Source organism: Nonomuraea turkmeniaca (genome assembly GCF_005889735.1).
GTDB lineage: Bacteria > Actinomycetota > Actinomycetes > Streptosporangiales > Streptosporangiaceae > Nonomuraea > Nonomuraea turkmeniaca.
Map to the genome: position 1 here is coordinate 1 of NZ_VCKY01000041.1, position 55,151 is coordinate 55,151.

Annotated in this window: 55 protein-coding genes and 3 tRNA genes (1 of these 58 running past the window's edge); 38 read left to right on the plus strand and 20 right to left on the minus strand. The window is 69.4% G+C overall.

Annotated features, from left to right (window positions below):
* Positions 1-78: 78 nt before the first annotated feature.
* Entirely contained in the window at positions 79-1,140 is a 1,062-nt protein-coding gene (locus ETD86_RS14615; protein WP_138666695.1) for a PQQ-dependent sugar dehydrogenase, read from the minus strand.
* Positions 1,141-1,178: 38 nt separating this feature from the next.
* On the opposite strand from ETD86_RS14615, the gene ETD86_RS14620 reads away from it, so the two are divergent.
* From ETD86_RS14620 to ilvC, 5 genes are all read left to right on the plus strand, one after another.
* Complete coding sequence (locus ETD86_RS14620) at positions 1,179-2,087, plus strand: 2-hydroxyacid dehydrogenase (RefSeq protein WP_138666696.1); 909 nt, start codon at positions 1,179-1,181, stop codon at positions 2,085-2,087.
* A gap of 236 nt (positions 2,088-2,323) precedes the next feature.
* Positions 2,324-4,936, plus strand: coding sequence for a putative bifunctional diguanylate cyclase/phosphodiesterase (locus ETD86_RS59095; protein WP_281286908.1), 2,613 nt, complete (start codon positions 2,324-2,326; stop codon positions 4,934-4,936).
* 206 nt (positions 4,937-5,142) lie between these two features.
* Positions 5,143-6,882 carry an acetolactate synthase large subunit gene (locus ETD86_RS14630; protein WP_138666697.1) on the plus strand — a complete coding sequence of 580 codons (1,740 nt, stop codon included), beginning with the start codon at positions 5,143-5,145 and terminating at the stop codon, positions 6,880-6,882.
* A complete protein-coding gene (gene ilvN / locus ETD86_RS14635; protein ID WP_138666698.1) occupies positions 6,875-7,399 on the plus strand; it encodes an acetolactate synthase small subunit in 525 nt (174 codons plus the stop codon). The genes ETD86_RS14630 and ilvN overlap by 8 nt, the downstream gene beginning before the upstream one ends.
* A gap of 23 nt (positions 7,400-7,422) precedes the next feature.
* Entirely contained in the window at positions 7,423-8,406 is a 984-nt protein-coding gene (gene ilvC, locus ETD86_RS14640) for a ketol-acid reductoisomerase (RefSeq protein ID WP_138666745.1), read from the plus strand.
* Between the two features lie 50 nt (positions 8,407-8,456).
* Here the strand turns inward: ilvC and ETD86_RS14645 are convergent, their stop codons facing one another.
* Complete coding sequence (locus ETD86_RS14645; RefSeq protein WP_138666699.1) at positions 8,457-9,863, minus strand: amidase; 1,407 nt, start codon at positions 9,861-9,863, stop codon at positions 8,457-8,459.
* Between the two features lie 198 nt (positions 9,864-10,061).
* Here ETD86_RS14645 and ETD86_RS14650 point away from each other — a divergent pair, with 198 nt between their 5' ends.
* The 10 genes from ETD86_RS14650 to ETD86_RS14695 all read left to right on the plus strand — a co-directional run bounded on the left by ETD86_RS14650 (position 10,062) and on the right by ETD86_RS14695 (position 17,248).
* Positions 10,062-10,805, plus strand: a complete 744-nt coding sequence (locus ETD86_RS14650) for a hypothetical protein (protein WP_138666700.1) — start codon at positions 10,062-10,064, stop codon at positions 10,803-10,805.
* The gene (locus ETD86_RS14655; RefSeq protein ID WP_138666701.1) at positions 10,802-11,218 is read left to right on the plus strand and encodes an HIT family protein; all 417 of its coding nucleotides are present in this window, start codon (positions 10,802-10,804) and stop codon (positions 11,216-11,218) included. Before ETD86_RS14650 ends, ETD86_RS14655 begins: the two co-directional genes overlap by 4 nt.
* Positions 11,219-11,305: 87 nt before the next feature.
* Positions 11,306-12,145: a hypothetical protein gene (locus tag ETD86_RS14660; RefSeq protein WP_138666702.1), complete on the plus strand. Its 840-nt coding sequence runs from the start codon at positions 11,306-11,308 to the stop codon at positions 12,143-12,145.
* 35 nt (positions 12,146-12,180) lie between these two features.
* Positions 12,181-13,065: an alpha/beta fold hydrolase gene (locus tag ETD86_RS14665; RefSeq protein ID WP_246147906.1), complete on the plus strand. Its 885-nt coding sequence runs from the start codon at positions 12,181-12,183 to the stop codon at positions 13,063-13,065.
* Between the two features lie 227 nt (positions 13,066-13,292).
* Positions 13,293-13,817 (plus strand): PadR family transcriptional regulator, encoded by a 525-nt coding sequence (locus tag ETD86_RS14670; protein ID WP_138666703.1) that lies wholly within the window; start codon positions 13,293-13,295, stop codon positions 13,815-13,817.
* The gene (locus tag ETD86_RS14675) at positions 13,814-14,536 is read left to right on the plus strand and encodes a siderophore-interacting protein (RefSeq protein ID WP_138666704.1); all 723 of its coding nucleotides are present in this window, start codon (positions 13,814-13,816) and stop codon (positions 14,534-14,536) included. Before ETD86_RS14670 ends, ETD86_RS14675 begins: the two co-directional genes overlap by 4 nt.
* Before the next feature lie 67 nt (positions 14,537-14,603).
* Entirely contained in the window at positions 14,604-15,371 is a 768-nt protein-coding gene (gene map, locus ETD86_RS14680) for a type I methionyl aminopeptidase (protein WP_138666705.1), read from the plus strand.
* Positions 15,372-15,588: 217 nt separating this feature from the next.
* Positions 15,589-15,864: a hypothetical protein gene (locus ETD86_RS14685; RefSeq protein WP_138666706.1), complete on the plus strand. Its 276-nt coding sequence runs from the start codon at positions 15,589-15,591 to the stop codon at positions 15,862-15,864.
* A 341-nt stretch (positions 15,865-16,205) separates the two neighbouring features.
* Positions 16,206-16,481, plus strand: a complete 276-nt coding sequence (locus tag ETD86_RS14690; protein WP_138666707.1) for a hypothetical protein — start codon at positions 16,206-16,208, stop codon at positions 16,479-16,481.
* A gap of 539 nt (positions 16,482-17,020) precedes the next feature.
* Positions 17,021-17,248: a hypothetical protein gene (locus tag ETD86_RS14695; RefSeq protein WP_138666708.1), complete on the plus strand. Its 228-nt coding sequence runs from the start codon at positions 17,021-17,023 to the stop codon at positions 17,246-17,248.
* Positions 17,249-17,315: 67 nt separating this feature from the next.
* Here the strand turns inward: ETD86_RS14695 and ETD86_RS14700 are convergent, their stop codons facing one another.
* The 4 genes from ETD86_RS14700 to ETD86_RS14715 form a co-directional block, all read right to left on the minus strand.
* The gene (locus ETD86_RS14700) at positions 17,316-18,242 is read right to left on the minus strand and encodes an adenosine deaminase (RefSeq protein WP_138666709.1); all 927 of its coding nucleotides are present in this window, start codon (positions 18,240-18,242) and stop codon (positions 17,316-17,318) included.
* Positions 18,243-18,451: 209 nt separating this feature from the next.
* Positions 18,452-19,228 carry a CAP domain-containing protein gene (locus ETD86_RS14705; protein WP_138666710.1) on the minus strand — a complete coding sequence of 259 codons (777 nt, stop codon included), beginning with the start codon at positions 19,226-19,228 and terminating at the stop codon, positions 18,452-18,454.
* 180 nt (positions 19,229-19,408) lie between these two features.
* A complete protein-coding gene (dacB, locus tag ETD86_RS14710) occupies positions 19,409-20,956 on the minus strand; it encodes a D-alanyl-D-alanine carboxypeptidase/D-alanyl-D-alanine endopeptidase (protein ID WP_138666711.1) in 1,548 nt (515 codons plus the stop codon).
* 206 nt (positions 20,957-21,162) lie between these two features.
* Positions 21,163-21,714: an FHA domain-containing protein gene (locus ETD86_RS14715; RefSeq protein ID WP_138666712.1), complete on the minus strand. Its 552-nt coding sequence runs from the start codon at positions 21,712-21,714 to the stop codon at positions 21,163-21,165.
* A 75-nt stretch (positions 21,715-21,789) separates the two neighbouring features.
* Between ETD86_RS14715 and ETD86_RS14720 the strand changes: the two genes are divergently transcribed.
* Both ETD86_RS14720 and ETD86_RS55105 read left to right on the plus strand, forming a co-directional pair.
* The gene (locus tag ETD86_RS14720) at positions 21,790-22,203 is read left to right on the plus strand and encodes a PadR family transcriptional regulator (RefSeq protein ID WP_138666713.1); all 414 of its coding nucleotides are present in this window, start codon (positions 21,790-21,792) and stop codon (positions 22,201-22,203) included.
* A gap of 155 nt (positions 22,204-22,358) precedes the next feature.
* Positions 22,359-22,526 (plus strand): hypothetical protein, encoded by a 168-nt coding sequence (locus tag ETD86_RS55105; RefSeq protein WP_170223079.1) that lies wholly within the window; start codon positions 22,359-22,361, stop codon positions 22,524-22,526.
* On the opposite strand, the gene ETD86_RS14730 is transcribed toward ETD86_RS55105, so the two are convergent.
* Positions 22,486-23,847, minus strand: coding sequence for an MFS transporter (locus ETD86_RS14730; RefSeq protein WP_138666714.1), 1,362 nt, complete (start codon positions 23,845-23,847; stop codon positions 22,486-22,488). The two genes, ETD86_RS55105 and ETD86_RS14730, sit on opposite strands and share 41 nt — an antisense overlap.
* Before the next feature lie 97 nt (positions 23,848-23,944).
* Positions 23,945-24,799, minus strand: a complete 855-nt coding sequence (locus tag ETD86_RS14735) for a hypothetical protein (RefSeq protein WP_138666715.1) — start codon at positions 24,797-24,799, stop codon at positions 23,945-23,947.
* 244 nt (positions 24,800-25,043) lie between these two features.
* Here ETD86_RS14735 and serA point away from each other — a divergent pair, with 244 nt between their 5' ends.
* Positions 25,044-26,633, plus strand: coding sequence for a phosphoglycerate dehydrogenase (serA, locus tag ETD86_RS14740; protein WP_138666716.1), 1,590 nt, complete (start codon positions 25,044-25,046; stop codon positions 26,631-26,633).
* 213 nt (positions 26,634-26,846) lie between these two features.
* Here the strand turns inward: serA and ETD86_RS14745 are convergent, their stop codons facing one another.
* The gene (locus tag ETD86_RS14745; RefSeq protein WP_211370041.1) at positions 26,847-27,515 is read right to left on the minus strand and encodes a hypothetical protein; all 669 of its coding nucleotides are present in this window, start codon (positions 27,513-27,515) and stop codon (positions 26,847-26,849) included.
* An 80-nt stretch (positions 27,516-27,595) separates the two neighbouring features.
* On the opposite strand from ETD86_RS14745, the gene ETD86_RS14750 reads away from it, so the two are divergent.
* Both ETD86_RS14750 and ETD86_RS14755 read left to right on the plus strand, forming a co-directional pair.
* Entirely contained in the window at positions 27,596-28,642 is a 1,047-nt protein-coding gene (locus tag ETD86_RS14750; protein ID WP_138666717.1) for a 3-isopropylmalate dehydrogenase, read from the plus strand.
* A gap of 223 nt (positions 28,643-28,865) precedes the next feature.
* Positions 28,866-29,963, plus strand: coding sequence for a branched-chain amino acid aminotransferase (locus ETD86_RS14755; protein ID WP_138666718.1), 1,098 nt, complete (start codon positions 28,866-28,868; stop codon positions 29,961-29,963).
* A gap of 4 nt (positions 29,964-29,967) precedes the next feature.
* Here ETD86_RS14755 and ETD86_RS14760 read toward each other — a convergent pair whose 3' ends face one another.
* Positions 29,968-30,612, minus strand: coding sequence for an O-methyltransferase (locus ETD86_RS14760; protein ID WP_138666719.1), 645 nt, complete (start codon positions 30,610-30,612; stop codon positions 29,968-29,970).
* Between the two features lie 23 nt (positions 30,613-30,635).
* Between ETD86_RS14760 and ETD86_RS14765 the strand changes: the two genes are divergently transcribed.
* Both ETD86_RS14765 and cimA read left to right on the plus strand, forming a co-directional pair.
* Complete coding sequence (locus ETD86_RS14765) at positions 30,636-31,271, plus strand: DsbA family protein (protein WP_138666720.1); 636 nt, start codon at positions 30,636-30,638, stop codon at positions 31,269-31,271.
* 185 nt (positions 31,272-31,456) lie between these two features.
* Positions 31,457-33,031, plus strand: coding sequence for a citramalate synthase (cimA, locus tag ETD86_RS14770; RefSeq protein ID WP_138666721.1), 1,575 nt, complete (start codon positions 31,457-31,459; stop codon positions 33,029-33,031).
* Positions 33,032-33,068: 37 nt separating this feature from the next.
* Here cimA and ETD86_RS14775 read toward each other — a convergent pair whose 3' ends face one another.
* A complete protein-coding gene (locus tag ETD86_RS14775) occupies positions 33,069-34,703 on the minus strand; it encodes a heparinase II/III domain-containing protein (protein ID WP_246147907.1) in 1,635 nt (544 codons plus the stop codon).
* A 119-nt stretch (positions 34,704-34,822) separates the two neighbouring features.
* Here ETD86_RS14775 and ETD86_RS14780 point away from each other — a divergent pair, with 119 nt between their 5' ends.
* Entirely contained in the window at positions 34,823-35,419 is a 597-nt protein-coding gene (locus ETD86_RS14780) for an HD domain-containing protein (RefSeq protein ID WP_138666722.1), read from the plus strand.
* 4 nt (positions 35,420-35,423) lie between these two features.
* On the opposite strand, the gene ETD86_RS14785 is transcribed toward ETD86_RS14780, so the two are convergent.
* Entirely contained in the window at positions 35,424-35,786 is a 363-nt protein-coding gene (locus ETD86_RS14785; RefSeq protein ID WP_138666723.1) for an antibiotic biosynthesis monooxygenase family protein, read from the minus strand.
* A 57-nt stretch (positions 35,787-35,843) separates the two neighbouring features.
* On the minus strand, positions 35,844-36,092 hold the full coding sequence (locus ETD86_RS14790; protein ID WP_425465634.1) for a hypothetical protein: 249 nt from the start codon (positions 36,090-36,092) through the stop codon (positions 35,844-35,846).
* Between the two features lie 72 nt (positions 36,093-36,164).
* Between ETD86_RS14790 and ETD86_RS14795 the strand changes: the two genes are divergently transcribed.
* Positions 36,165-36,941 carry a fumarylacetoacetate hydrolase family protein gene (locus ETD86_RS14795; protein ID WP_138666725.1) on the plus strand — a complete coding sequence of 259 codons (777 nt, stop codon included), beginning with the start codon at positions 36,165-36,167 and terminating at the stop codon, positions 36,939-36,941.
* 34 nt (positions 36,942-36,975) lie between these two features.
* Complete coding sequence (gene gltX / locus ETD86_RS14800; protein WP_246147911.1) at positions 36,976-38,313, plus strand: glutamate--tRNA ligase; 1,338 nt, start codon at positions 36,976-36,978, stop codon at positions 38,311-38,313.
* A gap of 101 nt (positions 38,314-38,414) precedes the next feature.
* Here the strand turns inward: gltX and ETD86_RS14805 are convergent, their stop codons facing one another.
* Positions 38,415-40,391, minus strand: coding sequence for a M3 family metallopeptidase (locus ETD86_RS14805; RefSeq protein ID WP_138666727.1), 1,977 nt, complete (start codon positions 40,389-40,391; stop codon positions 38,415-38,417).
* 163 nt (positions 40,392-40,554) lie between these two features.
* On the opposite strand from ETD86_RS14805, the gene ETD86_RS14810 reads away from it, so the two are divergent.
* Positions 40,555-40,626: transfer RNA gene (locus ETD86_RS14810), tRNA-Gln, on the plus strand.
* A 35-nt stretch (positions 40,627-40,661) separates the two neighbouring features.
* Here the strand turns inward: ETD86_RS14810 and ETD86_RS14815 are convergent.
* Positions 40,662-41,585 (minus strand): alpha/beta hydrolase, encoded by a 924-nt coding sequence (locus ETD86_RS14815; protein ID WP_246147908.1) that lies wholly within the window; start codon positions 41,583-41,585, stop codon positions 40,662-40,664.
* A gap of 108 nt (positions 41,586-41,693) precedes the next feature.
* On the opposite strand from ETD86_RS14815, the gene ETD86_RS14820 reads away from it, so the two are divergent.
* The 5 genes from ETD86_RS14820 (at position 41,694) to ETD86_RS14840 (ending at position 44,485) form a co-directional block, all read left to right on the plus strand.
* Positions 41,694-43,007, plus strand: coding sequence for a sensor histidine kinase (locus ETD86_RS14820; RefSeq protein WP_138666728.1), 1,314 nt, complete (start codon positions 41,694-41,696; stop codon positions 43,005-43,007).
* 34 nt (positions 43,008-43,041) lie between these two features.
* Positions 43,042-43,662: a response regulator gene (locus ETD86_RS14825; RefSeq protein ID WP_138666729.1), complete on the plus strand. Its 621-nt coding sequence runs from the start codon at positions 43,042-43,044 to the stop codon at positions 43,660-43,662.
* Entirely contained in the window at positions 43,655-44,236 is a 582-nt protein-coding gene (locus ETD86_RS14830) for a hypothetical protein (protein ID WP_138666730.1), read from the plus strand. The genes ETD86_RS14825 and ETD86_RS14830 overlap by 8 nt, the downstream gene beginning before the upstream one ends.
* 81 nt (positions 44,237-44,317) lie before the next feature.
* Positions 44,318-44,393 (plus strand) — tRNA-Glu (locus ETD86_RS14835).
* Positions 44,394-44,412: 19 nt separating this feature from the next.
* Positions 44,413-44,485, plus strand: a tRNA-Glu gene (locus ETD86_RS14840).
* An 807-nt stretch (positions 44,486-45,292) separates the two neighbouring features.
* Here the strand turns inward: ETD86_RS14840 and ETD86_RS14845 are convergent.
* Both ETD86_RS14845 and ETD86_RS14850 read right to left on the minus strand, forming a co-directional pair.
* The gene (locus tag ETD86_RS14845; protein ID WP_138666731.1) at positions 45,293-47,005 is read right to left on the minus strand and encodes a hypothetical protein; all 1,713 of its coding nucleotides are present in this window, start codon (positions 47,003-47,005) and stop codon (positions 45,293-45,295) included.
* A 58-nt stretch (positions 47,006-47,063) separates the two neighbouring features.
* Positions 47,064-47,780, minus strand: a complete 717-nt coding sequence (locus tag ETD86_RS14850) for an IclR family transcriptional regulator (protein ID WP_138666732.1) — start codon at positions 47,778-47,780, stop codon at positions 47,064-47,066.
* 67 nt (positions 47,781-47,847) lie between these two features.
* Here ETD86_RS14850 and leuC point away from each other — a divergent pair, with 67 nt between their 5' ends.
* From leuC to ETD86_RS14870, 4 genes are all read left to right on the plus strand, one after another.
* Positions 47,848-49,233 (plus strand): 3-isopropylmalate dehydratase large subunit, encoded by a 1,386-nt coding sequence (leuC, locus tag ETD86_RS14855; protein WP_138666733.1) that lies wholly within the window; start codon positions 47,848-47,850, stop codon positions 49,231-49,233.
* A 72-nt stretch (positions 49,234-49,305) separates the two neighbouring features.
* A complete protein-coding gene (gene leuD, locus ETD86_RS14860; RefSeq protein ID WP_138666734.1) occupies positions 49,306-49,893 on the plus strand; it encodes a 3-isopropylmalate dehydratase small subunit in 588 nt (195 codons plus the stop codon).
* Positions 49,872-50,099 carry an SCO5555 family protein gene (locus tag ETD86_RS14865; protein WP_138666735.1) on the plus strand — a complete coding sequence of 76 codons (228 nt, stop codon included), beginning with the start codon at positions 49,872-49,874 and terminating at the stop codon, positions 50,097-50,099. Before leuD ends, ETD86_RS14865 begins: the two co-directional genes overlap by 22 nt.
* Before the next feature lie 99 nt (positions 50,100-50,198).
* Complete coding sequence (locus ETD86_RS14870) at positions 50,199-50,498, plus strand: HU family DNA-binding protein (protein ID WP_138666736.1); 300 nt, start codon at positions 50,199-50,201, stop codon at positions 50,496-50,498.
* Positions 50,499-50,690: 192 nt separating this feature from the next.
* Here ETD86_RS14870 and ETD86_RS14875 read toward each other — a convergent pair whose 3' ends face one another.
* A complete protein-coding gene (locus tag ETD86_RS14875) occupies positions 50,691-50,897 on the minus strand; it encodes a hypothetical protein (protein WP_138666737.1) in 207 nt (68 codons plus the stop codon).
* A 128-nt stretch (positions 50,898-51,025) separates the two neighbouring features.
* Positions 51,026-51,664 carry a 2-phospho-L-lactate guanylyltransferase gene (cofC, locus tag ETD86_RS14880; protein WP_138666738.1) on the minus strand — a complete coding sequence of 213 codons (639 nt, stop codon included), beginning with the start codon at positions 51,662-51,664 and terminating at the stop codon, positions 51,026-51,028.
* Positions 51,665-51,737: 73 nt separating this feature from the next.
* Here cofC and ETD86_RS14885 point away from each other — a divergent pair, with 73 nt between their 5' ends.
* The 3 genes from ETD86_RS14885 to ETD86_RS14895 all read left to right on the plus strand — a co-directional run bounded on the left by ETD86_RS14885 (position 51,738) and on the right by ETD86_RS14895 (position 54,708).
* Positions 51,738-52,448, plus strand: coding sequence for a lysophospholipid acyltransferase family protein (locus ETD86_RS14885; protein WP_138666739.1), 711 nt, complete (start codon positions 51,738-51,740; stop codon positions 52,446-52,448).
* A gap of 4 nt (positions 52,449-52,452) precedes the next feature.
* Positions 52,453-53,463, plus strand: a complete 1,011-nt coding sequence (locus ETD86_RS14890) for an NAD(P)H-dependent glycerol-3-phosphate dehydrogenase (RefSeq protein WP_138666740.1) — start codon at positions 52,453-52,455, stop codon at positions 53,461-53,463.
* A 150-nt stretch (positions 53,464-53,613) separates the two neighbouring features.
* Positions 53,614-54,708 (plus strand): D-alanine--D-alanine ligase family protein, encoded by a 1,095-nt coding sequence (locus ETD86_RS14895; RefSeq protein ID WP_138666741.1) that lies wholly within the window; start codon positions 53,614-53,616, stop codon positions 54,706-54,708.
* Between the two features lie 3 nt (positions 54,709-54,711).
* Here ETD86_RS14895 and ETD86_RS14900 read toward each other — a convergent pair whose 3' ends face one another.
* Positions 54,712-55,151, minus strand: the 3' portion of a protein-coding gene (locus ETD86_RS14900; RefSeq protein ID WP_138666742.1) for a DUF3515 domain-containing protein. The gene runs 43 nt beyond the window's last position; only the last 440 of its 483 coding nucleotides appear in the window; its start codon lies beyond the right edge, outside the window — the gene reads right to left on this strand; the stop codon is at positions 54,712-54,714.

Below are 55,151 nucleotides of genomic sequence, written 5' to 3' on the forward strand. Positions count from 1 at the left end.
GTCCCACGTCCCGCCGACCCGGGACCGGCGCGACGCACGCTGCGGCGTCGGCGGCCGCGCCACCAGTCGCGGGGGGCGTTATGAGGACGCCGTGACGGACAGGATGCGGTCGTCGCCGTCGCGGGGGGAGCCCCGGCCGTCCTTGTTGCTCGTGCCGACCCACAGGGCGCCGTCGGGGGCGGTGGTGACGGCGCGGATCCGGCCGTACCGGTCGGTGAAGTGGGCCACAGGCTTGCCGGCCGAGCCGTCCGCGTCCAGCGGGATCTGCCACAGCCGGGCCCCGCGCAACGCGCCGACCCAGAGGGAGCCGTTCGCGTACGCCATCCCGGACGGCGACGCCTCATCCGTGGTCCACGTCAGGATCGGGTTCACGAACCGCTGGTCGTCGCCGCGCCCCTCGACCTCGGGCCAGCCGTAGTTGGCGCCCGGCTTGATCAGGTTGACCTCGTCGTAGGCGTTGGCCCCGAACTCGGAGGCGTACAGCCGCCCCTGCTCGTCCCACGCGAGCCCCTGGACGTTGCGGTGGCCGTAGCTGTAGACGAGCGTCCCGAACGGGTTGCCGGGCGCGGGCTTGCCGTCCACGGTCATGCGCAGGATCTTGCCGCCGAGCGAGTCGCGCTGCTGGGCGAGGTCGCGGTCCCCGACCTCGCCGGTGGTGGCGTACAGGTGGCCGTCGGGGCCGAACGCGAGCCGGCCGCCGTTGTGGATGCCGCCCTTGGGGATGCCCTGAACAAGGACTTGCTGCTCGCCGAGGCGACCCCCGTCGAAGGAGTACCGGACGATGCGGTTGTCCTCTTCCGCGGTGAAGTAAAGGAATATTTGCTGGTCCTTGACGGCCACGCCCATCAGACCGCCCTCGCCGTCCGGACGTGCCCCTTCGATCGTCCCCAGCTCCGTCACCTGGCCGGCCTGGCTGACGCGCAGCAGCCGGGCCGAGTCCCGCTCGGTCACCAGGGCGTCACCCTCGGGCAGGAACGCCACCGCCCATGGAACGGAAAGGCCCGTGGCCACGTCCTTGGGCTGTCCCGGGGCGGCGGCGTCGCCGACGGCGGCGGTCGGGAGCACCTCTCCCCCTCCGCCACTGCCGCCGGAACAGGCGGTGAGCGCGGCCAAAAGCACGATGGTCCAGAGCTTCCTCATGTGTTCCATACTTACCGGCGAGACATAAAGTTCTGCGCATGAAGACCTGGGTTCCCTCTGATTCAGTGGCCGAAGTCCTGTCCGATCTGCCTGGGGTCGAATGCGCCGTCTACGACGGCACGACCCCCATGCCGGAGGGGGTCGAGGAGGTGGAGGTCTGGATCCCACCACTCGTCACGGTGCCCGACGTGCCCGGCACGCTGGCCAGGATGAGCTCGCTGCGGCTGCTGCAGACCGTCACCGCGGGGGTGGAGCCGTACCGGCCGCACATGCCCGAGGGCGCGGTGCTCTGCAACGCGCGCGGCGTGCACGACGCCGGGACCGCCGAGTGGGCCGTCGGTGCGATGATCGCGGTGCTCAGGGAGTTCCCCGAGTTCGCGGACGCACAGCGCAGAGGCGAGTGGACCTACCACCACACCGGCGTGCTGGCCGACTCGACCGTGCTGATCGTCGGGTACGGCTCCATCGGCGCCGCGCTCGAACGCCGGCTGGAGGGTTTCGAGGTCGAGATCGTACGGGTGGCCAGGAGCGCCCGCGAGGGCGTCCACGGCATGGCGGAGTTGCCCCGCCTGCTGCCCCAGGCGGACGTCGTCGTGCTGCTGGTCCCCGCCACGACCGACACCGCGGGCATGGTGGACGCGGCGTTCCTGGCCCGGATGAAGGACGGCGCCGTGCTCGTGAACGCCGCCAGGGGCGGCATCGTCGACACCGACGCGCTGATCTTGGAGCTGAAGAACGGTAGGCTACGCGCCGCGCTGGATGTGACCGCGCCCGAGCCGCTGCCGGAGGGCCACCCCCTGTGGAGCGCGCCGGGCGTGCTGATCACTCCGCACGTCGCGGGCAGCACCCCCGCGTCGGTGCGGCGGATGCTCCGCCTGATCAGGGCCCAGGTCTCGCGTTACCTCGCAGGTGAGCAGTTGATCAACGTTATCACCGACTCGTACTGAGAGGATCCCGGAACGTGGCTGGGCCGTGACCTTCGGTGCGTACGGTTACGTTTGCGGAGAGCTCCTGACTAACTGTCAAGGCGTTCTTGGTGCCAATTGGTCTGCGTGGTTATCAGATCGGTGACGACATCGGCGTTGTCACCACCCGCGTGCTCGTGACCGCTCACACTGGCGAAGTGATCGCCGGGCTTCGGCGGTCGCGGAGTGCAGAGTTCGAGACGGGATGGGCAACGACTGTGATCCGCTGGCGTGATCCACGTGCGCCGCTGACCGCCGCGGTTGCGGCAGGCGTGGTGGTGCTCGCTGCCGCGTTCGTCAAGGACGAACAGGTCCTGATCGCCGGAGCGATCGCCGGAGGACTCGCGGCGCTGGCCGCCGCCGCCTCCTTGCTGGTCGTCTCGCGCAAGTCGGCGGGGCACCGCCCGACGGCGATGGGGGCGCGCTGGATGGCGGGCGGCGCCGTCATCTGGGGTGCCGGGATGGCGCTGCGTCCGTTCGCCGAGAGCTTCGTCATCGGCTTCGCCGACCTGTTCGTGTTGCTCGGCATCGTGGTCACCGCGGGCGGCGCGCTGATCGCCGCCGACCGCAGGCTTCCGGCCAAGGTTGTTCTCCGGCATATCAGCGACGCCTATCTGTGCGCCGCCTCGCTTTTCCTCATCGGATGGGTGGTGCAACTGCGCCACGTGTACGCGGCGGCCGACCCGCCGGCGTTCACGCTGGTCATGCTGCCGCCGATGGTGGCGCTGCTGATGACGTGCGCCGTGATCCCGTCCGTGCTGACCAGCAGGTCTTCTTCCTGGCTGCTCGGCCTGGCCGGCACCGGTGTGCTCGCCACCATGACCGTGGCGGCGCTGGCCGCCGGGATCGCGCGCCTGGACGGCGGCGCGCCGCCCAATTGGACCGTCATGCTGGCGCCCGTGGCGCTCCTGCTGCTCGCCGCCGTCCCGTGGGGGCCGCGGGTCAGGGAGGCGGGCGCGCTCGTCGCCAGGAACGTCGTCGCGATGGTCCCGCTGGCGCTGGTCGCCGTGGCGGCCTGCACGCTGCTGGCCCACCTGGCCGGGGGGCGCGCCGAGGAGCCCGTCACCGGCGTCGTGGTGGTCGCGGTGTCGGTGGTGCTGCTCCTGCTGGTGCGCCTGTTCGTGGTGTCGGCGTCCAATGTGCGCCTGCGCGGCCTGGTCAGACTCGGCGAGCGGCAGCTGAGGGAGCTGGCGGAGAGCTCGGGCGACGTGGTGTTCCTGTGCGACTACGACGGCGTGGTACGCGAGATCGGCGCCGGCGTCGAGGTCACGTACGGCTACCGCCCCGACGAGCTGGTCGGCGGGTCGATCTTCGACTACATCCACCCCGAGGACGTGCCCGGCATCCAGGTCGCGCTGCGTGCCATGCACCTCGACGAGGACAACACCGCCCCGGGCGCGTGCCTGATCGCCTGCCGGGTGCGGGCGGCCGACGGCACCTGGCGCCCGACCGAGTCGGTCGCCACCCGTCACGTCGGCGGCGACGAGCTCATGCTGGTCACGACCAGGGACGTCAGCGACGAGGAGGCCTTGCGCAACCAGGTCGCGCACCTGACCTTCCATGACGGCATCACCGGCCTGCCCAACCGCGCCTACTTCGAGGAGCGCACCCGTGAGGTGTTGTCCGGGCGCACGTCCGGGCATGTCGCGGTGATCTTCCTCGACCTCGACGGGTTCACCTCGGTCAACGACTCGGTGGGGCATGCCAGCGGCGACTACCTGCTCGGGCAGGCGGCCCGGCGGCTGCGCGGCGCCGTGCGCGTCGAGGACACGCTCGCCCGATGGGGCGGCGACGAGTTCGCGGTGCTGGTGGAGACCGGCGGCGAGGCGCAGATCGCGGTGGATCTGGCCGAGCGGCTCGTCCGGGCGGTCTCGCAGGAGCCGTTCCGGGTGGCCGACCGGGACGTGGCGCTGACCGCGAGCGTGGGCGTGGCGTTCACCGAGGACGACACGCCGGCCGGCGACCTGCTGCGGAACGCGGATGTCGCCATGGCGCGCTCCAAAGAGCTGGGCGGGCGCCGGGTGGAGGTGTTCGCCGCGCACATGCACGCCGACGTCGTGCGCCGCCTGGAGCTGGCCGCCGACCTGCAGCGGGCGCTGATCGAGCAGCAATTCGCGATCGAGTACCAGCCCGTGGTCGACCTGGCCACGTCGCGGGTGACCTCGGTCGAGGCGCTCGTACGGTGGTGGCGTGGGTCGGTGTTCGTGCCGCCCGAGCAGTTCCTGGGCCCGGCCGAGGACACCGGTCTGATCGTGCCGCTGAGCGAGTGGATCCTGCGCGAGGCGTGCAGGGAGGTCGCCGCCTGGCGGGCGTCGTCGTGGGACATCGGGTTGTCGCTCAACCTGTCGGCCCGCCAGATCACCGCGCCGCGCTTCGTCGAGACGGTCGAGGAGGCGCTGGCCGAGAGCGGGCTGCCCGCGTCCGCGCTCACCCTCGAGGTGATCGAGGAGATGCTGGTCGAGGACGCCGAGGAGACGATCAAGCGGCTGTCGGAGCTGCGTGCGCTCGGGGTGCGCCTGGCCATCGACGACTTCGGCACGGGCTACGCGTCGCTGGCGTTCCTCAGGCAGCTGCCCGTCGACATGATCAAGATCGATCCGTCGTTCGTGGCGGGGCTCGGCAGGGACGACACGCTGACGCTGCTCACGCGGACGATCGTGCGGCTCGGCCACGACCTCGGGCTGACGGTGGTGGCCGAGGGCATCGAGCGTCCTGAACAGCTGGAACTGCTGCGGAAAATGGGCTGCACCAGCGGCCAGGGCTTCCTCGTGGCACGTCCCATGGCGGCGCGCGGGGTGGACTCCCTGATGCGGACTAGTCTCACTGTTTGAGACTTGTGTCCACGAAGTTGACATCAGGGCGTTCGGAGCGGCTATCGTGGACGACATGCTTCGCAGTGAGATTCTCGTAGTACTTCGCCGGCGCGCAGGCCGATAGCGAAGCACGACGACCTGCGCGCCGCCCCAGACCCACCGCCGCTCGGTGGGAAGGGGCCTTTTTTATGTCCTAAGCGAGTAGCCACGCAAGGAACGAGCCGATGACCGAACGCATGACAGGTGCACAAGCCCTGGTGAGGGCGTTGGAGCACGTTGGAGTCGACACAGTGTTCGGGATCCCTGGCGGCGCCATCCTGCCCGCCTACGATCCTCTCTACGACTCGACCAAGGTCCGGCACGTGCTTGTACGGCACGAGCAGGGCGCCGGCCACGCGGCCGAAGGCTATGCGCAGGCCACCGGCAAGGTCGGGGTGTGCATGGCGACGAGTGGTCCCGGCGCCACCAATCTGGTGACGCCGATCGCGGACGCCTACATGGACTCGGTGCCGATCGTGGCGATCACCGGGCAGGTGGCCAGCGGCGCGATCGGCACGGACGCCTTCCAGGAAGCGGACATCTCCGGCATCACCATGCCGATCACCAAGCACAACTTCTTGGTCACCGATCCCGCGGACATCCCGCGCACGATCGCGGAGGCGTTCCACATCGCCTCGACGGGCCGGCCCGGGCCGGTGCTGGTGGACATCTCCAAGGACGCGTTGCAGGCCGAGACCGTCTTCTCGTGGCCGCCGGTGATGCAGCTGCCGGGCTACCGCCCGGTCACGCGGCCGCACTCCAAGCAGATCCGCGAGGCGGCCAAGCTGATCGCCGAGTCCAGGCGGCCGATCCTGTACGTCGGCGGCGGCGTGCACAAGGCCCGTGCCTCGGCCGAGCTGCTGCAGCTGGCCGAGCTGACGAACATCCCGGTCATCACCACCCTGATGGCACGCGGCACGTTCCCCGACGGCCACCCGCAGCACATGGGCATGCCGGGCATGCATGGCAGCGTGTCGGCCGTGGGCGCGCTGCAGCAGTCCGACCTGATCATCGGCCTGGGCGTGCGCTTCGATGACCGGGTGACCGGCCAGCTGTCGTCGTTCGCGCCGTACGCGAAGGTCGTGCACGCCGACATCGACCCGGCCGAGATCTCCAAGAACCGCCACGCCGACGTGCCGATCGTGGGCGACTGCAAGGAGGTCATCACCGACCTCATCGCCGCGATCCAGGCGTCCGGGCAGAAGGGCGACTACGCCGCCTGGTGGACGGTGCTCAACGGCTACAAGCAGACGTACCCGCTGGGTTACGAGGAGTTCGAGGACGGCTCGCTGGCTCCGCAGTACGTGATGCAGCGGCTGAGCGCGATCGCCGGGCCGGACACCTACTACGTGGCCGGGGTCGGGCAGCACCAGATGTGGGCCTCGCAGTTCATCGACTACGAGAACCCCGGCACGTTCATCAACTCCGGCGGCCTCGGCACCATGGGCTTCGCCGTGCCGGCCGCGATGGGCGCCAAGATGGGCTGCCCGGACGCCACCGTGTGGGCCATCGACGGCGACGGCTGCTTCCAGATGACCAATCAGGAGCTGGCCACCTGCGCGCTTGAGGGTGTGCCGATCAAGATCGCCATCATCAACAACGGTAACCTCGGCATGGTCCGCCAGTGGCAGACGCTCTTCTACGACCAGCGATACTCCAACACGGACCTGCAGACGACGCGCCGGATCCCGGACTTCGTGAAGCTCGCCGAGGCCTATGGTTGTGTGGGTCTGCGGTGCGAGCGTCCCGAGGACGTGGACGCCGTCATCAAGAAGGCCATGGAGATCAACGACGTGCCCGTCGTGGTCGACTTCGTCGTCCATCAGGACGCGATGGTCTGGCCCATGGTCGCGGCGGGCACCAGCAACGACGACATCAAGATCGCCCGGGACATGGCGCCGAATTGGGAGAACGAGGATGAGTAGACACACGCTGTCCGTGCTTGTCGAGAACAAGCCGGGCGTGCTGGCGCGCGTGTCCGCGTTGTTCAGCCGGCGGGGGTTCAACATCGACTCGCTGGCCGTCGGGCCGACCGAGCACGACGACATCTCCCGCATGACGATCGTCGTCAGCGTCGAGGACCTGCCGTTGGAGCAGGTCACGAAGCAGCTCAACAAGCTCGTGAACGTGCTCAAGATCGTCGAGCTCGACCCGTCCCAGTCCGTGCAGCGCGAGCTCATGCTGATCAAGGTCAAGGCCGACGCGGAGAACCGCTCGCACGTGCTGGAGCTCGTCCAGCTCTTCCGCGCCCGCTGCGTCGACGTGGCGGCCGACGCCGTGACCATTGAGGTCACCGGCACTCCCGACAAGCTCGAGGCGTTCATCAAGGTCCTCGAGCCGTTCGGGATCAAAGAACTCGTCCAGTCGGGCATGGTGGCCATCGGCCGCGGCGCCCGTTCCATCACTGACCGGTCCCTCAGGGCACTGGACCGTACCGCCTGAAAGGTTTTGAGCAAGTGACCGAGATTTACTACGACGACCAGGCCGACCTGTCGATCATCCAGGGACGCCACGTGGCCGTGCTGGGGTACGGCAGCCAGGGCCACGCCCACGCGCTCTCTCTGCGTGACTCCGGCGTGGACGTGCGCGTCGGCCTGCCGGAGGGCTCCAAGAGCCGAGAGAAGGCGGAGAACGACGGCCTGCGCGTCGTCACGCCGGCCGAGGCCGTCGAAGAGGCCAACCTCACGATGATCCTCGCGCCGGACCACATCCAGCGCCACCTGTACGCCGAGGCCGTCGCTCCCAACCTCGTCGAGGGCGACGCGCTGTTCTTCGGCCACGGCCTGAACATCCGCTACGGCCTCATCGAGGCACCCGAGGGTGTGGACGTGTGCATGGTCGCCCCCAAGGGCCCGGGCCACCTCGTCCGCCGCCAGTTCGAGGCCGGGCGCGGCGTGCCGTGTCTCGTGGCCGTCGAGAAGGACGCCTCCGGCAAGGCGCTGGACCTGGCCCTGTCGTACGCGAAGGGCATCGGCGGCACCCGCGCCGGCGCGCTGCGCACCACGTTCAAGGAGGAGACGGAGACCGACCTGTTCGGCGAGCAGGCCGTGCTCTGCGGCGGCGTGTCCGAGCTGATCAAGGCCGGCTTCGACACGCTGATCGAGGCCGGCTACCAGCCGGAGGTCGCGTACTTCGAGTGCCTGCACGAGATGAAGCTCATCGTCGACCTGATGTACGAGGGCGGCATCTCCAAGATGTACTGGTCGGTCTCCGACACGGCGGAGTACGGCGGCTACACCCGCGGCCCGCGCGTCGTCGGGGACGAGGCCCGGCAGGAGATGCGCCGCATCCTGGGCGAGATCCAGGACGGGTCGTTCGCGCGTGAGCTCGTCGAGGAGTTCGACGGCGGGCAGAAGGAGTTCACGCGGTACCGCGAGGAGCTCGCCGAGGACCCGATCGAGAAGACGGGCGCCAAGCTGCGTCCGATGATGAGCTGGCTGAAGGGCTAGTTTGACCGGGGTGTACGGGTGGGCCTTCTTGCGGCCCACCCGTCGCCCGATCACCTCTTTGGCGTGGCGTGCTCTCGTGGGTCGATCGGCGTGAGGGGCTGGACTGCGCCCTCGATGGCGGCGGCAGCGTCCAGGCAGAGGTCCTCCCGGAAGCGGGGTGCGATGATCTGCACTCCCTGCGGCAGCCCGTCGGCCACACCCACCGGCACCGCGACCGACGGCAGCCCGAGCAGGTTGACGGCCACGGCCATGCGCATGGCCGCCGGCCACCCGGCGAGCCAGCCGGCGTCGAGATCGGATCCGACCGGAAACGCGGGCATGGGGAAGATCGGCGCGAGAACCAGCGGCGCCTCGGTCATCCATTCAGCCCATGACCGAGCGATCTGGGCGCGGACCATCAGGGGATCGAAGCTCGTGCGTCCGGCGGCGCGGGTCCAGTGTGATTCGAAGGCGGCCCAGAACCGTACGAACTCCTCCGAAGCCACCGACTCGACCGGAGGCTGCTCTTCGTGGACTCGGCCGTAGGCGGACATGATCTGGAAGTAGATCTCCCCGGCCCGGGTCAACGCCGGGGGCGCCGACTCCTCGACGACATAGCCGGCGTGGCGGAGCAGGCCGGCCGCTCGGTTCAAGGTGCTCGCCACGTCGGGGGCCAGGTCCGGCCCGTCGGGGTCGGTCGCCAGCCGAACCCGGATGGGTGGCGTGATCGGCGGGCCTTGGAGGGGGACGGGCACGTGCCAGGGGTCCCCGCCGGAATCTCCACACATGTGGGTGAAGGCGAGGCGCAGGTCCTCCACGCGCCGCGCGATCGGCCCATGCACGGCCAGTAGCTGGAACGCGAACGGCGTCGGCCCGCTCCCGCCTTGGGCCACACGCCCCAGGGAGGGCCTCAGCGCGGTGACGCCGCAGCACTGGGCGGGCCAGCGAAGGGAGCCTGCCCCGTCGTTGCCCATGCCCAGTGGTGCCATGCCGGTCGCCACGGCGGCGGCGTCGCCGCCGCTGGATCCGCCGGGCGTGTGGGCGGCCGACCACGGGTTGCGGGTGGGGCCGTGGAGATCGTTGGTGGTGTGCCAGCGCATGCCGAACTCCGGCATGTTCGTCCGGCCGATCGGGATGGCGCCGGCCGCCCGGAGCTCGGCGATGTGCGGGGCGTTCCGGGGGGCGATCGCGTCGCGTAGCGGGACAATGCCGAGCGTGGTCGCCGAGCCTGCGACGTCGATGTTCTCCTTCACCGTCATGGGCACGCCGGTGAGGGGACCGGTCGCCCCACCGGCACGGTCGGCCGCGTCGGCGTCGGCCAGCGCCTCCTCCGCCAGGACCACGCTGACCGCGTTCACCTGCGGGTTGACCTCGTCGATGCGCCGCAGATGGGCTTCGACGGCCTCGCGGCTCGACACCTCCCGTGACCGGATCAGCCGGGCCAGTTCGGTGGCGGACATTTCCCAGATTTCCGACATAACGGGCGCCTCCTAGTAGTCGCCTCGAGGAATCTAGGGGGTGGCGTCCCGAGATTGCAGTCTTGTCTTTCCTGGTAGCTTCAGCCGCCCACCGGCGCGATGTTCTGTGCGGAGCCGGTGGAGATTCGGGGGATCGGGTCCGCGGTGTGCACGAGCACGGGATCATGGCCGCATGGGGGAGACGGCGGCGGTGTGGTGATGGCCGGCGGGGTCGCCGCGCTGGCCCTGGGGCATGCTCTGTGGAGGCTCGCCCCTGAGACCACCGTCTATGGCTTCGATCGGTCGCTGCTCGGCGGGGTGCACCTCGTGTCGTCGGTGACCGGTTTCGCCGTCGCGACCTGGGTGGCGGCCGGCACGGGGCGGTGGTGGTCCAGGGGCGCGGTGTCAGGGGTGTTCGCCGCCGTCTGCTGGCTGGCCGTTCCGGTGGAGGAGCCGGTCCACCGCTGGCACCTGGCGCGCGGCTTCGAGCTGCTCGGAGTTCCGCTGGTGGCGCCCGACCTCGCGGGACACGGGTTGTACTGGGCCGAAGCGCCGATCGTCGGTGGGCCGGGCGAACCGGTGCTCATGCTGGAGTACCGGCGTCGTGGTGCCGAGACGGTGGGCGGGAGCCGCCGGGCCGTCCAGGTGCTCGTACGCCGGGGATCGGACCTGACCGCCGCGGAGGCGTGCGCGACGCCGTACAACGCCGAGTCGTGGGAGGACAACAGGAGCGCGGGCGGCTGCCAGGCGGTCTCACGGGATCGGTGGGTCCGCTACGGATGGGAGGGGCGGGTCGCCGTGTTCGTCCGCAGCGGTAGCGCGTTGGTCGAGCTCGAAAGCCATGGCGTCGAGGAGGCGGCCCTGCTCGCGGCCGCGGAGACGATCCGGCTGATTCCTGCTGAGATGCTCGGACGGTGGCATCACATGACCAGCACCGTCGCCTTCCACCGGATGCGTAAATGAGCGGCGCCCCGTGCGTTTTCTGCCGGATCGTTGAAGGGACCGAACCCTCGCAGCCGGTTTACGAGGACGCCCACACGATCGCCTTCCTCAACGTCGCCCAGGCCACCAAGGGGCATACGCTCGTCGTCCCGAGACGGCATCACCGCGACCTGACGGAAATACCGCCCGAAGAGGCGGCGCACGTCATGCGGGCCACCGTAGAGGTGGCCGGCCGGCTCACCCGCGCCTTGCGGGCACCGGGGATCAATCTGTGGCACGCGAGTGGTGAGACCGCCTGGCAGAGCGTCTTCCATTTCCACATTCACGTGGTCCCCCGCTACGCGACCGCGGACCTCACACCGCCGTGGACGGAGTACGCGCTTCCGCTCGCGTCACTGCGGGGACTGGCGGAAGAAATCCGCTCCGGAGCATGAGCGATAACGCCTTGCTCGAACAAGTTGACTAACGATCTTAGATGCACAAGATTGTTCGCGTCTCTCTGGACCGTCCCAAGGAAACTGATGAAGCGAACAGTCGTCGGCGCCGCCGTCGTGGCGGGCCTGGCCTTAGCCGCCACCCCTGCGCAGGCCGCCACGCCTAAGATCGACCCGGTGAAGGCGCTTAAGGCCGAGCTGGCGCCGGGCAAGGCCGTCAATGTGCTGGCCACGGCCAAGGTGACGTACTCGTGGCGCCAGGTCGTCACGTCCGAGCTCGATGGCACCATCGGGTTCGGCGCGCGCGGCGTGGCCGCCTCCGACGTGGCCCACACCCAGCGCTACAGCGAGGATCTGCTCCGGCAGAGGATGAAGCTCAGGCCGGAGGAGACCGAGGCGTTGCAGCAGTCGTCCACCAGGATGATCTCTTCTGGGGACGTGAGCTACGTGTCCGGGCCGGTGGTGGAGGTGGCCCTGCAACGGGCCGACGCGAGCTGGGTGCGCTACGACGGGGTGGCGCTGCCGCCCAGCAATCTGCTGCTCGAGGTGCTGGAGCCGGACACGCTCAAGACGCTGCTCGCCGATCGCACCTCCTCGCGCGACGGGGTGGTGAAGGGGTCGATCACGACCAAGAAGCTCGCCTCCGTGTCTGACGCCTTCGTCGAGCGATTCGGGTCGCCGGCGAAGAAGGGTCGCGCGGGCAAGATCTCCTACACCCTCTGGCTGAGGGCGGACGGCCTGGTCGAGCGGGTGTCCGCCAAGGGTGTGCTGCCTGTGGGGAAGGCCTCGGTGCAGGTCGAGTCGGACACCAGGTTCATGGACTGGGGACGTCAGGTCACCGTGCTGGTGCCGCTGCGGGGGGACGTGATCGACCGGAAGAGCGTCGAGGACGATGTTCCCGCCGGCGTCCCCGGGCTCTGGAATTAGATAGCTCTCGGTCACGGCGGGCAGAAACGTACGCCATGACCAGAAGCACAATGGCACCGGTCACGCATTGGACGATCGACGTCGACGGGATCGAGATCTTCTACCGCGTGGCCGGGCCGCCGGATGCGCCGGTTTTCCTGCTGCCGCACGGCTACCCCTGCTCCTCGTACGAGTTCCGCGGCCTCCTGCCCGCGCTCGGTGACCGGTGGCGGCTGATCGCGCCGGACCTGCCGGGCTTCGGCTACAGCGGAACGCCCGGCCGCACCGCCTTCTCCTACACCTTCGACGGCTACGCCGGCTTCCTGGAACGCTTCACGCAGACCATGGGACTGTCGCGGTACGCCATCTACCTCCACGACTACGGCTCCCAGTTCGGCCTCCGCCTGGCCATGCGCGCCCCCGAGCGGGTCACTGCGCTCGTCATCCAGAACGGCGACATCTACGAGGACGAGCTGGGGCCCAAGTACGGGTGGCTCAAGGAGTTCTGGGCACACCCGACGCCGGAGGGCCGGGCGAAGCTCGCCGCGAACGTCACCGAGGAAGGCTTCCGTGACGAGTTCGCCGGCGAGCTGCCCGAGCACCTGGCCGTCCGGGTGAGCCCCGACCTGTGGAAACTGCATTGGGCGCTGATGGACACCCCGCAGCGCCGCGCGAACGTCGTAGGCCTCTTCGAGGACCAGGCGACGACGCTTGGCTGGTTCCCGAAACAGCAGGCGTACCTGCGCGAACACCGCCCGCCGACGTTGATCGTGTGGGGCCCGCACGACGGCTACATGCCCGAGGGGGCCGCGCGGGCGTACCTGCGTGATCTGCCGGACGCCGAGCTGCACCTGCTCGACGCCGGCCACTGGGCGCTGGAGACCAGCCTGGGGGAGATCGTCCCGCTGGTCCGCGACTTCCTGGCCCGGGTCCTCACGTGACCGGGCCGCGCCACGAGAAGGGCACGTTCGGCGTGCGGCCGAGCGCCTGGCCAGCCGCGTCATAGCCCGTCACCGTGACGGGGGGGTGCCGGCGCGCTCCCTCGCCTTCTTGGGCGAGCCGGTGTCGGCTGCGTTGACGCATCCGGCGGCAAAGATCTATGGCATACCGCAAAGCTTATCTGTCGATATATACTTCGTTATATCGTTCGATATAGCATCCGAGCCATATGATGAACGCGCGTCGCGCCGCCTCGGGGGGGTTAGGCCCCACGGGGCGCTTCTTCGGCCCGGGCGAGCTGCGCCTGGCCGTCCTCGCCCTGATCGCCGAGCAGCCCGGCCACGGTTATCAGGTGATGACCCGCTTAGCCGACCGGTTCAACGGCACCTACGAGCCGAGCGCCGGCTCCATCTATCCCACCCTCGAGCTGCTGGAGGACGAGGGACTCGTACGCGTCGAGCAGTCTGACGGCCGCAAGGTCTACCACGTCACCGACGAGGGCAGCCGTGCCGCCGAGGAGCAGGCCGACGAGATCGAGCGACTCTGGGGCCGGGCGGCCAGCAGGAGCGAGTGGGGCATGTTCCGCGAGCCCGAGGCCGCCGAGATCATCGGTCCGGCGCTGCGCCTGGTGAAGGCTGCCGTGAAGGCGCTTCACCACGCCCACCACGACCCCCGGGTGGTCGAGCGTATCCAGGAGGTCTTCGTCGAGGCCCGTCAGCGCATCGAGGAGCTCGACGCGCGGAGGCGGCGATGAGGCAGCCCCTGGCCCGCAGGCTGCTCGACCGGATGTTCGTGGCGGGCGAGATCGTCGAGGTCGAGCAGGTCGCCCCGCGCATGCGGCGGATCAGGATCGGCGGGGCGGCCCTGGGCGGTCTGACGTGGACGCCGGGCCAGCACGTGCGGTTGCTGATCGGCGACGGCGGGGGCCTGCTGGGAGGCGTGCTGCGCACGTACTCGGTCTGGTGGCATGACCCCACCTGGGAGGCGCTCGACCTCATCGGGCACGACCATGGCGGCGACTCCCCGGGCGCCTCCTGGGTCAGGAACGCAGAGCCCGGGCAGGAGATCTCCTTCATGAAGCCGGAGGGGAGCTTCGTGGTGGGGGAGGGGCCGTACCACGTGTTCGCGGGGGAGGAGACGGCCTCGGTCGCGTTCGGCGCGATGATGCGTGCCCTGCCCGAGGACGCGGCCGTGTACGGCGCCGTCGAGGCCGAAGGGCCCGGCGACCACCTGGAGCTGCCCAGGGCAATGGTGCAGGTGTGCAGGAACGGCGCGCCGGCCGCCCGATCGCAGGCACTGGTGGACGCGGTACGGAAGCTGGACCTGCCGGGCGAGCCCGGCGTCGCCTACCTCGCGGGCGAGGCGCGCACGATCCAGGCCGTCCGCGCGCACCTCGTCAACGAACGCGGCTGGGTGCGCAGGGACGTACGCACGAAGCCGTTCTGGACCCCGGGCAGGAAGGGGCTCGACTGAGTCGACAGAGCCGCCATCCGTGATAATAATACCGGTATAGTTATCGACCGGGTGTGGAGGGATGGCCGTGATCGAGCTGAAGACTGCCGGGGAGATCGCCGCGATGCGGGAGGCGGGCCGGGTGGTCGCGGCCGTCCACGCGGCGGTGCGGGAGCGGGCAGCCGTCGGGGTGTCGCTGGCCCAGCTCGACGAGGTGGCGCGGACGGTCATCGAGGACGCGCGGGCGGGGGCGTCGTTCCTGGGGTACCACCCGGCGTTCGGTGCCACCCCGTACCCGGGGGTGATCTGCGCGTCCGTGAACGGGGTCATGCTGCACGGCCTGCCGACGCCGTACCGGCTGCGTGACGGCGACCTGCTCAGTGTGGACTGCGGCGCGTACGTGGACGGCTGGCACGCCGACGGCACGGTCAGCTTCACGGTCGGCGAGCCGCGCGCGGAGGACCTGAAACTGATCAAGGTGGCCGAGGAGACTCTCGCCGCCGGCATCGAGGCGGCCGTGCCCGGCGGCAGGATGGGGGACATCGGCCACGCCATGTCCACGGTGGGCCGCGGCGCCGGCTACGGCATGCAGAACGACTTCGGCGGCCACGGCATCGGGCGGGCCATGCACGAGTCGCCGTTCGTGCCCAACGAGGCCCGCGGGGGACGGGGTCTGTTGCTGCGGCCCGGCCTGGTGATCGCGATCGAGCCGAGCCTGATGGCCGGGGGCGACGACGGCTACTACATGGCCGACGACGGCTGGTCGGTGTGCTCGGCGGACGGCAGCAGGAGCGTGCACGTCGAGCACACGGTCGCCGTGACCTCCGACGGCCCGGTCATCCTCACTCTGCCCTGAACCGGCGCGGTCATCGACGGGTCATGAAAGAGGCGGATCCTCCTCCGTTGATCACATGCATCCACCAAGAAGGATGATCTTCCGCATTTCTATCCCCTGTCCACGTATCTGCCCTGGTCAAGGGCGAAGACACAGGTGTTTGTCCAAACGGGACATAGGGCAGATCTCCTCCCGATCGCTACGTAGAGTAGTTGGTTGGCATCAGAGGGGATTCGACATGATTAGACAAGGGCTTATCCTGGCCGGGCTCGTCGGAGGGCTGCTCGCGTCCGGCGGCTCCGCCTTCGCCGCGACCAGTGCCATGCAGATGACCGCGACCGACGACGACAATAGGAAGATCGTCTTCGTCTGTGGCGACGACGCCGTCCTCGCGCACGGGGATGTCGACCAGAAGACGGTCAAGGTCGTGGACCTTGACCTCCACAATGGCCTCATCGCCGGCGTCCTCGGAACCACCAGCAGCGACGACAACAGGAAGTGCGAGTTCAACTGAGGTCACCTCAGGGCTGAGAAGCGCACTCCAGGGGCCTGCCTGTACGGCGGGCCCCTTCGCTGTGCCCGCCGTCGTGCCCCGGTGCCATGGTCCACCCGCTCCACGCGTAACGCGTCCAGCACCTCCCGCGCGTAGTCGGGTCCGTCTCATGAAAGAGGCGGAATCTCCTCGATCGAGCACACGCATCCGTCAAGAAGGACGATCTGCCGCACTTCTTCCCCCTGCCTACGTATTTTCCCTGGTCAAGACCGGATGCGCGGGTGTTTGCCGAAAGGGGACATAGGGCAGATCCCTCCCGATCGCTACGGAGAGTAGCCGGTTGGAATCAGAGGGGATTCGACATGATCAGACAAGGGCTTATCCTGGCCAGTCTCGTCGGGGGGCTGCTAGTGTCCGGTGGCTCCGCGTTCGCGGCGACGAACAGTATCTACACGGCCGCGGTTGACGACGACAACAGGAAGATCGTCTTGATCTGCGGTGATGACGTCGTCGTCGCGCACGGGGATGTCGAGCAGAAGAACCTCACCATCCTCCACCTCGACCTCCGCAATGGCCTCCTCGCGGGGATTCTCGGGGCGACCGGCAGTGGCGAATACAGGAAGTGCGAGTTCGTCTGAGGTCCGTCTCCGTCTTCATGGGCTGAGAAGCGCACTCCAGGGGCCTGCCTGCATGGTGGGCCCCCTCCTGTGCTCACGCTTCGTAGTGTCCTCCATGTACCCGCCGGCATGCCGGATCGTCGGAGTCGACGGTCACGGCCGGCACTCCTCCAGCATCACGGACAAGATGTGCCCGCACGCTCGACAGCGGGCACCCGGTCAGCGGATGCGCTCGTCCCGCGGCCCGGCCATGAGCGGATCCTCCATCGCCCTGGTGTCATGGCGTCCAGCGCCTCCGGCGCGTAGTCGGGAACGTCTCATGAAAGAGGCGGAATCTCCTTGATTGAGCACACGCATCCGTCAAGAAGGGTGATCTGCCGCACTTCTTCCCCCTGCCTACGTATTTTCCCTGGTCAAGACCGGATGCGCAGGTGTTTGGCGAAAGAGGGCATAGGGCAGATCCCTCCCGATCGCTACGGAGAGTAGTCGGTTGGAATCAGAGGGGATTCGACATGATTAGACAAGGGCTTATCCTGGCCGGTCTCGTCGGAGGTCTGCTAGTGTCCGGCGGTTCCGCCTTCGCGGTGACCGGTGCCGTGCAGATGGCCGCGACCGACGACGACAACAGGAAGATCGTCCTCATCTGTGGTGACAACCCCGTCCTCGCGCACGGGGATGTCGAGCAGGAGGACGTCAAGATCATCGACGTTGACCTCCACAATGGCCTTATCGCCGGGGTCCTTGGAACCACCAGCAGCGACGACAACAGGAAGTGCGAGTTCCACTGAGGCCCGCCTTCATGGGCTGAGAAGCGCACTCCAGGGGCCTGCCTGCATGGTGGGCCCCCTCCTGTGCTCACGCTTCGTACACGAAGGCCGCCTCGAAGGAGTTGCGGGCGATCCGGTCGAGTTGCTCGTCGGTCAGGCCCAGCTCCCGCCGCAACGCTTCGTAGTTGTCCTCCACGTACCCACCGAAATACGCGGGATCGTCGGAGTTGACGGTCACGACCAGCCCCTCGTCCAGCATCGCGGGCAGGATGTGGGCACGCAGGGACGGCACCGCCCGCAGCCGCACGTTCGACAGCGGGCAAACGGTCAGCGGAATGCGCTCGTCCCGCAGCCGGGCCACCAGCCGCGGATCCTCCATCGCCCTGATGCCGTGGTCGACCCGTTCCACGCGCAGCACGTCGAGCGCCTCCCACACGTAGTCGGGCCCGCCCTCCTCGCCCGCGTGCGCCACCCGGTGCAACCTCTCGCCGGCGGCGATGTCGAACACCCGCCGGAACAACGACGGCGGATACCCCACCTCTGCCGAGTCCAGCCCGACCCCGATGAACAGATCCCGGTACGGCAGCGCCGCCCGCAGCACCTGCTCCGCCTCTTCCGGGCCCCGGTCACGCAGGAAACAAAGGATCAGCGCGGCCGGCACGTCGCCGTCCTTCAACGCCGCCGACAACCCGCCGAACACCACCTCGAGCGGCACGCCACGGCCCAGGTGCGCCTGCGGGTCGAAGAAGATCTCGGCGTGCCGCACGCCCTGTTCGGCGGCCCGCCGCAGATAGGCGGCGGCCAGGTCGTAGAAGTCCTGCTCGGTGCGCAGGACCGCCATGTTCTCGTAGTACACGTCCAGGAACGACTGCAGGTTCGTGAAGTCGTAGCGCGCGCGGATGGCCTCCACGTCGAAGGTCGGCAGATCGATCCGGTTACGCCGGGCCAGCTCGACGACGAGCTCGGGCTCGAGGGTGCCCTCGATGTGCAGGTGGAGTTCCGCTTTGAGACGCATGGCTTCGAGTAAACCTGACCCGTGGCGGTCGAAGACCGCGCCACGATGTTCGGCGCGTGATCCTCGTCAGCGTGGGTGTGCGGGCCCGGCCGCGGTCCTGTGTGCGGGGGGAGGCGCGGCCGGGCCCGCTGGGAGGGGAGCGCTGTGGGCGTGCGGTGGGAAACCGGCTCGGGGTGTGGCCGGTGAAGGCCCGCGCGCTCCCGTGGCTCTCAGTGGACGCCGAAGTCCTGTGTCCAGGTGGGGCCCTTGGCGTTGTGCCCGACCCCGATGTGGGTGAAGGCGCAGTTCATGATGTTGGCCCGGTGTCCGGGGCTGTTGAGCCAGGCTCTGACCACGGCGGCGGCGGTGGGCTGGCCCTTGGCGATGTTCTCGCCGGCCCTGGTGAAGGCGTAGCCCGCCGCCCTGATGCGCCGGTCGAACGTGCGGCCGTCACGCGAGTCGTGGTCGAAGTAGTTGTTGGCGGCCATGTCCGCCGAGTGGCGCTCGGCGGCCAGGTGCAGTTTGCGGTCGTGGATCAGGGGGCGGCAACCGTTCTTGACCCTGGCGTCGTTGGTGAGCTTGACGACCGCCGTCTCCGCCGCCGAGGCGAAACCCCGCTTGGCGCACGACAGCTTCACCGACCGGGACTGGTTGACCCGGCCCTGCGTGTCGAGGGCGACCACGTAGTAGCGGCGCGCAGTGGCGGTGCAGGTCGCGCCGGTGGTGATCCGCCCGTTGCCGATGACCTGCGAGCCGCTCTTGACCACGCGGTCGGGGCCGGAGACGGCCACGGTGACGCGTACGCGGAGGCGGGCCTGGTCCGCGCAGCCGGTCCGGACGGCCGTGCCCCGGACCTTGCCCTTGGAGACGAACGGCTTGACCGCGACGACCCGGCACGCCTGCTGGCTGGCCTGGGGCTGAGCGGTCGCCGCCTGTGCGGCGGGGGCCGGGAAGCTCAATGCCGCCAGACTCCCGAGGCAGGCCAGTGCCTGGAGCGGTCTGCGCATTTGGTCCTCCGGTAACGAGCTCGACGTTGCGTCGAACCCGCATTCTGGTCCCCCTTAGTCCTCCATGTCCTGAAAAGTCATGGCATACCTGGAGCCCCAAGTAGCCGAATCGTGATCGCAGCCGGTAAACCATCGCGGCTCCCTGGGCGTCAGGGAGCCGCGATGAGGGCTAGCACCGGGCTAGCACTGCACAGGCTTCAGCCACGAGCACTCGAGGTCGCCCGCCGGGGCGTCGCCCGCCGAGCGGAGCTGGGCCGTGGCGTTGACCGGGTTGGCGCGGGAGAACTGCGCGAGCCGGATCGCGATCTTGTCCTCGATGTCCTTCGGCGAGACCGACAGCAGGTACTGGTTCAGCATGATCGAGAAGATCAGCGGCTCGCCGTCGGCGCTGGTGACGTACCCGGACAGTGCCGTCACGCCGGTCAGCGAGCCGGTCTTGGCGTGGACGTTGTTCGCGGCCGCCGTGTTCGCCATCCGGCTGCGCAGCGTGCCGCCGACGAAGCGGTCGGCGTTGCCGGCGATGGGGAGCGACTCGTACCAGGTGGGGAACCACGGCTTGCCGCGTACGGCGCTCAGCAGCTGCACGATCGAGCCGGGCGAGAACCCGTCGCGGCGCGACAGCCCGGAGCCGTCCCGCATGTTGATCACCTGTACCCCGTTGGCCTTGGCGAAGTCGGTGCTGACCTTGAGCCCGGCCGACCACGTGCCCTGGCCGGCGACCTTGCGGCCCATGGCCTTGGTGAGGATCTCCGCGTGGATGTTGTTGCTGAGCTTCATGAACGGCACCAGCAGCTCGCCCAGCGTCATCGACTCGTGCGCGGCCAGCTCCTTCGCGCCCGCCGGCGTCGCCCCCGTCGTGGTCGGGCCGAGGACCTTGACGCCGTGCTTGGCCAGCGACTTGCGGAACAACGAGGAGACGTACGCGGTGGGGTCGTCGACGGACACCCACTCCTGGTCCGGGGTCGCGACCGTACCGGTGATCACGACTGTCCGCGTCCCGTGTTGCCGCTCGATGAGCACGCTGGTCCGGGCGCCCACGGTGGCCTTGTTGACGATCTTCAGGTAGTCCGTCTCGGGCGTCGTGGACACCTTGACCTTGTCGCCGTCGGCGGCCACCGCCACGATCACCGAGCCCGCGTCGTAGTCACGGTCCGGCGAGGCGGTCAGCGCGGAGATCGGCGCCGCGTAGTAGGCGGTCTCGTCGTCCCACGACCAGTCGTTGCCCAGTAGCTGGGAGTCGAACCACGTGTCGTCGGCCACCAGCTTGCCGGTGACGACCTTGATGCCCTCCGCCGCGATCTTCGCGGCCAGCGCGTCGTAGTCCTCGGCCAGCATGGTCGGGTCGCCGGTGCCGCGTAGCACGAGGTCGCCGGTCAGGAACGAGCCGGCCCTGCGGCCGGAGGCCAGGACGGTGGTGGAGAAACGGTAGTCGAGGCCGAGCGTCTCGGCCGCGGCGGCCGCGGTGAAGAGCTTGGTGTTCGATGCCGGGGTGAGCAGCTTGCCGGCGTCGGTGGCGTACAGCTCCTCGCCGGTCGCGGCGCTCTTGACCACGACGCCCGCTCTGGCGATCGTGAGCCGCGAGTCGCTGAGGATCTGGTTGATGTCCTGAGTAAGGTCCGCCACGCCGGCCGAGGGATCGAGGGCCACGGCGGGGGAGGTGGGGCTGGACGCCCACGCGAGGGCCGCGACGAGCGCGCCCGCGACGAGGGATGCTGAGGTGCGCCGCATGGGGTCTCCAAAGGGCTGAGGGGATCGCCATCAGATCATGAACCAGCCCCGCCATGCTGCAATCCGCAAATATCCGTATTTCCTGCCCAATCAGTGGTGGGCACCCACGATCGCGCCACAGGCCGTGAGTGGGCTGCTTCGGCTCCGCAAGCCGTGTGCCACCCGCGCACGGCGGCGCCGGCCGTCAGTGTGTCAAAGACAGCGGGTCAGGTGGACGGCTGGCCGGAGGTCAGGAGGAAGCCGCAGTCGCCGAACGAGATCTCATCACCCGACCGAACCCGGGCCGGCCCCACGAGCCGCCACCCGTTCAGCCGCGTGCCGTTGAGCGACCCCAGGTCGACGAGCAACCACCCGCCGTCATCCTCCCGCCGCAGCTCGGCGTGGACCCGGGACACCGTCAGGTCGGACAGTACGAGATCGCAGGCCGACCCCCGTCCCACCACATACCGCAGCCGGTCGTCGTCGGGCAGCGCCAGCCGGGGCAGCCGCGGCCGCCGCCAGGCCGTCTGCAGCCTGGTCGTGAACTCGGAAACAGCGGCCACCGCGTCGGTCAGCCGCTGCCTGATCGTGGGACGCCGCGGTAAGTCGGCCACCACCTCGTCGAGCTCCCACCGATTGCGGGCCCGTAGCACCTGGTCCACGCGCCCGACGAAGGTGTCATGGGAGATCCGGCCTTCAACGGCACGGTGCTTGAGCTCGTCGATCGCACGGTCACGTTCCCCGTCGGATGCGCGAAAGGGCGGGTGGGTCGAGCTCATGTAGCGAGTATCGGCCCGAACCTCGCCCCATGTCCAGAAAACGCGGATCAGTGGCAAGGTGCATACTCAGTATCTATGTCGATCAGACACGGACTGCTCGCATTGCTGAGCAGGGGACCGCGTTACGGCTACCAGTTACGGGTGGAATTCGAGGCGTCGACAGGGGCGACCTGGCCGCTCAACATCGCCGGTCGTGCGGAACTGGAGCGATGGTTCAGCACCCCCGTCGCCCAGGACGACCGGCCTCGGGACGAACTGGCTATCAAGATCGCGATGGCCGTGGCCGGCGCGGACGTCGACACGGCCGAGGTCATCCTGACCCAGCGCATGGCGACCATGCGCGCCCTGCAGGACCTCATTCAGGCCAAGCGGGTCGCCACGGGAGGTCTGGCGCAGCGGCTGGTCCTCGATTCACTGATCTTCAAGGCCGAGGCCGAGCAGCGCTGGCTGGACCACTGCGAGGCCGTGTCCAAGGAGAAGAACCCATGACTGTGGTGAGGAGGTGCGCGACGTGACCCGCGAGCACGGTGCGGTGCACGCGCCGAGGGGCGTGAGCCTGGTGGTGCCGAGCGGGGAATCGGTCGCGGTCATCGGCCCGTCGGGCTCGGGCAAGTCGACGCCGCTCAACCTGGCCGATGACCCGGATGGGCGATCGGACTCCGGGGGCGGCCTTCTTCGACCCCGGGCCCGCCACCATCGACGCCCCGTGGTCGTTCCTGGCCGTGATGGTGATCGGGCTGCCGCTGCCGGCGGCGCTGGTGGCCGGGGCGTTCACGCCGACGCGTCTGGTGCCGGCACGACGGGCGGCGTGAGGCGGTACTTCAGCACCATCAGCACCGACGCGAAGATGATCAGAGCGGGGACCGTGGTCTGACCGATGAGGACCGCGGTCACCGCGCTCTCCGGCTGCTGGACCGGCTTGCTCGGCTGGGACTCGATGAAGCCGCCGATCGTCAGGATCACCCCGAAGATCAGCGCGCCGAACGAGCTGACCCCGCTCTCGATGGCCGTCCACAACCCGGTCAGCACGCCTGCCCGGCGCTTGCCCGTCCGGGCCGCGTCCGCCGCGATCACGTCCGCCAGCATGGAGAACTGCAGCAGTTGCAGCCCCGCGTACCCGACCCCCACGAGCGCGATCGTCACATGCGCCCACAGCGCGCCGAACAGGGGCGTCGCCATGGCGGCCGTCGTGCCGCCGGCGAACAGCAGCGTTCCCGTGATCATCGCGCCGCGCTTGCCGAACCGCCTGGACAGCCGCACCCACAGCGGCATCGTCAGCAGCATCGGGCCGACCAGCGCGGCGAAGAGGGTCTGCGTGGCCTGGGGTGAGCCGATCGTGTAGGTGGCGAAGTACGGCGCCGCGGCCAGCATCATGCTCACGGCCAGCATCTGCGTGCAGGACAGCACGGTCAGCCACAGGAACGCCGGGTTGCCCTTGATCGCGGCGAACTGCTCACGCCACCCGCCGTGATCCGCCTCGGGGGCGCCGGTCATGGGGGCGCGGGCGGTGCCGAAGAAGGACCCCAGCATGGCGGCGAGCATGATGACCGCGATCGTGGCCGCCATCAACCGGTAGCTGCCCAGCGTGCCGTCCTCGCCCTCGCTGGTGGCGATGGCCGGCGCGAGCACGCCGCTGACCGCGGTGGCCGCGGCGATGAACACCATCCGCCACTGCAGCAGCGACGTGCGCTCGTGGTAGTCGTGGGTCATCTCGCCGGGCATGGCCTTGTACGGGACCTCGAACAACGCGTACGCCGTGGCCGTCGCGAGGAAGCACACGGCCACGTACGCGGCGGCCGGGACCCCTGTCAGCGGCGGCCCGGCGAACACCAGGAAGAACGCGATCGGCAGCGTGCACGCTCCGGCCAGCAGCCACGGCCGCCGAGGACCCCACCGCGAGACGGTGCGGTCCGACCAGCGCCCCACCAACGGGTTGACGACCAGGTCCCACACCTTGGGCGCGGTGACCACGATGCCGGCCAGCCACGCGGGCACGGCCAGGAAATTGGTCATGTAGTAGAGCAGGAGCAGCCCGGGCACGGCGTTGACCGTGGCCGTGCAGAACGAGCCCACCCCATAACCGAGGCGCACGCCCCTGGAAACCGTGAGCGTGCTCGCCACCGGTGCGATCATGACCTCATTGAAGCCGAGCGAGAGCTTGTTTGGGTAGACCCGGTTTCCGCGCACGCGGCCTGAGGCCCGGTCGCCCGGGCCCCGGCCGTACGGCTCGTCAGTCGCAGACGTCGGCGCACACGACGTGGGCGCCGATCTCGACCATCCGTTGCTCGCTGCGCGCGTCCGCCACCCTGGCCATGAGGATCGGCGCGCCGCTGGCCGCGAACTGCGGCAGCCGCGCGCGCACCAGGCGGTGCAGGTCGCGTACGACGTCCTCGGCCGCCGACATGTGCACTTTCACGTGCAGCATGATCCCCGGCACCCCGGACGCGGTGCGCGCCTCGGAGATCCAGACGTGGTGCACCAGCGGGAAGTCCATGAGCAGCTGCCCGATCGCCTTGCGCAGGGCAGGCAGTATCGGGTGCGTGCACCGCCGGTAGCCCGGGTCCACCTGCTGCATCGGCCCCGACAGGTGCGGTCGCGGTGCGGGCACCCAAGGGATGGCCGGCGCCTGGGGGACGGGGGCGGCCACCTGGGCCAGCGCGGCACCGCGCGACACGGTGGCCATCGCGCCCGTCGCGTAGGCGGCGGGCGCCGCCCCCGACAGGACGGGAGTGGGCCCCGTGCGCGTCGTGGTGAGGAAGCGCTGGAGATCGTCGATGGGCACGGCCGCGGCGGCTGGTCCGGCCGCGTCGATCACGATCTCCCGCACGCCGGTGACGCGCTGGATGTCCAGGATGGTGTCGGCGTCGCACGCCGACAGGGAATGGCTGCCACGGTGCCTGGCGTAGGTCGCAGGGCTGGTGTAGCCCAGCAACACGCGGTCACCGGCTTGGGTCGTCCCGAGGACGACCGAACGATCTGGTCGCACTGCCACCAGGACACCACCGTCGGCGAGAGCACCCAGCAGGCGGTGGGGACTGCCATGCTGGGCGAGCACGTCGGCAAGCGCAGGATTCCCGATGCTCATATGACGAACCATAGGTAGTTGGCCACGGCTTATCAGGCTAATGGGCAAGAAATCTTCCGATCAAGACAAAGATGGGCGCGAAGTGGATGAGTTTCCGGTGTGGTGGGTACGGCGGAGGCTGTCTCACATGGTGGGTCACTCGTGAACACGTTCACAAGCGCCGGATAGACTCGGTGGGACAGCCGGGGGATCCATCGACGTGTCCCCCGAAGACCCGTCGCAGAGCCCCTAAGGATCCACACCCGTGAACAAGCCCGTCGTTCTGGTCGCAGAGGAACTGTCCGAGGCTGGCCTCGCCGTGCTCGGTGCTGATTTCGAGGTCCGCCACACCGACGGCGCCGACCGTTCTCAGCTGCTGCCCGCCCTCGCCGACGTGGACGCGGTGATCGTCCGCTCCGCCACGCAGGTCGACGCCGAGGCCATCGCCGCCGCGCCCAAGCTGCGCGTGGTGGCCCGCGCCGGCGTCGGACTCGACAACGTCGACGTCGAGGCCGCGACGAAGGCCGGCGTCATGGTGGTCAACGCGCCGACCTCCAACATCACCAGCGCCGCCGAGCAGACCGTCGCCCTCATCCTGGCCAGCGCGCGCAACACGGCTCAGGCCCACGCCGCGCTGAAGAACGGGGAGTGGAAGCGGTCCAAGTACACCGGTGTCGAGCTCGACGAGAAGGTCATCGGCATCCTGGGTCTGGGCAAGATCGGCCAGCTCGTGGCGCAGCGGCTGCAGCCGTTCGGTGTCGAGCTGATCGCCTACGACCCCTACCTGCCGCCGGCCCGCGCCGCGCAGATGGGCGTCAAGCTGCTCAGCCTCGACGAGGTGCTCAAGCAGGCCGACTTCATCACCGTGCACCTGCCCAAGTCCAAGGAGACGCTCGGGCTGATCGGTGACGCCGAGCTGCACAAGGTCAAGCCGAGCGTCCGCATCGTCAACGTCGCCCGTGGCGGCATCGTGGACGAGGCCGCTCTGTACTCGGCGATCAAGGAGGGCCGCGTCGCGGGCGCCGGCCTCGACGTGTTCGCCAAGGAGCCGTGCACCGACAGCCCTCTGTTCGAGCTCGACCAGGTCGTCGCCACGCCGCACCTGGGCGCCTCCACGCACGAGGCGCAGGAGAAGGCCGGCACCCAGGTCGCGCGGAGCGTGAAGCTGGCACTGGCCGGCGAGTTCGTGCCGGACGCCGTCAACGTCCAGGGCGGCGCGGTGGCCGAGGACGTCAAGCCGGGCCTGCCGCTGGCGGAGAAGCTGGGCCGGGTGTTCACCGCCCTGGCCGGCGAGGTCGCCACCAAGCTCGACATCGAGGTGCGCGGCGAGATCGCCTCCCACGACGTGCGGGTGATCGAGCTGGCCGCGCTCAAGGGCGTGTTCGCCGACGTGATCGAGGAGCAGGTCACCTATGTCAACGCGCCGCTGCTGGCAAAGGACCGCGGCATCACCGTCGAGCTGGTGACCAGCTCGGAGAGCCCTGACTGGCGCAACGTGGTGACCGTGCGCGGCGTGCTCGCCGACGGCCGTCAGGTCTCGGTGTCGGGCACGCTGTCCGGCCCCCGCCAGATCACGAAGATCGTCGAGGTCAACGGCTACGAGATGGAGATCGAGCCGACGGCCCACCTCGCGTTCTTCACCTACACCGACCGGCCCGGCATCGTCGGCGTGGTCGGCCGCCTGCTCGGCGAGCACGGCGTCAACATCGCCTCGATGCAGGTGGCCCGCGCCACCAAGGGCGGCAAGGCGCTCATCGCGCTGACCGTCGACTCCGCGATCCCGGCCGACGTGGTCGAGCAGATCGTGAACGAGATCGGCGCCGAGAGCGGCCGCTCGGTGGACCTGGAGGACTGAGCCCGCGCGGGTCTCACGCAAGGCCGCCGCCCTCAGGGGTGGCGGCCTTTGTTGTCTCAGCATGCGAGATACTAGGACATCCAACGAGATGCTCGGGTAGTGTAACTACAAATGCGCCAGGTGCTCGTACTCATTACCTGCCGCGGCGAGGCCTGTTAGGGCAGGTCGACGACTCGCCGCGGTGAGCGGCGTGCGTCGGCCGATAAGTCCCTTTCACTGGTCCGTGACCCGGACCGACGAGATCAGGCCCGGTCGGATTCGCGACCGGAATCCGAAGTCCACTTTGGAACGCGCCCGCGAAACGAGATGAGAGACATGTACGAGATGGATGCCTGGACCCGTGCCGAGGAATACGCCGACGAGGCCGCGGAGGCCGTGCAGACCGCCCTGGACCGCAGGGACAACGGCGGCGCGCCTCAGGATTCCAGCCGGTAGAACGCCGCCGCCCGCTTCATCCCCGGCAGGACCTTGACGATCCGGGCCACGATGCGGTGGGGCGTCGACAGACGGTCGAACCCGTCGACGGCACTCCCTCGCCAACTCGGCCGGGCCCTCGATGGCCCAGTGGAGTGTCGCCCCGGCCCTCTGGACGGGCTTGTTGAGCTTCTGCAGGCGCAGGCCCAGGCGGTTCATGGCGTCGGGATGCGCGTGCAGGAACTCGGCGGCCCACCGGTCCATGAAGCGAGCCCTGAGCGCGACGGCCGGCGCCGTGCGGGCGGTGATCCCGGTCTTGCTGAAGTCGTGGTCGATCCGCTCGATCACCTCGGCGGCCGGCTCGTCGCCGAGTATGGGTCTCGGCGACCTGGCGTCGAGCGCCCTGCCGTACAGGGTGGCGAGGAGGGTGGCTTTCTCCTCGGTGAAGTGCACCTTTTCCGGTGACATGGACCTCCCGCCCTCCAACAGCTTGTCCGAAACATGAGATGATGTGTTCGTCAGACGAGACGAGCCGGTAAGGTACCGCCATGGATTCGCGTAACATCCGCCTGGCCGTCATCCCCGGAGATGGCATCGGCACCGAGGTCGTGGCCGAAGGACTCAAGGTCCTGGAGGCCGTGGGCACCAAGATTGAGCAAACCCACTACGACCTGGGGGCAGCACGCTACCACCGCACCGGCGAGACGCTGCCGGACGCGGTGCTCGCAGAGCTGCGCGGTTACGACGCGATCCTGCTCGGCGCCATCGGGGACCCCAGCGTGCCGCCGGGCATCCTCGAGCGCGACCTGCTGCTCCGCCTCAGGTTCGAGTTCGATCACTACGTCAACCTGCGGCCGGTCAAGCTGTTCCCCGGTGTCGAGACCCCGCTGGCCGACACGCCGGCCGAGAACATCGACATGATCGTCGTCCGCGAGGGCACCGAGGGCCTCTACGCGGGCACCGGCGGCACGATGCGGCGCGGCACGCCCCACGAGATCGCCACGCAGGAGTCGCTCAACACCGCCTACGGCGTCGAGCGTGTGGTGCGTTACGCGTTCGAGAAGGCCAAGGCGCGGCCGCGCAAGAAGCTCACCCTTGTCCACAAGACCAACGTTCTCACCTATGCGGGCGATCTGTGGCAGCGCACGGTCAACCGGGTGGCGGAGGAATACCCTGACGTCACGACCGACTACTGCCACATCGACGCGGCCTCGATGTTCTTCGTGACGCAGCCGGAGCGGTTCGACGTGGTCGTCACCGACAACCTGTTCGGCGACATCATCACCGACCTCGGCGCGGCCATCGCCGGTGGCATCGGCCTGGCCGCCAGCGGCAACATCAACCCCGAGCGGATCACGCCCAGCATGTTCGAGCCGGTGCACGGCAGCGCGCCCGACATCGCCGGGCAGGGCAAGGCCGACCCGACCGCGACGATCCTGTCGGTCGCCATGCTCCTCGAGCATCTCGGCCTGCACGCCGAGGCGGCCAAGGTCGAGCGGGCGGTCGCCGACGACATCGTGGAGCGGCTGGCCGGTTGGGCGGGCCGCAGCACCCACGAGATCGGCGACGACATCACCGCGCGAGTATCCGGCTAGGACCGCCTAGTCCCGAACGCGCCTGGCGGTCCCAAGAAGGGCTGCCAGGCGCTTTTTCATGTCTAAACGGTCGAACACCCCTACCGGCCGCATGTCATCCCATATAGCGAGACAATAGAAAGTACGAGCTGGCCCCCGGCAGTGCCCGCCAGCACCCTCGCGGATCCGCAGGTCCGCAGGATTCGGTAGATTTCGCAGATTCGCAGAGAGAAGGACCGCCGTCATGACCATCGCTCAGAAGCTCAGCTTCGACGTGCAGCTATCCGACCACGCTCGCACCGCGGCCGAGCGGGAGCAGGTACTGGCGAACCCCGGATTCGGGCAGGTCTTCACGGACCACATGATCTCGATCGACTACACCGAGGGGCAGGGGTGGCACGACGCCAGGCTCATGCCGTACGGGCCGCTCTCCCTCGACCCGGCCACCTCGGTCTTCCACTACGCACAGGAGCTGTTCGAGGGGCTCAAGGCCTATCGCCAGGTCACCGGCTCGATCGTGATGTTCCGCCCGTACGCGAACGCCGGCAGGTTCAACCGCTCGGCCGCCCGCATGGCCATGCCCGAGCTGCCCGAGGAGACGTTCGTCGAGTCGCTCGAGCTGCTCGTCGAGACCGACAGGCAGTGGGTGCCCACCACCGAGGGGCACAGCCTCTACCTGCGGCCCTTCATGATCGCCACCCAGGCGGGGCTCGGGGTCAACTACCCGTCGAAGACGTACAAGTACATGGCGATCGCCTCGCCGGCGGCCTCGTACTTCACGGGCGGCATCAAGCCCGTCTCGGTCTGGCTCTCCACCGAGTACACCCGCGCCGCCCCCGGCGGGACCGGCTTCGCCAAGTGCGGCGGCAACTACGCGGCGGCGTTCGTCGCCCAGCGGGAGGCGGTGGAGCACGGCTGCGACCAGGTGGTGTGGCTGGACTCCGGCGCGCACGAGTACGTCGAGGAAATGGGCGGCATGAACCTCTTCTTCGTCTTCGGCAACAAGCTCGTCACCCCCTCTCTGACCGGCACCCTGCTGCCTGGCATCACCCGGGACTCCATCCTGGAGCTCGCCGGTGACCTCGGCCTGGAGACCGAGGAGCGGCTCATCTCGGTCGACGAATGGCAGTCCGGGTGCGAGTCCGGCGAGCTGACGGAGGTCTTCGCCTGCGGGACGGCGGCCGTGATCACCCCGGTGGGGTCGGTGAAGGGTGCCGACCGCGCGTGGACCATCGCGGACGGCACCCCCGGGCCGGTGACGATGCGGGTGCGCGAGGAGCTCGTCGGCATCCAGTACGGCGCCCGCCCCGACACCCACAACTGGGTTCACAAGATCGTCTAGCCCGTCACTTCTTCCTGATCAGCGTCATCCCGTCCGCGACCGGCAGCATGAGCACGGTGACCCGGGGGTCCTCGATCACCAGATCGTTGAACTCCCGGATCTCCACGGTCGTGGCCTCGTCGTGGGCGGGGTCGGCCACGTGCCCGCTGCGCAGCGTGTTGTCGGCGATCAGCAGCCCGCCGGGCCGCATGCGGTCGATCAGCAACTCGTAGTAGCCGGGGTAGTTGCCCTTGTCGGCGTCCAGGAAGGCCAGGTCGATGGTCTGGTCGAAGGCCGCCAGCGTGTCCATGGCCGGCCCCAGCGTGAGCGTCACCCGGTCGGCCACGCCGCCCTCCGCCCAGTAGCGGCGGGCGATCGACGTCCACTTCTCGCTCACGTCGAAGCAGTGCAGCCGCCCGCCCGACAGCCCACGGGCGATGCACAGGGACGAATAGCCGGTGAACGTCCCCACCTCCACGGCCACGTCAGGCGCCACCAGCTGGGTGATCATCGTGAGGAAGAGGCCCTGGTCAGGAGGGATCTGCATGCCCGCGAAGTCGCCGGCGACCTCCATGGTCTCCTTGGTCAGCGCCTCCAGCAGGGGGTCGGGCCTGGTGGAGTGCTCCAGGACGTACTGCGCGACGGCGGGAGTGATGAGATTGGCCTTCATAGGGCCACGATAGGGTCTCGCAAATGATGAAGCGGTTTGCGGCTGTTGTGGTTGCATGCGGAGTTCTGTCCGTGTTGTTGTTCTCCCAGCCGGGCAAGTCCTCCGGAGGGGTACAGCTGAGCAGGCAGGCGGACGGCTCCATGGTGCTGGCGGACAGGTCCAGCGACGCCCCAGTGCTGGACATCTTCGAGGACTACGACTGCCCGGTGTGCAAGGACATGCACGCCAAGGTCGACGCCACGATCCAGCGGCTGGCCCGCGAGGGCAAGGTCAGGGTCGTCTACCACCCGGTGACGATCTTCCGGGACGAGCCCATGCGCTCCAACTCCGTCCGCGCCGCCGCGGCCGCCCGCTGCGTCCCCGAGGCGAACTGGCTGGCCTTCCGCGACGAGCTGTACGCCATCCAGCCCGCGCCGCACGGCGTGGCGTCCGGGTTCACCGTCGAGGAGCTGGTCAAGGCGGCCAGGAAGGCGGGTGCGGCGGTCGACGAGTGCGTGACGTCGCAGTCGTACGCGAAGGCGCACCTCGAGCAGTCCGCCACGATCGGGCTGGAGGGCACGCCGACCCTGGTCCTGGACGGCCGGATGCTGGGCAACGAGGCGTTCGACGCCGCCGCGCTCGAACAGGCCATCATCGGGGGCACGGGCGTCGAGGTGTGACACGAATGTCCCAAAAGGCGAGACCGTTGTGCCGAATGGTGAATCCCTATGGCAGACTGGGCGGCACCATGTTCTACGGTCTGCTCATTATCGGCAGGCGCGCTGGCTGACACAGGGACACCGCCAGCGCGCAGACCTCTCACGTCCGTGAGGGGTCTTTTTGTTTTCACGGAAAAGAGAGGCTCATGGCCGACGACCGCTTCCACGTATACGACACGACCCTGCGGGACGGCGCACAGCAGGAAGGGCTCAACCTGACCGTCGCCGACAAGCTCGCCGTCGCGCGTCACCTGGACGGGCTGGGCGTCGGCTTCATCGAGGGGGGCTGGCCCGGCGCCAACCCCAAGGACACAGAGTTCTTCAGGCGCGCTCGAACAGAGCTCGACCTGAAGCACGCGCAACTCGCCGCGTTCGGTGCGACCCGCCGGGCCGGTGTGAAGGCAGCCGACGACCCATTGGTAGCCGCTTTGCGCGAATCCGGCGCGCCGGTCGTGACCCTTGTCGCCAAGAGTCACGACCGGCACGTGGAGCTGGCCCTCCGCACGACTCTCCAGGAGAACCTCGCGATGATCCGCGACACGGTCTCCCACCTCCGTGCGGAGGGGCAGCGGGTCTTCCTCGACGCCGAGCACTTCTTCGACGGCTACAAGTCCAACCCAGCCTACGCGCTGGAGGTCCTCAGGACCGCCGCCGAAGCCGGCGCCGACGTCATCGCCCTGTGCGACACCAACGGCGGCATGCTCCCGGACGAGCTGGCCGACATCGTCCACGAGGCCGTCCAGGCCGGCGCCCGCGTCGGCATCCACTGCCACGACGACACCGGCTGCGCGGTCGCCAACACGCTGGCCGCCGTCAAGGCTGGCGCCACCCACGTGCAGGGCTGCGCCAACGGCTACGGCGAGCGCTCCGGCAACGCCAACCTCTTCACGGTCGTGGCGAACCTCCAGCTCAAGCGGGGCTTCGACCTGGTGCCCCCGACCGCGCTCGCCGACATGACGCGCATCGCGCACGCCATCACCGAGGTCACCAACGTCACCCCCAACTCCCACGCCCCGTACGTCGGCATGTCGGCCTTCGCCCACAAGGCCGGCCTGCACGCCAGCGCCATCAAGGTCGACCCCAACCTCTACCAGCACATCGACCCGGCCGCCGTCGGCAACGACATGCGCATGCTCGTCTCCGACATGGCAGGCCGCGCCTCCGTCGAGCTCAAGGGCCGCGAGCTCGGCTACGAGCTGACGCCCGAGCACACCAAGACGCTGGTCGAGCGGGTCAAGGACCTGGAGTCCAAGGGCTTCACGTTCGAAGCCGCGGACGCCTCCTTCGAGCTGCTGCTGCGTGACACCGTGGCCGGGGAGCGCAAGCGCCACTTCGACGTCGAGTCCTGGCGGGTCATCGTCGAGCGCACGAAGGGCGGCGAGCTGGTCAGCGAGGCCACTGTCAAGGTGCACGCCAAGGGCGAGCGCATCGTGGCCACCGGCGAGGGCAACGGCCCCGTCAACGCCCTGGACAAGGCCGTCCGGCTGGCGCTGGAGCAGCTCTACCCCGAGCTGGCCAAGCTGGAGCTGGTGGACTACAAGGTCCGCATCCTCGAGGGCACCCACGGCACCGACGCCATCACCCGCGTCCTCATCACCTCCAGCGACGACACGACCGAGTGGGCCACGGTCGGCGTCGCCGAGAACATCATCGACGCCTCCTGGCAGGCACTGGAGCAGGCGGTCACGTACGGCCTGCTGCGTGCCGGCCGCGACTGCTGAAAGCCGTGCATGCGGCCGGCACGCCGGCCGCCTCCGGCTAGAACAGGTCGGCCGGGAACGACACGCCCTCGACCGTGACCTTCCCGCCCGAGCACGACACCTTGGGGTCGTCCGCGCCGGGCACGATCACCGTCAGCAGTGACGTGGCCGCCGGCGACACGACCACGTTGGTCGGCTTCTTCGACAGGTACGTCGGCGACACCCAGCCGAGCTTCCCGCCGCGCTCCACCTTCTGCCCCGAGACCCGGTCGCAGGAGGCGGAGAACTGCACCAGCGTGACCTTGAACTTGCCGTCGCCGAGCACGACCTCGCCACCGCGGTTCGAGATCACCTTGAACGACGGGTCGAACCGCCACATGTTCTTGACCTTCTTGCCGCCCGACGCCGTGTCCAGCACGGCCATCACGTCCTCGCCGTGGTTCACCAGCACCGACCGGGTCCGGCTCACGCCGTACGCCTTGTCGGTCAGCCGGAACGACTGCCGGTCCGAGCCGTACTCGGCCTTCGTGAGCGTGGAGGACGTGCGCGGCCTGAACCGGGCCCCGACCACGGCCGGGACGTTGTGCGCCTCCGGTGACATCGTCCAGTAACGGTACGAGCTCTTCTCGTAGGAGTGGAAGCCGCCGTCGACGAGGATGTCGCGGCCCTGCGCGTAGTACGTGACGCCCAGGTGATCCTCGTGCCCGTGGAACTTCATGCCCGGCCCGTACCTGATCGAGTAGTACGCCGAGTCGGGCTTGCCCCAGGCGGTCCGGCCGAACACGTAACCCGCCCGGTACGCCTTGACCTCCTGCTTCGGCGTGCCGGTCTCCATCTTCGGCTCGGTCTCGGCGCTGCCGTCCCCAAGAGGCGCCATGTAGCCGTTCGGCATGGTCGCGTGCGCGATGAAGTCCTTCAGCGCCTCCGTCCGCGACGCGATCGTGCCGGGGACCTTGCGGTCGCAGGACTTCATGATCGTCATGGCGAACTGGAGCCGGCTGTAGACGTAGACCGCGTACCGCGGCGCCTGCTCCATCAGCGCGCCCTGCGCGTCCACATCGAGCTTCACCGTGCCGGTGAGGCGTCTGGAGGCCAGGTCCGCCCAGTCCTCGCGGCCGTACCTGCAGCCGATGCCCATGAGCGCGATGTCCTGGTCGATGCCGTGGTTGTGGCCCTTCTTGTACAGGCGCGGGTCCGACAGGAGCTTGGCGTGCACGGCCAGGCTGTCCTTCAGCCAGCTCTCCTTGACGTGCCTGCTCAGGCAGAGCAGCGGCTGGGTGCGGAGCGAGACCGGGTGGTCCTTCCACACGTACGGCTGGGTGCCGCGGGCGCCGTACTTGTTGTTCGCCACCCAGTCCTTGGCGATCTCCTCGGCGCGGTTGAGGTAACTGCGCTCGCCGGTGTTCTCGTACTCGACGACCAGCGTGCCCATCCAGCGCAGCGACTGGAAGACGAACTCCCACGAACGGTTCTTGTAGGGGCTCGCATCCCAGTTGATCTTCTTGCCCAGCTTGTACGCCGGCAGGCCCACCAGCGTGAGCTCGCCCCTCATGACCTCCTCGGCCGTCGGCGTGCCGGGCAGCCAGTCGCCCTGGCACTCCGCGGTGCGGGTCACCTTGTCGTCGGCCTGAGCAGGACTCACGAGCCCGCCGAACGCGAGCATGAGGGCAAGAGGTATCGCGAGCCGGCGCACGCCAGTTCCTTTCGGGACAAAAGATGAGGGCGCAACATGCTGTCCGAATGACGATCAACTGGTCAAGCTGCGTGCCCGATTCGTTAACGGTGCGATGCTCCACTGGCATGCTGGTGTTCGTGACATTCGACGACCTCGTGATCCCCGACACGCCCGCCTGCCGCGGCGCGCTCGAACTGGCCGGCCGTTACCACTCGCCGTCGCTGCTCAACCATTCGATCCGGGCCTACCTGTGGGCGGCCGCGTACGCGCAGGACAACGGCATCGCGTTCGACGCCGAGCTGCTCTATGTGTCGGCCATGCTGCACGACATCGGACTGGTCGCCGAGTTCGACAGCCACACGGTGCCGTTCGAGGAGGCGGGCGGGCACGTGGCCTGGGCCTTCGCCGCCGGGGCCGGCTGGTCGCCCGAGCGCAGGACCCGCGCGGCCGAGGTGATCGTCCGGCACATGTGGGACGAGGTGCCGGTGGCGGAGGATCCCGAGGGGCACCTGCTGGAGCTGTCCACCGGCATGGACATCTCCGGCCGCCGTACCGATGAGATCCCCGCCGACGTGCGGCGGGAGGTGCTGGAGCGCTACCCGCGGCTGGAGATCGCCAAGGAGTTCGCCGTGTGCATCTCCGAGCAGGGCGCGCGCAAGCCCGCGAGCATCGCCGCGCGGTTCGTGGCGGGCGGCGTCCTCGACCGCGTCGCGCGCAACCCGCTGGACGCGTAGAGCGCTAGGCCTTGGGACCCGCGGTCTCGGCGACTTCGAAGGTCCACACCTCGGAGCCCGTCGCCGCGGGGCCCTGCCCGTGGCCGTGCCCGTGCCCGTGGCCCTGACCCTCGCCCTGGGCGGAGGCGGCGGCCTGGGCGTGCCCGCGGGCGAAGGACTGGCTCGACTGCCACTTCTGGAAGTCTTCCTCGCTGCGCCAGCGCGTGTAGACGAGGTACCGCTCCGTGCCCTCCACGGGCCTGAGCAGCTCGAACCACTCGAACCCGTCGGCCGACTCCACCATCCCGGCCCGGTTGGAGAAGCGCCGTTCGAGCTCCTCACGCATGTCGGCGGGCACGGACAGCACGTTGATCTTCACGACGGACAACGGGAACCCCTCTCGTGAGCGCAGCTGAAGGCTCCAGGCTAACGCTCGCCACCCTGGTCATTTGCGCTTCAGCGACAGGCCCAGCACATTCACCTCGCCCGTCTCGGCGATCCGCCCGGCCAGGAAGCCGACCGCGCCGAGCGCGAGCACGAGCACGAACGCGCCGCGGCCGCCGAACGCGCCCACCACCCCGAGAACGATGCCGAAGGCCATGCCGACCAGCGGCGTCCACTGGACGTTCTTCATGCCACCCCAGCTAACCGCTGCAATGCTGGTAATGCACTGCAACACGGACTCCAGCCGCATTTATGGACGGCTCATGACCCCTCCGACGTCGAGGTGGGCGGACCCCCGTGGCGGCGGCGATAGCCTTGTCGGGTGCGTATAGCGAGGTTCTCCACAGGCGAAGGCGTGTCGTTCGGCGTGGTCGAAGGCGGCCCGGGCGAGGAGTTCGTCTCCACCGTCGCCGGCCACCCGTTCGGCCAGGTGCAGTTCACCGGCGATCGGTTCCCGCTCAGCCAGGTGAAGCTGCTGGCCCCGATGTTGCCGAGCAAGGTGATCGCCATCGGCAGAAACTACGCCGAGCACGCGCGCGAGATGGGCAACGACGTGCCCGACGAGCCGCTCATCTTCATGAAGCCGTCCACCTCGGTGATCGGCCACGGCGAGAACATCGCCTACCCCACGACGCTGTCCGACCGCGTCGACTACGAAGGCGAGCTGGCCGTGGTGATCGGCAGGCTCTGCCGGGAGGTCCCGGTCGAGCGGGTCAAGGACGTCATCTTCGGCTACACCTGCGCCAACGACGTCACCGCCCGCGACCTGCAGAAGAAGGACGTGCAGTTCACCCGGGCCAAGGGGTTCGACACCTTCTGCCCGCTCGGGCCGTGGATCCAGACCGACCTGGACGCGAGCGACCTGGCCCTGACGACCACGGTCAACGGCGAGGTGCGCCAGAGCGGCCGCACCAGCCAGCTCATCCACGACATCCCCGCGCTGGTGGCCTACGTCAGCGCGGTCATGACGCTGATCCCCGGCGACGTCATCCTGACCGGCACCCCGGCCGGCGTCGGCCCGCTCCAGATCGATGACGAGGTCAGCGTCGGCATCGAAGGCATCGGCACACTCACGAACAAGGTGGTCTCCCGTGACTGATCTACGGGTGCGATTCGCCCCGTCCCCAACCGGCATGTTCCACGTCGGCGGCGCTCGCACGGCGCTGTTCAACTGGGCGCTGGCCGAACAGTCCGGCGGCCGCTTCGTCCTGCGCATCGAGGACACCGACGCGTCGCGCAACCGTCCGGAGTGGACCGAGGGCATCATCTCCGCGCTGGACTGGATCGGCGTCAACGGCTCCAACCCGGTGTTCGAGGGCCCCTACTTCCAGTCGGCCTACGAGCCGCAGCACCGCGAGGCGGTGGCCAAGCTGCTGGCCGACGGCCGGGCCTACTACTGCGACTGCACGCGCGACGCGCTCGTCGCCCGCACCGGCTCCGAGCACAAGGGCTACGACGGCTACTGCCGTGACCGCGGGCTGACCGAGGGCGCGGCGCGCTTCCGCACCCCCGACGAGGGCGTCACCGTGGTGGCGGACCTCATCCGCGGCAACGTGGAGTTCCCCAACGAGGCGCAGGAGGACTTCGTCATCGCCCGCGGCGACGGCTCGCCGCTCTACGTGCTGGCCAACGCGGTCGACGACATCACCCAGAACATCACCCACGTCGTCCGTGGCGAGGAGCACCTCGGCAACGCGGCCAAGCAGATGCTGCTCTGGCCCGCCCTGGGCGCGACACCGCCGGTCTGGGCACACCTGCCGGTGATCGTCAACGAGCAGCGCAAAAAGTTGTCCAAGCGCCGTGACAAGGTGGCGCTGGAGGCCTACCGCGAGGAGGGTTACCTGGCCGAGGCCATGGTCAACTACCTCATGCTGCTCGGCTGGGGCCCCGGCGAGGACCGCGAGATCATGCCGTGGTCGGAGATGGTGCCGCTGTTCAGGCTGGAGGACGTCAACTCCGCCGGCGCGTTCTTCGACGAGAAGAAGCTGCGCGCGTTCAACGGCGAGTACATCCGGGCGCTGCCGCTGGAGACGTTCGAGGAGCGCTGCGCGCCCTTCCTCGAACCGTCCTGGGACCGCGAGCTGTTCAGCAAGGTCGCGGTCCTGGCCCAGACCCGCATCGCGGTCTTGTCGGAGATCCGGCAGAACGTCGACTTCCTCTTCCTCGAGGAGCCGGTGTTCGACCAGGCGTCCTGGGACAAGGCGATGAAGAACGCCCCGGTGGAGATCATCACCGGCTACCTCGAGCGCCTGGAGGCGGTGAGCTGGGACCCGGAGTCGCTCAAGGAGGCTCTGGAGGAGGTCGGCGCCATCCACGGGCTCAAGCTCGGCAAGGCCCAGGCGCCGGTGCGCGTGGCGGTCACCGGCCGCTCGGTGGGCCTGCCGCTGTTCGAGTCGATCGAGGTGCTCGGCCGCGAGCGGACCGTGGACCGGCTGCGCGCCGCCCTGACGCGGCTCAATTCAGGAACGTAGTCTCCCGCGACGGCTTCGCAGGTCACGCCCACCGTCGAGCAGGTCACGGGGCGGCCCACCGCGCACGTTCGCGCAGTGGGCCGCCGAACACGCCGCGATGTTCAGTCCAGACCGCGCCGCTTGAGCAGCGGATCGATGCTCGGCTCGCGCCCACGGAAGTTGCGGAAGGCGGTCAGCGGGTCGAGGCTGCCGCCGCGTGAGAGCAGCTCGCGGCGGAAGTGGTCGCCGTTCGCCCTGGTCAGGCCGCCGTTCTCCTTGAACCACTCCACGCTCTCCGCGTCCAGCACCTCGCTCCAGATGTAGGAGTAGTAACCGGCGCTGTAGCCGCCCGTCGAGGCGAAGACGTGCGCGAAGTAGTTGGTCCGGTAACGCGGCCTGACCTGCGGCACGGCGATCTGGGCGGCCTCCAGCGCCGCCGCCTCGAACGCCTCGGCGTCGGCCACCGTCTCGCCGGGCGCCAGCTTGTGCCAGGCCCAGTCGAGCAGCGTGGCGGCCAGGTATTCGACGGTCTTGAAGCCCTGATTGAACTTCTCGGCCGCCGTCAGCTTCTCCACCAGCTCGGCCGGCATCGGCTCGCCCGTCTCGTGGTGCTTGGCGTAGTTGGCCAGGACCTCGGGCCAGGTCACCCACATCTCGTTGACCTGCGAGGGGTACTCGACGAAGTCACGCGGCACGCTGGTGCCGGAGACGCGCGGGAAGCGCACCTGCGAGAAGAGCCCGTGCAGCGCATGGCCGAACTCGTGGAAGGCCGTGTTCACCTCGTCGTACGTCAGCAGCGTCGGCCCCGAGGCGGGCTTGGTGACGTTGAGGTTGTTCATGACCACCGGCCGCAGCCCGAACAGGAAGGACTGGTCGACCAGGTTGTTCATCCACGCCCCGCCGCGCTTGGTCGGCCTGGCGTAGGGGTCGAGCACGAACAGCCCCAGCCGGTTCCCGTCCTCCTCGAACACCTCGAACACCGTCACGTCCGGGTGATAGCCACCCAGGTCCGGCCGCTCGGTGAAGGTGATCCCGTACAGCTTGGTCGCCGCGAAGAAGATCCCGTCCCGGTAGACGCGGTTGAGCTCGAAGTACGGCCGCATCGCGTCGGCGTCGAAGTCGTAGCGCGCCTCGCGCACCTTCTCCGAGTAGTAGGGCCAGTCCCACGGCTCGATGTCGAACCCGGCCTGCGCGGTCAGCTCCTCGGCCTCCCGCCCGGCGTTCCGCACGGCCGGCCCGACGAGCTGGCCGAGCATCTCCTCGACCGCCTCCACGGTCTTGGCCGTCTGGTCCGCCACCGAGTACGCGGCGTGGTTGGGGAAGCCGAGCATCGCCGCCCGCTCGGCCCGCAACGTCGCCATCCTGGCGGCCACCTCGAAGTTGCCCGGCGCCCGGCCGACGCTCAGCTCGTAGAGCCTGCGGCGCACGTCGCGGTTGGTCAGCGAGGCAAGGCCTGGCTGGGCGGTGAAGTTGAGCAGCGGGAGGACGTACGTGCCGTCGTCCTTGCGCAGCGACTCGATCCTGGCCTCGTCGAACCCGTCGAGCTCCTTGGGGTCCTCGACCACCAGCGCCGACTCCGTCGACGCCTTCAGCAGGCTCTGCGCGAACTCGGTCGAGAGCTTCGACAGCTCCTCGTTGAGCTGGCGCAGCCGGTCCTGCTCGGACTCCGACAGGTCGGCGCCGGCCCTGATGAAGTCGTCGCGGTACTTCTCCAGCAGCCAGGCCTCCTCCGGGTCCTCCGTGGTGACCTGCTTGATGCGGGCCCACAGGGCCCGGTTGAGGTGGATCGCGTCGGCGTGCCTGGTCAGCTCCGGAGAGATCTCCTTCTCGATCTCCATGATGCCGTCGCTGGTGTTGGACGCGGCGATGCTGAAGAAGACCGTGGCCGTGCGGTCGAGGATCCGCCCCGATCTCTCGAGCGCGGCGATCGTGTTGCCGAAGGCCGGCGGCTCTGCGCTGCCTGCGATCGCGTCGACCTCGGCCAGCTGCTCGGCCATGCCGCGACGGAACGCGGGGAGGTAGTGCTCCTCGCGGATGTCGGCGAAAGGCGGCAGCTCGTACGGCAGGGTGCTAGGGGCGAAGAACGGATTCTCGGCCAACGCTCGGGCTCCTCCACGTGGTGTTTTGTCCCCCTCAGCTTGGCACGCCGGGGCCGGTCCCGTGCGCGGCGGAGCGCCCATCCGTCAATCGTTTTGGTCTTAGCCCCCTAGCTGGGCTATTCTTTCGGACGTCGCCAAGCGCGCTCCGAGGGGTTCGCAGCGGTGGGGTATGGTGTAATTGGCAGCACGACTGATTCTGGTTCAGTTAGTCTAGGTTCGAGTCCTGGTACCCCAGCAGTGAACGGATGTCTCATAGGAGACGTCCGTTTTTTATTGTGCCAGTCCATCAAGGATGTCGGTCACGTGCCGATAGGCCTTCGGCGTCGGCGCATGGGACGTCTCCACCGTGAAGACCTTGAACCGGTTGCCTGGCGTCGCCGCGTCCGCCTCCTTGATCATCCGATCCTGGAGCGCGAGCGGGATCACCCGATCCTTGCTGTGCCGGATGTACACCCGGGGCACCCGCCCCCAAGCCTTCTTGCGTCCCCGCGCGTCGGCGCTGGACACCTGGAGGCTCTCGTCCGGCAGGGACGAGTTGAGCATGGCGAGGAATTCGCCGTCGGTTCCCTCGGCCATGAAGGCCGCCTTGGCCGCGTCCAGGAACGTCCTGTCGTTCGTCCGCCAGTTGACACGCACCGCCTTCAGCACCCGCGGGTCACCGACGATGCCCGACAGAATCGCGCCCCCCAGGGTCGTCCTGCCCTCCGGCGTCTCCAGATACTCCGCCGGTGAGCGCAGATTCGTACAGCAGTAGGCCGAGACGTACACCAGCCGGTCGATCAGGTCGGGCACCTCGTCGGCCACCTTGGTGATCGTCGAGCCGCCCAGGCTGCCGCCCACCAGGATGACCGGGCCGTACCTGGACACCTTGCGCACCACGTCCACCGTGGCCTCCACGTAGTCGTCCAGCGTCACGCCCGCCATGGGCGAGGGGATCGTGGCCAGCTTCGCCAGGTCCTGCGGCGCCTGGTAGGCGTGGTGGAACTGCTCCTCGGGGCCGTGCCCCGGCAGGTTCACCCCCACGGTGCGGTGGCCGCGCAGCGTCAGCTCGTTGTCGCCGGTGGCCACGCCGTTCGAGCCGGTCACGAACACGTACGTGGTCACCTCCTTCCGCTTGGCCGCGGCCGGGACAGTGGCGCTGGCGCCCGCGACGGCGGTCAGCTGGAACATGGTTCTCCGTGTCACATCGCTCATGAGGTGATGTTCGCCCGGCTCAGCCGGGATCCACATCGCCCATGCGGGGCGACGTGCGGTGGATGCCACGTATCCACCGATCGGTCGATACGTGCCAGGCTGGACCCCATGAGCCGGCTCGACGGCCGCGAGCGCTGGGTGTATCTGGGACTCGCCTATGTGCTGCTCGCGGCCTCCGCGATCGCGGCCGCCTTCCTCGACGGGGGCGGCCCGTCCACGCTGAGCCGGCTGGCCGAGCTGATCACCACCTGGCCGGCTGGTTCAGGCGACCCCGCGACGACCGGGCCGGCCGATCCCGAGACCGCCGGGGCATCCGCCGGCGTCGCGGGCCTTCCGCCCTGGCCCGCGCTCGCCGCTGTCGCCGCGGTCTGGCTGACTCCCATCGCCTGGCTCCACCCGCGTCGCGACGCCCACCGCGGGCTCGTCGTCGCCTACTACCTCGTCCTCCTCGTCCTCGCCGGCGCGCTCGCGGCCGTGAGCCCCGCCTTCGTCGTGTTCGCCTCGATCGGCTACCCGCTCGCCATCGCTCTGCTCCCCGCCCGGCTCGTCATGGCCGGCGTGACCCTCACCGCCGTCGTCAGCGTGGCCGCCCAGGCTGGCCCCGGGGACCACACCACCTTGCTCACCGTGATCGCCGGCGTCGCCATGCCGCTGATTCTGGCCGGCTGGTACGTCTCCGCCGAGCACGACAAGCGCCGCCGCCTGGTCGAACGCCTGCGCGCCGCCATGGCCGAGAACGCCGACCTGCACGCCAGTCTCCTCGACCAGGCCAGAAGGGCCGGCGTGCTCGATGAGCGGCACCGCGTGGCCGGCGAGATCCACGACACGGTGGCGCAGGACCTCGTCGCCGTCATCGGCCAGATCGACGCCGCCGCCCGCACCACCCAGGACACGGCCCGCACCCGGCACCTCGACCAGGCGGCGGAGCTGGCCCGCCGCGGCCTGGCCGAGGCCCGCAGGTCCGTACAAGCCCTCCGCCCCGAGCCGCTGGAGCACGCGCGGCTGCCCGAGGCGCTCGGCCGCATGGCCGAGTCCTGGTCGCGAGCGTCAGGCGTGGACCTCGTCTTCGACGTCACCGGCACACCCGTCGCCCTGTCCGCCGACGTGGAGACCACCCTCTTCCGCGTCGCCCAGGAGGCCCTTGCGAACATCGCCAAGCACGCCAAAGCCTCCAGGACGGCCCTCACCCTCTCGTACACCGACGAACTTCTCCTTCTCGACATCCGTGATGAAGGTGCCGGTTTCGACCCGCAGAAGCCCGCTGACGGCTTCGGCCTGGACGGGATGCGCCAACGCGTCCGCGGCGTGGGCGGCACCTTGGAGATCGAGACGGAGCCCGGCCACGGCACGACCATCGCCGCGACCGTCCCCGCCATGCCCTCGTCCGTTCCCCCATCCCCGCCGACGGAGCGGCCGGCGTGATCAATGAGACGATGACCATCGGGAAGGGGGACCCATGACGGTGCGGCTGCTGATCGCCGACGACCACCCGATCGTGCGCGACGGCCTGCGCGCCGCCCTCGGCGGCGATCCCGACCTCGAGATCGTCGGCGAGGCGGCCGACGGCGAGCAGGCGGTGCGCCTGGCCGCCGAGCTCCGGCCCGACGTCGTCCTCATGGACCTGCGCATGCCCGGCATGGACGGGGTCGCCGCCATCCGCCGGCTCAGCGGCACCGGGCCGCGAGTTCTGGTGCTGACCACGTTCGACACCGACGTCCTGCCCGCGCTGGAGGCGGGCGCCAGCGGCTACCTGCTGAAGGACGCCCCGCCGGAAGAGCTGGTCCGCGCCGTCCTGGCCACCCACCGCGGCGAGACCGTGCTCGCGCCCGCCGTGGCCGGCCGGCTGGCCGAGCAGGTGCGCAGACCCTCCAGGGGCACGCTGAGCAAGCGCGAGCTGGAGGTGCTCCGTCTGGTGGCCGGGGGAGCGACCAACAGGGAGGCGGCGGCCACGCTGTTCATCAGCGAGGCGAGCGTCAAGACGCACCTGCTGCACATCTACGCCAAACTCGACGTCCGTGACCGGGCCGCAGCCGTGAGCGAGGCCTACCGCCGTGGCATCCTGACCGCCCATGGATGAGTTCCGGATGCGCGCGGGCGGCTTCCCGCGTTTCGCGGCCCCGTTCTTCGCCCCTCTCGTGCTCTACTTCGCGATCTGCCTCCTCCTTAGCGCGATCTTGACGGGCAACACCGCGCTCGGCATGGTGATCGGCGCGCTCGCCACCGCCGCCCTCGTGGCCGTGCTCGCCGCCAAGCACCGCCGCCTCGCCCTGGGCACCGTGGTCCGCTTCTCCGCCGACGGCGTGGAGCTGACCGACTCGTACGGCTTCCGCGTCCGCCTCCGCTGGCCCGACATCACCAGGATCGACGTCGTGCACACCCAGATGGCCAACCCCCGGACGATCGGCCGCCTGGGCGCCGTACGGGTGCGCACCGGCGGCCTGCGCTCGACCGGCCTCGTCGGCTGGGGCGAGCGGATCACGCCGCCCCGCATCCCCGCCTGGCTGCGCGACCGCCTGGCCCGCGTCCCCGTGGAACCCGCCACGGGCCGCCCGGAGGTCACGATCCCGCTCGGCGAGCTGGACCCGCAATGGGTGAGCGGCCCGATGGGCGACTGGATCCGCCGCCACAGACCGGATCTGATGGCCGGATAAGCGGTTTGGTTGTGGTCTGCGGGGTGCGGTAGAGTTACCTGCGTCGCCGGGGGAACCCCCGGCACACCAGCTTGTGGACAGGGTCCCGTCGTCTAGTGGCCCAGGACGCCGCCCTCTCAAGGCGGTAGCGCCGGTTCGAATCCGGTCGGGACTACCACTTGTCACAAGCCCACGAAGGTCCCGTCGTCTAGTGGCCCAGGACGCCGCCCTCTCAAGGCGGTAGCGCCGGTTCGAATCCGGTCGGGACTACGTCTGCATCACCGCTCCGGCGCCCCTGGCCCGGAGCGTTTTGCTTTTCCGCCGGGTGACGATTCTCACGCGGGTGGCCCACTGTGCGCACGTAACGGCGCCCGGCCCCGTGAACCGGAGGAGCGTTCCCCTGGACGGAGCCCGGCCCCGTGCGGCGGGTGGACCTGCCCGCGCGAAGCCGTAAGGACGAAGAGCCTCAGCCACGAAGGGCGAGAAAGCCCACGAAGCCGTCCACGGACCGCGGCGCACGAGGGCCGAAAGGCCCTCGCCAGGAGCTGCGAACTCAGCGCCACGCAAGACCATGGCGGCAACCAGGCGAGGGCGCTGAGCGGGTCGCGCCGAGCGGGGCCGTGCCGAGCGGGGCCGTGCCGAGCGGGCCTCTAGGACCGACAAGCGGCTCGCCCGGCAGCGCCGAGCGGGGAACAGCGGCCAGCGACCCTCAGCGACCCGACAGGCAGGCCCCAGCCCCGTGCGGCATCCGGGGCGTCCGGGGCCGCGCGGGATCGACGTCACACCGGGCGACGTCCGAGCCGCCGCGGCGGCGAAGGGTCGGCGTCACATCCGAAGGCGTCCGAGGCGTCCGAGGCGTGCGCGTGGCGGAAGGACCGACGTCACACCGAGAGGCGTCCCGATGAGCGGCCGGCGTCCGACGGCGGCCGGCGCACCGTAAGCCGCCGCCGCGTGAGGAACGGCCGCGCCCGACGAACGCGCGCCTGAGGGACGGCCGCGCCCGACGAACGGCCGCCGGCCCGCATGCGGTCAGCGGGCGTGAGCCGGACGGGCGCGAGGAACCGGACGGGGCGGGTGTTACGCCGAGCGGGCCTTGTAGAGCGCCCGCCGGGCCGCCTTGGCGACCTGCTTGTCCGGATGGACCTGGGCGATCAGATCCAGCAGCTCCTCCACATGCGCATGCGGAATCTTCCAGATCACCTCAAGCAGGTTGTTGACCATGTCCGGCCCGATGTCCTGCAGGCTGCTCACGAACTCCGACCGCCCCAGCCCGGCCGAGATCGTCCACATGTCCAGGATCAGCCAGTGCGTGTCGTCCTGCGTCGGCTCTGGCGCCCCCTCGATCTCCAGCTGGCTCAGATGGGTTGCCGCGTACGGACGCAGCGAGGGCTGCTTGAGCGCCGCCTGCCAGGCCGGGAGCGCCGCCTCCCCAAGGGTGCCGACCACGCTGGCCGCCTGCACCCTGATCAGCGCGTCGGTCTCGTCCTCCGCCGCCGCCTCCAGCAGCTCCTCGGCCGCCTTGCCCGGCTCGCGCAGCCGCATCCAGGCCGCGAACTCCGCGTCGGCCTCTTCCTCGGGCAGCTCCGCGCTGAGCGCGAGCAGCTCGTGGGCGCTCATGGACTCGATCGCCGGCCGCGCGTCCACCTCGATGTCGGCGTCATCCACCAGGTGGACGACCCCTTCGGTGCCGAGCGGCGTGAGGCGGAGCGTCCGGCCCTCGACCTCGGCCATGCCGTAGCCGACGAGCCAGTCGATCGGCGGCGCCAGCGGGTCGCCCGCCGCCTGCCACGCGTCGGCGCCCAGCTCCTCGTCGAGCTCGGCGGCGGCCTCGGCCAGCTCCTGCGCCAGCTCGTCGATGTCGCGGGAGCCACCGCCCAGCAGCAGCCTGACCAGCACGCCGCGGGTCAGGCCCGCCAGGGCCATGGTGAGGTCCTCGTCGTCCAGCTCCGGGTCGCCGTAGTCGATCGAGTGCAGCCCGAGCATCCACGCGTCGAGCACGTCCTCGTCGTCGTCGAACGGCCACTCCGAGGTGTCGTCCTGCACCCCGACCGTGTTGCCCTCACCCGGCTCCAGGAACTCCAGGTCGACGGCCAGGTTCCAGATGTTCCACAGCTGTGGGACGGCATCGGAGATCGGGCCGTCGGTCTCCGGCCGGGGCAGCCCGATGGCCGCCAGCGCCTCCTCCACCTCGGCGTCGGAGAGCAGCGTGTCCTCGCCCACCCCGCGGCCGGACCCGACCCACACGGCCAGGTCGCGGGCCTTGGCGATCAGCGGCGCCTGGCGGGCGGCCGCGGCCAGCTCCGAGTCGGGGCGCAGCCTGATCGTGTCGAGCTCGGCCAGCTCGTCGGCGAACAGCTCGAAATCGCCGAGGTCGCCGGTCTCCCCTTCCTCGTCGTCGCCCTCGGCGTCCTCGAGCAACTCCTCCATGAGATCGACGAACTCGTCTTCGACGTCGTCGAGCTCGGCCTGCAGATCGGCGAGGGAGTCGGAGCCCTTGGTCAGCCTGCCGGTCTGGGAGAGGAACGTCAGGTACGCGTCCACGGCCGGGAGCATCCCGTCGGCGGCTGCGTCGGGATCCTCCACCACCTTGGGTATGCGGTCGAGCAGCAGGTTGCGCAGGTCGGCACGCTTCCACGTGCCGAGATCCTGCGAGAAGGCGAGACGGTGCCACAGAGCGGCAGGCCCCACGAGCTCGGGATCGCTGTCGGGCGCGTTGGCTCGCGCCCACATGATGAACTCTTCGAGCAGGGGTCGCAGCTCAGTGGCGGCTACCTCGATGCGATCGGTCACGCACTCAGGCTAGTGCGCTCTCGACGCTGTCGGCTCCCCAAATACATGCTTTTGCTGATCATGAGGTGCGGCGCATGGCCTCCGTGATGCGTTCGGCGGCGGCCATGACGGGCACGGCGTGCAGTCGTCCCGGCGCCCGCGTCAGCCGTTCGATGGGGCCGGAGACGGAGACCGCGGCGATCACCTTGCCGCCGCTGCCCCTGATGGGGGCGGAGACGCTGGCCACACCCTGCTCGCGCTCGCCGACGCTGTGGGCCCACCCGCGGCGGCGTACGGAGGCCAGCGTGGCGGCGGTGAACTTGGCGCCGCGCAGGCCGCGGTGCAGCCGGTCGGGCTCCTCCCACGCCAGCAGAATCTGTGCCGCCGAGCCGGCGCCCATGGGCAGCGCCGAACCCACGGGAACCGTGTCACGCAGGCCACTCGCCCGCTCCGCCGCCGCCACACAGACCCGCTCGTCACCCTGGCGGCGGTAGAGTTGCGCACTCTCTCCCGTCAGGTCCCTCAGCTGCATCAGCACGGGTGCGGCCACCGCCAGCAGCCGGTCTTCGCCGGCCGCTGTGGACAACTCCGACAGCCGCGGGCCGAGCACGAATCTGCCCTGCGTGTCACGGCTCACGATGCGGTGGTGCTCGAGTGCGACGGCCAGCCGGTGGGCGGTGGGACGGGCCAGGCCGGTGGCCTGGACGAGCTGCGCCAGAGAAGCGGGCCCCGCTTCGAGGGCATTGAGTACAAGAACCGCCTTGTCGAGTACTCCGACTCCGCTAGAGTTGTCCATACACCGATACTGCAGTCTCGACATATGAGAAAGCAAGTCGGAGGGAAGTTCTCAAGGAGGAGAGATCATGGGCCGCACACTGGCCGAGAAGGTCTGGGAGCAACACGTCGTCAGGCGTGCCGAGGGCGAACCTGACCTGCTCTACATCGACCTGCACCTCATTCATGAGGTGACCAGTCCGCAGGCGTTCGACGGGCTCCGTCTCGCCGGCCGGAAGGTGCGAAGGCCCGATCTCACCATTGCCACCGAGGACCACAACGTGCCGACCGTGCTCGGCCCCATCTCCGACCCGGTGTCCAAGACGCAGGTCGAGACGCTGCGGAAGAACGCCGCCGAGTTCGGCGTCAGGCTCCATCCGATGGGCGACGCCGGGCAGGGCGTCGTGCACATCATCGGCCCGCAGTTCGGCCTGACCCAGCCGGGCATGACCATCGTGTGTGGCGACTCTCACACCTCGACGCACGGTGCGTTCGGCGGCATCGCGTTCGGCATCGGCACCTCCGAGGTGGAGCACGTGCTGGCCACCCAGACGCTGCCCGCGTACCGGCCCAAGACGATGGCCATCGAGGTCTCCGGTGAGCTGCCCGCCGGCGTCACCGCCAAGGACCTGATCCTGGCCATCATCGCCAAGATCGGCACCGGCGGCGGCCAGGGCTACATCGTCGAATACCGCGGCGAGGCCGTGCGCAAGCTCTCCATGGAGGGCCGCATGACCGTCTGCAACATGTCCATCGAGGCCGGCGCTCGGGCGGGCATGATCGCGCCGGACGAGACCACGTTCGCCTACCTCAAGGGCCGCCCGCACGCGCCGGAGGGCGAGGCGTGGGACCAGGCCGTCGAGTACTGGAAGTCGCTGCGCACCGACGACGACGCCGTGTTCGACAAGGTCGTGGAGATCGACGCCGCGTCGCTGACCCCTTACGTCACGTGGGGCACCAACCCGGGCCAGGGCCTGCCGCTGGGCGAGTCCGTCCCCTCGCCGGAGAGCTTCTCCGACCCCGTCGCGCGTTCGGCCGCCGAGCGGGCGCTGGAGTACATGGGCCTGACCGCCGGCACGCCGCTGCGCCAGATCGAGGTCGACACGGTGTTCGTCGGCTCGTGCACCAACGGCCGCATCGAGGACCTGCGTTCGGCCGCCGAGATCCTGCGCGGCCGCCAGGTGAAGACCCGCACGCTGATCGTGCCGGGCTCGATGATGGTCAAGCTGCAGGCCGAGCAGGAGGGCCTGCACGAGGTGTTCAAGGCCGCCGGCGCCGAGTGGCGTGAGGCCGGCTGCTCGATGTGCCTGGGCATGAACCCCGACACGCTCCAGCCCGGTGAGCGCAGCGCCTCCACCTCCAACCGCAACTTCGAGGGCCGCCAGGGCAAGGGTGGCCGTACTCACCTGGTGTCGCCGCAGGTCGCCGCCGCGACCGCCGTCACCGGCCGCCTGACCGCCCCCGCAGACCTCTAGCGCGGTCGCGGTCAGGCGGCCGAGCCGCCTGACCGACGCGCTTCCCATATGCAGACCTCTAGGAGTTTGGACATGGACGCCTTCACCACCCACACCGGTACGGCGGTGCCGCTGCGCCGCAGCAACGTCGACACCGACCAGATCATCCCGGCCGTCTGGCTCAAGCAGGTCAGCCGCACCGGCTTCGAGAAGGGCCTGTTCGCCGCCTGGCGCGAGGACCCGACGTTCGTGCTGAACGACCCCTCCTACCAGGGCGGCACGATCCTCGTCTCCGGCCCCGACTTCGGCACCGGCTCCTCCCGCGAGCACGCCGTCTGGGCGCTGCAGCAGTACGGCTTCCGCGCCGTGATCGCCGCCCGCTTCGGCGACATCTTCCGCAACAACTCCACCAAGATGGGCCTGCTGCCGGTCATCCTGCCCGGCGACAAGGTCGAGGCCCTGCAGTCGGCCGTCGAGGCGGACCCCAAGCTGGAGGTCACCGTCGACCTGGTCGAACGCCAGGTGCGCTGGGCGGACGAGGTCGTGCCTTTCGAGATCGACGACTACACCCGCTGGCGGCTCATGGAAGGCCTCGACGACATCGGGCTGACCCTGCGTCATGCCGACGACATCGCCACGTACGAGAATGGTCGGCAGCCATGGCTGCCGACGACCGTCTAGAAGACGACGAACTGGCGCGGCGGTTGCGCGAAGCGCACCGTCGCGTCCGCATGCTTCCCGCCAGTGAGAAGCAGCGGCAGGCGCGCCGCTACCTCGCCATCTGCGACCTGGCCAAGCGCGATCCCGAAAGGGCCTCGGCCCGGCTCGAGGCCTTCTTGAGCGCGCTCGACACGCCACGCAATGACGAAAACACGCTCGGTGATTGAGTTCCCCCGCGATCCCGCCTACTTTCAAGCGCGTAAGGGGTTTCTACGTCGAACTCGTGAGCTGGAACCCTGAGCCGTAAATGGGGGAGCAGGACTTTCATGAACAAGCGAGAACTCGTCGAGGCCATCACGGACCGGGTGGGCGACAGGAAGACGGCCACCGAGGCCGTGAACGCGGTCATCGACGCCATCCAGAAGGCCGTGGCGAGCGGCGACAAGGTCTCGATCACGGGCTTCGGCGCGTTCGAGATGGTGAACAAGCCCGCCCGCACGGCCAGGAACCCGTCCACCGGCGCGGAAATCAACGTCGCGGAGAGTTGGGCGCCCAAGTTCCGGCCCGGTTCCGATTTCAAGGAGCTGGTGAACGCGGGCGGGAAGAAAGTCGGCAAGAAGAAGTAAATCCAGCGGACCAGCACGCCCGGACCCCGCGGTCCGGGCGTCCGCATTCCCGGCCGCGCCGCCCGCCCTTCCCCAGGGACCTGCACCGCGTCCGTCCTTCCCCCAGGGGCCTGCACCGCATCGGCCCTTCTCCTCATGAGGGACCTGCACCGAAGTGAGGGCGGGGGAGGAAGCGCGGACTACGGGTGAGAGCTACGGGTTCGGGACCGGGAAGGTCGAGAGCGTGATGTAGGTGATCTCGTCACCCGACATCGCCAGGTTCACCCGCTGCCCCGAGCGCAGCAACCGCAGCGGGCCCGCGTCAAAGGCGGACGTGCCGAACTCCAGCACGGTCCCATCGTCCAGGAAGACCGTGCCCGACCGCGTGGCCTCGTCGAAGCTGCGTACCGTCGCCTGCACGCAGACCAGCCTAAAGCGTTTGCCCCCGCCCGGCGAGCACGCCAGCCTCGCGAGGCATGCGGGCCGACTTCCGGCGTTTCACCGCTCGGTGACGGCCGATCAAGGCACTGGCACGAGTCGTGGCGGTCTCAGGACGACTCGGCCCACAGCTCGGCGACCACCGCCGCCGTGTGCGGCCCCAATCCGAGCGCGATGGCCGCCCGCAGGTCGTCGGGGGTGTCCACGTCGCGTCTGACCGAGTCGATGCCCGGCACGCACAACTCCTTCGCCCCACCGGCCAGGTGCTTGGCCCGCGACTCCCCGCCGAACCGCGGTGAGAAGGCCACACCGGGACGTACCCCGTAGAAGGTCGTCCCGACGTCGAGCGCGTCCGGCACGAACGACTGGTCGAACTCGGCCGCCGCCCCCAGCGCCACTTCCAGCTCGGCCGGCCGCAGGGCGGGCAGGTCCGCCTGGAGCGCGCCCACCGCGTCGCCTGGCGCCACCCGTACGGCATGGGCGGCGCCCGTACGCAGTGCGGTGTTCAGACCGCGATCAGGGTCGGGCACCACGTCGGCGCCCAACGCCGCGAGCGGCCCCGCCGCGGCGGGGTCGGCCGTCACCACGATCACCCGTGCCACCAGGGGGCAGGCGAGCGCCGCCGCAACGGTGTCACTGGCCACGGCCACCGCGAACTTCGTCCGGCGCGGTCCCGTCGCCGCGGCCAGCCGAGTCTTCGCCGCGACCAGCGTCTTCACCGGGATCACCAGGGACCAGCGGATGCTCATAGGGTAAGCATCGCGCCTCGACATCCCGCGCGGCCAACCGGGAGACTTGGGCGCATACCGGAGGAGGAGACCAATGAGCCGCCCCACGCGACCATCGCGTTTCTGGGAGACCTTGGCAGTGATCATCGTGAAACCGCTGTCCCGGCTCCTGGTCAAGCGGGATTGGCGGCACGGCGAGCGCATCCCCCGCGCCGGCGGCATGATCATCGCGACCAACCATCTCTCCTGGACGGATCCGGTCCTGCTGTCCCACTTCCTCTACAACAACGGGCGCTGGCCGGTCGTCCTCGCCAAGTCGGCCCTGTTCAAGGTGCCCTTCCTGGGCAAGGCCGTGACCGGGCTGCTGGCCATCCCGGTCGACCGCGGCACCAGCGAGGCCGCCAGGTCGCTGCGCGCGTCGGCCCAGCGGCTCGAGGACGGGTGCGCGATCCTGTTCTACCCCGAGGGCACATGCACCCGTGACCCCGACCTGTGGCCCATGGTGGGCAAGACCGGCGCGGCCCGGCTGGCGCTGGAGAGCGGTGCCCCGGTCATCCCGGTGGCCCACTGGGGGGCGCAGGAGCTGCTCCCGTACGGGGCGAAGAAGCCGAGGTTGTTCCCGCGCAAGACGTTCCACGTGACGGTAGGTCCTCCGGTGGACCTGTCGAAGTACGCGGGCAAGCAGCCGCACGCCGGCGTCCTGCGTGAGGCCACGGCCGACATCATGGCGGCGATCACCGAGCAGCTGGCCGAGCTGCGTGGCGAGAAACCCCCCGCGACCCCGTATGATCCCGCCGGGCGGTGATGGCATGACAAAGGTGGCGGTGTTCGGCACGGGCTCGTGGGGCACCACGTTCGCCATGATCCTGGCGGAGGCCGGCAACGAGGTCACGCTGTGGGGACGCAGGGGCGAGTTGGTCGAGGCGATCGACCGTACCCACACGAACCCCGACTACCTGCCCGGCATCCCCCTGCCCGAGTCGTTGCGGGCCACCACGGACCCGGCGCGGGCGCTGGACGGGGCGGAGTTCGTGGTGCTGGCCGTGCCGTCGCAGCAGTTGCGGCCCAACCTGGCCCGCTGGCGCGAGCACATCCCGCCGGGCGCGGTTCTGGTCAGCCTGATGAAGGGCATCGAGCTGGGCACGACCAAGCGGATGAGCGAGGTGATCCGCGAGGTGGCCGAGGTGCCGGCGGAGCGGGTCGCCGTGGTCTCGGGCCCCAACCTGGCCAAGGAGATCGCCCAGCGTCAGCCCGCCGCCACGGTCGTGGCCTGCACGGACCTGTCCGTGGCCGAACGCCTTCAGGCGATCTGCCACCTGCCGCCGTGGTTCCGCCCCTACACCAACCCCGACGTGGTCGGCGTCGAGCTCGGCGGCGCGGTCAAGAACGTCATCGCGCTGGCCGTCGGCGTCTCCGCGGGCATGGGCATGGGCGACAACGTCAGCGCCATGCTCATCACCAGAGGGCTGGCCGAGATCTCCCGTCTGGGCGCCGCGCTGGGAGCAGACGCGCACACGTTCGCGGGGCTCGCGGGGATGGGCGACCTGGTCGCAACCTGTACGTCGCCGCTGTCGCGCAACCGCACGTTCGGCGAGAACCTGGGCCGTGGCATGACGCTGGCGGAGGTGATCGCCGCCACCAAGCAGACCGCCGAGGGCGTCAAGTCGTGCGAGTCGGTGCTGGCGCTGGCCAGGAAACACGACGTGGAAATGCCGATCACCGAGGTCGTCGTCGGCGTCGTGCACGACGGCATGTCCCCGGCAGAGGCGGGCATGCTGCTCATGTCGAGATCGCCCAAGCCCGAGCGCTACGGCCTCTGACTATGTTCATACCGCTCGCCTGCTCATGGCCTCACTCCGTGAGGCGGGCTCGGTCGCCAGATGCCGCCGCACTCCTTCGCGGGACGATGGTGCTCACTCGCGGCGTGCTTGGCTCGCTGTCCCGGGGACACCCCGGTAGATTCGGACACCATGAGCAAGCCACGCGTCGCCGTCGTTTTCGGAGGTCGCAATTCTGAGCACGCCGTGTCCCTGATGGGCGCGGGCAGCGTGCTGGATGCGATCGACAGGAGCAAATACGAGGTGATCCCGATCGGGATCGCCCAGGACGGCAGATGGGTGCTGGCCGCTTCCGGCCAGCGGTTCGCCATCGAAGGCGGCGAGTTGCCGAGCGTCGACAGTTCGGGCGCGGCCCTGGCGCTGCCTTCCGGCAGCAGTTCGCTGGTGGCGTACGACCCGGGCAGCATCCCCGTGGAGCTCGGCTCGGTCGACGTGGTGTTCCCCGTGATGCACGGGCCGTTCGCCGAGGACGGCACCATCCAGGGGCTGCTGGAGATGGCCGGCGTGCGCTACGTCGGCTCTGGCGTGCTGGCCAGCGCGGTCGGCATGGACAAGGCCCACATGAAGACCGTGATGGCCGCCGCGGGGCTGCCGACAGGCCGCTACGTGGTCGTACGCGACCGGGACTGGCGGCTCAACCGCGAGCTCGTCCTCAAGGAGGCCGAGGAGCTGGGCTGGCCGGTGTTCGTCAAGCCCGCCAGAGCGGGGTCCTCGCAGGGCATCTCCAAGGCCGGCGACCGAGGGCAGCTGGAGGAGGCCGTCGAGTTCGCCAGGCAGCACGATCCCAAGGTGCTCATCGAGGCCGCCATTGAAGGGCGCGAGATCGAGTGCGCGGTGCTGGAGTCGTTCGGCGACGAGCCCGCGGCGGCGTCGCTGCCCGGAGAGGTGAAGGTCGAGGGCGGGCAGGAGTTCTTCGACTTCGAGGCGAAGTACTACCCCGACCAGATGTCGCTGACCGTGCCCGCCGACATCCCGGCGGAGACGGCCGAGGAGCTACGGGCCATGGCCGTGCGAGCGTTCGAGGCGCTCGACTGCGAGGGGCTCGCGCGGGTGGACTTCTTCTACACGCCCGAGGGCAACCTGGTCTTCAACGAGATCAACACGATGCCGGGGTTCACGTCGCTGTCCGTGGCGCCGCAGCTCTGGGCCGCGACGGGGATGCCGTACCCGCAGCTGGTGGACCGGCTCATCCAGCTCGCCCTGTCCCGGTCGCCAGGGCTGCGGTGACGGTCAGCGGGGGGAGAGCGTGTAGAACAGGGTGGAATCCGCGGGCCCGCCGCTGCCGCCGGCCTGGGGGGAGATCTGGCCGATCGGCTTCGACAGCTCGGCGAGCACCTCGGCGGCGGTGTGCTCGCCGCCGACCGTGACCTCCACGTAGGCGGAGTCGGTCACGGCGGTGAACAACGCGGGCTTTTCGGGATCGGGGAACCAGCCGACGCCGTCGATCTCCTGCAACTGGTCGGTCGGCGCCATCCTGGCCGGCCGGGGCACACCACAGCGCAGCGCGATGACGCCGTCGCCCCAGACGGCCACGTACGGCGACTCCGGCGTCGACGTGCCGCGCGGGGCCCCATCGAGCGTCTGGGGCAGCAACGTTGCCAGCTTGTCGCAGGCGGCTGCCGCCGGGCCCTGCGGCACGGGCGGCTCGACCTGTATGGTGCCGCCGCAAC

Bases quoted from the DNA above. Each gene is read 5' to 3' on its own strand.
- cimA (WP_138666721.1), top strand. From the start codon at position 31,457: ATGGCCGACGACCGCTTCCACGTATACGACACGACCCTGCGGGACGGC.
- ETD86_RS14730 (WP_138666714.1), bottom strand. From the start codon at position 23,847: ATGATCGCACCGGTGGCGAGCACGCTCACGGTTTCCAGGGGCGTGCGC.
- ETD86_RS14825 (WP_138666729.1), top strand. From the start codon at position 43,042: ATGACGGTGCGGCTGCTGATCGCCGACGACCACCCGATCGTGCGCGAC.
- ETD86_RS14735 (WP_138666715.1), bottom strand. From the start codon at position 24,799: ATGAGCATCGGGAATCCTGCGCTTGCCGACGTGCTCGCCCAGCATGGC.
- ETD86_RS14620 (WP_138666696.1), top strand. From the start codon at position 1,179: ATGAAGACCTGGGTTCCCTCTGATTCAGTGGCCGAAGTCCTGTCCGAT.
- ETD86_RS14870 (WP_138666736.1), top strand. From the start codon at position 50,199: ATGAACAAGCGAGAACTCGTCGAGGCCATCACGGACCGGGTGGGCGAC.
- ETD86_RS14890 (WP_138666740.1), top strand. From the start codon at position 52,453: ATGACAAAGGTGGCGGTGTTCGGCACGGGCTCGTGGGGCACCACGTTC.
- ETD86_RS14660 (WP_138666702.1), top strand. From the start codon at position 11,306: ATGAAGCGAACAGTCGTCGGCGCCGCCGTCGTGGCGGGCCTGGCCTTA.
- leuC (WP_138666733.1), top strand. From the start codon at position 47,848: ATGGGCCGCACACTGGCCGAGAAGGTCTGGGAGCAACACGTCGTCAGG.
- ETD86_RS14750 (WP_138666717.1), top strand. From the start codon at position 27,596: ATGGATTCGCGTAACATCCGCCTGGCCGTCATCCCCGGAGATGGCATC.
- ilvN (WP_138666698.1), top strand. From the start codon at position 6,875: ATGAGTAGACACACGCTGTCCGTGCTTGTCGAGAACAAGCCGGGCGTG.
- ETD86_RS14685 (WP_138666706.1), top strand. From the start codon at position 15,589: ATGATTAGACAAGGGCTTATCCTGGCCGGGCTCGTCGGAGGGCTGCTC.
- dacB (WP_138666711.1), bottom strand. From the start codon at position 20,956: ATGCGGCGCACCTCAGCATCCCTCGTCGCGGGCGCGCTCGTCGCGGCC.
- ETD86_RS14755 (WP_138666718.1), top strand. From the start codon at position 28,866: ATGACCATCGCTCAGAAGCTCAGCTTCGACGTGCAGCTATCCGACCAC.
- ETD86_RS14675 (WP_138666704.1), top strand. From the start codon at position 13,814: ATGAGGCAGCCCCTGGCCCGCAGGCTGCTCGACCGGATGTTCGTGGCG.
- ETD86_RS14630 (WP_138666697.1), top strand. From the start codon at position 5,143: ATGACCGAACGCATGACAGGTGCACAAGCCCTGGTGAGGGCGTTGGAG.
- gltX (WP_246147911.1), top strand. From the start codon at position 36,976: ATGTTCCACGTCGGCGGCGCTCGCACGGCGCTGTTCAACTGGGCGCTG.
- ETD86_RS14865 (WP_138666735.1), top strand. From the start codon at position 49,872: ATGGCTGCCGACGACCGTCTAGAAGACGACGAACTGGCGCGGCGGTTG.
- ETD86_RS14655 (WP_138666701.1), top strand. From the start codon at position 10,802: ATGAGCGGCGCCCCGTGCGTTTTCTGCCGGATCGTTGAAGGGACCGAA.
- cofC (WP_138666738.1), bottom strand. From the start codon at position 51,664: ATGAGCATCCGCTGGTCCCTGGTGATCCCGGTGAAGACGCTGGTCGCG.
- ETD86_RS14715 (WP_138666712.1), bottom strand. From the start codon at position 21,714: ATGAGCTCGACCCACCCGCCCTTTCGCGCATCCGACGGGGAACGTGAC.
- ETD86_RS14790 (WP_425465634.1), bottom strand. From the start codon at position 36,092: ATGCGGCTGGAGTCCGTGTTGCAGTGCATTACCAGCATTGCAGCGGTT.
- ETD86_RS14760 (WP_138666719.1), bottom strand. From the start codon at position 30,612: ATGAAGGCCAATCTCATCACTCCCGCCGTCGCGCAGTACGTCCTGGAG.
- ETD86_RS14850 (WP_138666732.1), bottom strand. From the start codon at position 47,780: ATGGACAACTCTAGCGGAGTCGGAGTACTCGACAAGGCGGTTCTTGTA.
- ETD86_RS14645 (WP_138666699.1), bottom strand. From the start codon at position 9,863: ATGTCGGAAATCTGGGAAATGTCCGCCACCGAACTGGCCCGGCTGATC.
- ETD86_RS14830 (WP_138666730.1), top strand. From the start codon at position 43,655: ATGGATGAGTTCCGGATGCGCGCGGGCGGCTTCCCGCGTTTCGCGGCC.
- ETD86_RS14700 (WP_138666709.1), bottom strand. From the start codon at position 18,242: ATGCGTCTCAAAGCGGAACTCCACCTGCACATCGAGGGCACCCTCGAG.
- ETD86_RS14650 (WP_138666700.1), top strand. From the start codon at position 10,062: ATGGCCGGCGGGGTCGCCGCGCTGGCCCTGGGGCATGCTCTGTGGAGG.
- ETD86_RS14665 (WP_246147906.1), top strand. From the start codon at position 12,181: ATGACCAGAAGCACAATGGCACCGGTCACGCATTGGACGATCGACGTC.
- ETD86_RS14615 (WP_138666695.1), bottom strand. From the start codon at position 1,140: ATGAGGAAGCTCTGGACCATCGTGCTTTTGGCCGCGCTCACCGCCTGT.
- ETD86_RS14820 (WP_138666728.1), top strand. From the start codon at position 41,694: ATGAGCCGGCTCGACGGCCGCGAGCGCTGGGTGTATCTGGGACTCGCC.
- leuD (WP_138666734.1), top strand. From the start codon at position 49,306: ATGGACGCCTTCACCACCCACACCGGTACGGCGGTGCCGCTGCGCCGC.
- ETD86_RS14815 (WP_246147908.1), bottom strand. From the start codon at position 41,585: ATGAGCGATGTGACACGGAGAACCATGTTCCAGCTGACCGCCGTCGCG.
- ETD86_RS14745 (WP_211370041.1), bottom strand. From the start codon at position 27,515: ATGTCACCGGAAAAGGTGCACTTCACCGAGGAGAAAGCCACCCTCCTC.
- ETD86_RS14670 (WP_138666703.1), top strand. From the start codon at position 13,293: ATGATGAACGCGCGTCGCGCCGCCTCGGGGGGGTTAGGCCCCACGGGG.
- ETD86_RS14885 (WP_138666739.1), top strand. From the start codon at position 51,738: ATGAGCCGCCCCACGCGACCATCGCGTTTCTGGGAGACCTTGGCAGTG.
- ETD86_RS14705 (WP_138666710.1), bottom strand. From the start codon at position 19,228: ATGCGCAGACCGCTCCAGGCACTGGCCTGCCTCGGGAGTCTGGCGGCA.
- ETD86_RS14690 (WP_138666707.1), top strand. From the start codon at position 16,206: ATGATCAGACAAGGGCTTATCCTGGCCAGTCTCGTCGGGGGGCTGCTA.
- ETD86_RS14720 (WP_138666713.1), top strand. From the start codon at position 21,790: ATGTCGATCAGACACGGACTGCTCGCATTGCTGAGCAGGGGACCGCGT.
- ETD86_RS55105 (WP_170223079.1), top strand. From the start codon at position 22,359: ATGGGCGATCGGACTCCGGGGGCGGCCTTCTTCGACCCCGGGCCCGCC.
- ETD86_RS14765 (WP_138666720.1), top strand. From the start codon at position 30,636: ATGATGAAGCGGTTTGCGGCTGTTGTGGTTGCATGCGGAGTTCTGTCC.
- ETD86_RS14895 (WP_138666741.1), top strand. From the start codon at position 53,614: ATGAGCAAGCCACGCGTCGCCGTCGTTTTCGGAGGTCGCAATTCTGAG.